This window comes from Aquimarina litoralis, from assembly GCF_039523995.1.
GTDB lineage: Bacteria > Bacteroidota > Bacteroidia > Flavobacteriales > Flavobacteriaceae > Aquimarina > Aquimarina litoralis.
Genome location: NZ_BAAAGE010000001.1, coordinates 230686 through 288356 on the forward strand (window position 1 = coordinate 230686; position 57671 = coordinate 288356).

The 57671-nt window shown below is 33.7% G+C and carries 51 protein-coding genes and 2 tRNA genes (2 of these 53 only partly in view); 33 read left to right on the top strand and 20 right to left on the bottom strand.

Features of this window, described 5'->3' with window-relative positions:
* The 4 genes in view from ABD077_RS00810 to ABD077_RS00825 are tightly spaced (at most 59 nt apart) and all read right to left on the bottom strand, a layout consistent with a single transcriptional unit that may run on beyond the window.
* A protein-coding gene (locus ABD077_RS00810; RefSeq protein WP_343909548.1) for a DUF1697 domain-containing protein crosses the window boundary here: on the bottom strand, positions 1 to 147 show its 5' portion. 411 nt of this gene lie to the left of the window's left edge; only the first 147 of its 558 coding nucleotides appear in the window; the start codon lies at positions 145 to 147; its stop codon lies beyond the left edge, outside the window.
* 11 nt (positions 148 to 158) lie between these two features.
* Positions 159 to 1373, bottom strand: coding sequence for a BaiN/RdsA family NAD(P)/FAD-dependent oxidoreductase (locus ABD077_RS00815; protein WP_343909550.1), 1215 nt, complete (start codon positions 1371 to 1373; stop codon positions 159 to 161).
* On the bottom strand, positions 1373 to 2050 hold the full coding sequence (locus ABD077_RS00820) for a glycerophosphodiester phosphodiesterase (protein ID WP_343909552.1): 678 nt from the start codon (positions 2048 to 2050) through the stop codon (positions 1373 to 1375). The genes ABD077_RS00815 and ABD077_RS00820 overlap by 1 nt, the downstream gene beginning before the upstream one ends.
* Positions 2051 to 2109: 59 nt before the next feature.
* Complete coding sequence (locus ABD077_RS00825; protein WP_343909554.1) at positions 2110 to 2532, bottom strand: Lrp/AsnC family transcriptional regulator; 423 nt, start codon at positions 2530 to 2532, stop codon at positions 2110 to 2112.
* A 154-nt stretch (positions 2533 to 2686) separates the two neighbouring features.
* Here ABD077_RS00825 and ABD077_RS00830 point away from each other — a divergent pair, with 154 nt between their 5' ends.
* Entirely contained in the window at positions 2687 to 3322 is a 636-nt protein-coding gene (locus ABD077_RS00830) for a LysE family translocator (protein ID WP_343909556.1), read from the top strand.
* Positions 3323 to 3338: 16 nt separating this feature from the next.
* Positions 3339 to 4727, top strand: a complete 1389-nt coding sequence (locus tag ABD077_RS00835; RefSeq protein ID WP_343909558.1) for a pyridoxal phosphate-dependent decarboxylase family protein — start codon at positions 3339 to 3341, stop codon at positions 4725 to 4727.
* 127 nt (positions 4728 to 4854) lie between these two features.
* Here ABD077_RS00835 and ABD077_RS00840 read toward each other — a convergent pair whose 3' ends face one another.
* The gene (locus ABD077_RS00840; RefSeq protein WP_299605543.1) at positions 4855 to 6033 is read right to left on the bottom strand and encodes an acyl-CoA dehydrogenase family protein; all 1179 of its coding nucleotides are present in this window, start codon (positions 6031 to 6033) and stop codon (positions 4855 to 4857) included.
* Between the two features lie 439 nt (positions 6034 to 6472).
* On the opposite strand from ABD077_RS00840, the gene ABD077_RS00845 reads away from it, so the two are divergent.
* Entirely contained in the window at positions 6473 to 6784 is a 312-nt protein-coding gene (locus tag ABD077_RS00845) for a hypothetical protein (RefSeq protein WP_299605540.1), read from the top strand.
* Between the two features lie 104 nt (positions 6785 to 6888).
* Here ABD077_RS00845 and ABD077_RS00850 read toward each other — a convergent pair whose 3' ends face one another.
* Genes ABD077_RS00850 through ABD077_RS00860 form a run of 3 tightly spaced genes read right to left on the bottom strand, consistent with a single transcriptional unit; the run spans position 6889 to position 8679 of the window.
* A complete protein-coding gene (locus tag ABD077_RS00850; RefSeq protein ID WP_343909562.1) occupies positions 6889 to 7602 on the bottom strand; it encodes a tRNA1(Val) (adenine(37)-N6)-methyltransferase in 714 nt (237 codons plus the stop codon).
* Positions 7603 to 7606: 4 nt separating this feature from the next.
* Positions 7607 to 8131 (bottom strand): ribosome maturation factor RimM, encoded by a 525-nt coding sequence (gene rimM, locus ABD077_RS00855; RefSeq protein WP_343909564.1) that lies wholly within the window; start codon positions 8129 to 8131, stop codon positions 7607 to 7609.
* Between the two features lie 14 nt (positions 8132 to 8145).
* Positions 8146 to 8679 carry a 30S ribosomal protein S16 gene (locus ABD077_RS00860; RefSeq protein WP_343909566.1) on the bottom strand — a complete coding sequence of 178 codons (534 nt, stop codon included), beginning with the start codon at positions 8677 to 8679 and terminating at the stop codon, positions 8146 to 8148.
* 367 nt (positions 8680 to 9046) lie between these two features.
* Here ABD077_RS00860 and ABD077_RS00865 point away from each other — a divergent pair, with 367 nt between their 5' ends.
* The 3 genes from ABD077_RS00865 (at position 9047) to ABD077_RS00875 (ending at position 16351) form a co-directional block, all read left to right on the top strand.
* On the top strand, positions 9047 to 9934 hold the full coding sequence (locus tag ABD077_RS00865) for a DUF6252 domain-containing protein (protein WP_343909568.1): 888 nt from the start codon (positions 9047 to 9049) through the stop codon (positions 9932 to 9934).
* Positions 9935 to 10164: 230 nt separating this feature from the next.
* Positions 10165 to 14550: a DNA polymerase III subunit alpha gene (gene dnaE, locus ABD077_RS00870; protein WP_343909570.1), complete on the top strand. Its 4386-nt coding sequence runs from the start codon at positions 10165 to 10167 to the stop codon at positions 14548 to 14550.
* Positions 14551 to 14968: 418 nt separating this feature from the next.
* Positions 14969 to 16351: a hypothetical protein gene (locus tag ABD077_RS00875; RefSeq protein ID WP_299605524.1), complete on the top strand. Its 1383-nt coding sequence runs from the start codon at positions 14969 to 14971 to the stop codon at positions 16349 to 16351.
* Positions 16352 to 16495: 144 nt separating this feature from the next.
* Here the strand turns inward: ABD077_RS00875 and ABD077_RS00880 are convergent, their stop codons facing one another.
* A complete protein-coding gene (locus tag ABD077_RS00880) occupies positions 16496 to 18043 on the bottom strand; it encodes a thiol-activated cytolysin family protein (protein WP_343909573.1) in 1548 nt (515 codons plus the stop codon).
* A gap of 306 nt (positions 18044 to 18349) precedes the next feature.
* On the opposite strand from ABD077_RS00880, the gene ABD077_RS00885 reads away from it, so the two are divergent.
* The 5 genes from ABD077_RS00885 to ABD077_RS00905 all read left to right on the top strand — a co-directional run bounded on the left by ABD077_RS00885 (position 18350) and on the right by ABD077_RS00905 (position 23218).
* Positions 18350 to 20245, top strand: a complete 1896-nt coding sequence (locus tag ABD077_RS00885; protein ID WP_343909575.1) for a tetratricopeptide repeat protein — start codon at positions 18350 to 18352, stop codon at positions 20243 to 20245.
* A gap of 41 nt (positions 20246 to 20286) precedes the next feature.
* Positions 20287 to 21513 (top strand): multiheme c-type cytochrome, encoded by a 1227-nt coding sequence (locus ABD077_RS00890; protein WP_343909577.1) that lies wholly within the window; start codon positions 20287 to 20289, stop codon positions 21511 to 21513.
* Positions 21514 to 21687: 174 nt separating this feature from the next.
* Entirely contained in the window at positions 21688 to 22005 is a 318-nt protein-coding gene (trxA, locus tag ABD077_RS00895) for a thioredoxin (protein WP_299605517.1), read from the top strand.
* Positions 22006 to 22128: 123 nt separating this feature from the next.
* Positions 22129 to 23058, top strand: a complete 930-nt coding sequence (locus ABD077_RS00900; protein ID WP_343909580.1) for a DUF58 domain-containing protein — start codon at positions 22129 to 22131, stop codon at positions 23056 to 23058.
* A gap of 86 nt (positions 23059 to 23144) precedes the next feature.
* Positions 23145 to 23218: transfer RNA gene (locus ABD077_RS00905), tRNA-Asp, on the top strand.
* Positions 23219 to 23744: 526 nt separating this feature from the next.
* Here the strand turns inward: ABD077_RS00905 and ABD077_RS00910 are convergent.
* Positions 23745 to 24245 (bottom strand): DUF456 domain-containing protein, encoded by a 501-nt coding sequence (locus ABD077_RS00910; RefSeq protein ID WP_343909582.1) that lies wholly within the window; start codon positions 24243 to 24245, stop codon positions 23745 to 23747.
* 150 nt (positions 24246 to 24395) lie between these two features.
* Here ABD077_RS00910 and ABD077_RS00915 point away from each other — a divergent pair, with 150 nt between their 5' ends.
* The 14 genes from ABD077_RS00915 to ABD077_RS00980 all read left to right on the top strand — a co-directional run bounded on the left by ABD077_RS00915 (position 24396) and on the right by ABD077_RS00980 (position 37468).
* On the top strand, positions 24396 to 24821 hold the full coding sequence (locus ABD077_RS00915) for a hypothetical protein (RefSeq protein WP_343909584.1): 426 nt from the start codon (positions 24396 to 24398) through the stop codon (positions 24819 to 24821).
* A 291-nt stretch (positions 24822 to 25112) separates the two neighbouring features.
* On the top strand, positions 25113 to 26978 hold the full coding sequence (locus ABD077_RS00920) for a M56 family metallopeptidase (RefSeq protein ID WP_343909586.1): 1866 nt from the start codon (positions 25113 to 25115) through the stop codon (positions 26976 to 26978).
* A 38-nt stretch (positions 26979 to 27016) separates the two neighbouring features.
* Complete coding sequence (locus ABD077_RS00925) at positions 27017 to 29137, top strand: peptidylprolyl isomerase (protein WP_343909588.1); 2121 nt, start codon at positions 27017 to 27019, stop codon at positions 29135 to 29137.
* 36 nt (positions 29138 to 29173) lie between these two features.
* The gene (locus ABD077_RS00930; RefSeq protein ID WP_343909590.1) at positions 29174 to 29545 is read left to right on the top strand and encodes a BlaI/MecI/CopY family transcriptional regulator; all 372 of its coding nucleotides are present in this window, start codon (positions 29174 to 29176) and stop codon (positions 29543 to 29545) included.
* Positions 29532 to 30716, top strand: coding sequence for a tetratricopeptide repeat protein (locus ABD077_RS00935; RefSeq protein ID WP_343909592.1), 1185 nt, complete (start codon positions 29532 to 29534; stop codon positions 30714 to 30716). Before ABD077_RS00930 ends, ABD077_RS00935 begins: the two co-directional genes overlap by 14 nt.
* A 126-nt stretch (positions 30717 to 30842) precedes the next feature.
* Entirely contained in the window at positions 30843 to 31319 is a 477-nt protein-coding gene (locus tag ABD077_RS00940) for a hypothetical protein (RefSeq protein WP_343909594.1), read from the top strand.
* Between the two features lie 36 nt (positions 31320 to 31355).
* Positions 31356 to 31913, top strand: a complete 558-nt coding sequence (gene ruvC / locus ABD077_RS00945) for a crossover junction endodeoxyribonuclease RuvC (protein ID WP_299605495.1) — start codon at positions 31356 to 31358, stop codon at positions 31911 to 31913.
* Between the two features lie 81 nt (positions 31914 to 31994).
* Positions 31995 to 33131: a radical SAM family heme chaperone HemW gene (gene hemW / locus ABD077_RS00950; protein WP_343909596.1), complete on the top strand. Its 1137-nt coding sequence runs from the start codon at positions 31995 to 31997 to the stop codon at positions 33129 to 33131.
* A 26-nt stretch (positions 33132 to 33157) separates the two neighbouring features.
* Positions 33158 to 33907: a cyclase family protein gene (locus tag ABD077_RS00955; RefSeq protein WP_343909598.1), complete on the top strand. Its 750-nt coding sequence runs from the start codon at positions 33158 to 33160 to the stop codon at positions 33905 to 33907.
* Positions 33907 to 34263 carry a DUF4260 domain-containing protein gene (locus ABD077_RS00960; protein WP_343911958.1) on the top strand — a complete coding sequence of 119 codons (357 nt, stop codon included), beginning with the start codon at positions 33907 to 33909 and terminating at the stop codon, positions 34261 to 34263. The genes ABD077_RS00955 and ABD077_RS00960 overlap by 1 nt, the downstream gene beginning before the upstream one ends.
* Before the next feature lies 1 nt (position 34264).
* Positions 34265 to 34879, top strand: a complete 615-nt coding sequence (locus tag ABD077_RS00965) for a DUF4230 domain-containing protein (RefSeq protein WP_343909599.1) — start codon at positions 34265 to 34267, stop codon at positions 34877 to 34879.
* 6 nt (positions 34880 to 34885) lie between these two features.
* Complete coding sequence (locus ABD077_RS00970) at positions 34886 to 35287, top strand: GNAT family N-acetyltransferase (RefSeq protein ID WP_343909601.1); 402 nt, start codon at positions 34886 to 34888, stop codon at positions 35285 to 35287.
* The gene (locus ABD077_RS00975) at positions 35278 to 35634 is read left to right on the top strand and encodes an MmcQ/YjbR family DNA-binding protein (protein WP_343909602.1); all 357 of its coding nucleotides are present in this window, start codon (positions 35278 to 35280) and stop codon (positions 35632 to 35634) included. Before ABD077_RS00970 ends, ABD077_RS00975 begins: the two co-directional genes overlap by 10 nt.
* A gap of 64 nt (positions 35635 to 35698) precedes the next feature.
* Positions 35699 to 37468, top strand: a complete 1770-nt coding sequence (locus ABD077_RS00980; protein ID WP_343909604.1) for a MutS-related protein — start codon at positions 35699 to 35701, stop codon at positions 37466 to 37468.
* Here the strand turns inward: ABD077_RS00980 and ABD077_RS00985 are convergent.
* Complete coding sequence (locus ABD077_RS00985) at positions 37442 to 38305, bottom strand: AraC family transcriptional regulator (protein ID WP_343909606.1); 864 nt, start codon at positions 38303 to 38305, stop codon at positions 37442 to 37444. The two genes, ABD077_RS00980 and ABD077_RS00985, sit on opposite strands and share 27 nt — an antisense overlap.
* Before the next feature lie 136 nt (positions 38306 to 38441).
* Between ABD077_RS00985 and ABD077_RS00990 the strand changes: the two genes are divergently transcribed.
* From ABD077_RS00990 to ABD077_RS01020, 7 genes are all read left to right on the top strand, one after another.
* A complete protein-coding gene (locus ABD077_RS00990) occupies positions 38442 to 39365 on the top strand; it encodes a dihydrodipicolinate synthase family protein (RefSeq protein ID WP_343909608.1) in 924 nt (307 codons plus the stop codon).
* A 56-nt stretch (positions 39366 to 39421) separates the two neighbouring features.
* A complete protein-coding gene (locus ABD077_RS00995; RefSeq protein ID WP_343909610.1) occupies positions 39422 to 41005 on the top strand; it encodes an aldehyde dehydrogenase (NADP(+)) in 1584 nt (527 codons plus the stop codon).
* 2 nt (positions 41006 to 41007) lie between these two features.
* On the top strand, positions 41008 to 42018 hold the full coding sequence (locus tag ABD077_RS01000) for a 4-hydroxyproline epimerase (protein ID WP_343909612.1): 1011 nt from the start codon (positions 41008 to 41010) through the stop codon (positions 42016 to 42018).
* Positions 42019 to 42105: 87 nt separating this feature from the next.
* Complete coding sequence (locus tag ABD077_RS01005; protein ID WP_299605472.1) at positions 42106 to 42468, top strand: four helix bundle protein; 363 nt, start codon at positions 42106 to 42108, stop codon at positions 42466 to 42468.
* Positions 42469 to 42517: 49 nt separating this feature from the next.
* On the top strand, positions 42518 to 43762 hold the full coding sequence (locus ABD077_RS01010; protein ID WP_343909614.1) for an NAD(P)/FAD-dependent oxidoreductase: 1245 nt from the start codon (positions 42518 to 42520) through the stop codon (positions 43760 to 43762).
* A gap of 36 nt (positions 43763 to 43798) precedes the next feature.
* The gene (locus ABD077_RS01015; RefSeq protein WP_343909616.1) at positions 43799 to 44974 is read left to right on the top strand and encodes an extracellular catalytic domain type 1 short-chain-length polyhydroxyalkanoate depolymerase; all 1176 of its coding nucleotides are present in this window, start codon (positions 43799 to 43801) and stop codon (positions 44972 to 44974) included.
* Between the two features lie 38 nt (positions 44975 to 45012).
* Positions 45013 to 45411, top strand: a complete 399-nt coding sequence (locus tag ABD077_RS01020; RefSeq protein WP_343909618.1) for a hypothetical protein — start codon at positions 45013 to 45015, stop codon at positions 45409 to 45411.
* A 60-nt stretch (positions 45412 to 45471) separates the two neighbouring features.
* Here the strand turns inward: ABD077_RS01020 and ABD077_RS01025 are convergent, their stop codons facing one another.
* The 5 genes from ABD077_RS01025 to ABD077_RS01045 all read right to left on the bottom strand — a co-directional run bounded on the left by ABD077_RS01025 (position 45472) and on the right by ABD077_RS01045 (position 51638).
* Positions 45472 to 46572 (bottom strand): DUF4407 domain-containing protein, encoded by a 1101-nt coding sequence (locus ABD077_RS01025; RefSeq protein ID WP_343909620.1) that lies wholly within the window; start codon positions 46570 to 46572, stop codon positions 45472 to 45474.
* 126 nt (positions 46573 to 46698) lie between these two features.
* Positions 46699 to 48993 carry a M56 family metallopeptidase gene (locus ABD077_RS01030; protein WP_343909622.1) on the bottom strand — a complete coding sequence of 765 codons (2295 nt, stop codon included), beginning with the start codon at positions 48991 to 48993 and terminating at the stop codon, positions 46699 to 46701.
* On the bottom strand, positions 48990 to 49361 hold the full coding sequence (locus ABD077_RS01035; RefSeq protein WP_343909624.1) for a BlaI/MecI/CopY family transcriptional regulator: 372 nt from the start codon (positions 49359 to 49361) through the stop codon (positions 48990 to 48992). The genes ABD077_RS01030 and ABD077_RS01035 overlap by 4 nt, the downstream gene beginning before the upstream one ends.
* Before the next feature lie 130 nt (positions 49362 to 49491).
* On the bottom strand, positions 49492 to 50187 hold the full coding sequence (locus ABD077_RS01040; protein WP_343909626.1) for a hypothetical protein: 696 nt from the start codon (positions 50185 to 50187) through the stop codon (positions 49492 to 49494).
* 62 nt (positions 50188 to 50249) lie between these two features.
* Positions 50250 to 51638: a dipeptidase gene (locus tag ABD077_RS01045; RefSeq protein ID WP_343909628.1), complete on the bottom strand. Its 1389-nt coding sequence runs from the start codon at positions 51636 to 51638 to the stop codon at positions 50250 to 50252.
* Between the two features lie 153 nt (positions 51639 to 51791).
* Here ABD077_RS01045 and ABD077_RS01050 point away from each other — a divergent pair.
* Positions 51792 to 51873: transfer RNA gene (locus tag ABD077_RS01050), tRNA-Leu, on the top strand.
* 67 nt (positions 51874 to 51940) lie between these two features.
* On the opposite strand, the gene ABD077_RS01055 is transcribed toward ABD077_RS01050, so the two are convergent.
* The 4 genes from ABD077_RS01055 to ABD077_RS01070 all read right to left on the bottom strand — a co-directional run.
* Positions 51941 to 53662: a cytochrome-c peroxidase gene (locus ABD077_RS01055; RefSeq protein WP_343909630.1), complete on the bottom strand. Its 1722-nt coding sequence runs from the start codon at positions 53660 to 53662 to the stop codon at positions 51941 to 51943.
* 187 nt (positions 53663 to 53849) lie between these two features.
* On the bottom strand, positions 53850 to 55454 hold the full coding sequence (locus tag ABD077_RS01060) for a PhoX family protein (RefSeq protein WP_343909632.1): 1605 nt from the start codon (positions 55452 to 55454) through the stop codon (positions 53850 to 53852).
* Between the two features lie 443 nt (positions 55455 to 55897).
* Complete coding sequence (locus tag ABD077_RS01065) at positions 55898 to 56764, bottom strand: hypothetical protein (RefSeq protein WP_343909634.1); 867 nt, start codon at positions 56762 to 56764, stop codon at positions 55898 to 55900.
* Positions 56765 to 56776: 12 nt separating this feature from the next.
* On the bottom strand, positions 56777 to 57671 hold the 3' portion of the coding sequence (locus tag ABD077_RS01070) for a hypothetical protein (RefSeq protein WP_343909636.1). The gene runs 758 nt beyond the window's last position; the window shows 895 of its 1653 coding nt (coding positions 759-1653); the start codon falls outside the window, past its right edge; it ends in the stop codon at positions 56777 to 56779.

The following is a 57671-nucleotide window of genomic DNA, read 5'->3' on the forward strand; positions in this document are numbered from 1 at the left end:
AGCTTTAAAAACAATATTACCACTTTGTATATAGGTAGTTACCGATTCAAAACCGGCAGAAAGAAGTGCCACTTTAAGATCAACCATTTTAATCTTGTTATGACCTCCAACATTAATCCCTCTCAATAAAGCGACATAAGTTTTCATGTGTTGTTCTTTTATTCTTTCGATGTAATTGCCTTAGCCGCTATATAAGCTCCGGTCCAGGCATTCTGAAAATTAAATCCTCCTGTTATCGCATCTATATTTAGAACTTCGCCAGCAAAATATAAGTTCTTGTATTTCTTGCTTTCAAAAGTTTTAAAATTAAGCTCTCTTAAATCAATACCTCCTGCTGTTACGAATTCATCCTTAAATGTACTTTTACCTACTACTTTGTAAACTCCTTTGATCAATTCTTCAGAAAGTCTTGTTAGTTGTCCTTTATTTACATCTGCCCACTTGGTTGCATCACCAATACCCGAGGCTAACACCAAACTTTGCCATAGTCTCTTAGGTAAATTGAATTGAGCATATTTAGAAACTTGTTGCTTGGGGTGCTCGTTTTTTAAAGCCTTTAACATATGAAGGGTTTCTTCTAATGAATAATCCTGTAACCAATTGACAATGATCTCAAAATTATAATTAAAATTGTTCAACTCCCTGGCTCCCCATGCTGAAAGTTTTAGAATTGCAGGACCACTCATCCCCCAATGTGTAATCAAAAGAGGACCTTCACTGAATAATTTAGAGTCTTTGACCTTTACAGAAGCATTTGTTGAAATACCCGGCAAGTCTTTAATCCTTTTGTCCTTTATATTAAATGTAAATAAAGAAGGTACTGCATTTACCGTTTCAATTCCAATAGATTTAAGTTTTGCCCAAATTTTGGAATTACTTCCTGTAGCTATCATCATTTTTTCACTTTCAAAATCACCTTGATTTGTACTTATTTTCCAAACCTCATCTTCACAGTAAAAATCTTTTACTACATGATTTTTAAGAATTTCTATTCCTAACTTTCTGGCCTCAGACAAAAAACAATTTATAATAGTTTCTGATGAGTCAGAAATTGGAAAAATACGACCATCATCTTCTATTTTTAATTCAACACCACGTTTATCGAACCATTCCATAGTATCACCTGTCATAAAAGTATGAAAAGGACCTAATAGCTCTTTTTCGCCTCTTGGATAGTTTTTACTTAAAGGATCTGGAACAAACTCCGCATGTGTAACATTACATCTTCCTCCTCCAGATATTCTAACTTTAGAAAGCACTTCTTTTCCTCTTTCTAAAATTGCTATCGTAAGATTTGGATCATTTTCTGCTACGTTAATTGCAGTAAAAAAACCGGCGGCTCCGCCACCAATAATTAGGAGATCATATTGCATTAAGCAAAATTAGGAAAATCAGTTATGATAGTATCCACTTTTAGCTTTTTTGACGATTTAATATCTTCAGGATCATTTACCGTCCAGACATACACTTTATAGCCCTTATCTTTTGCTAGCTTCATCTCTTCTTTCGTTAATGAGGCAATAGGCGGATGAACAGAATAGGCTTCTAAACTTTCGGCTACTGATAAAATTGAAGATATATTTTTCTCTGTTAACACTCCTAAATTAAATTCGGAACTTGATTTTTTTATCTGAAATAGTTGAGAATGATCAAAACTAGATAGCACAAAGTTGTTACACTTCCATTTAGTGTTTTTAATATAATCTTCTAACAGCTCTATAACAGGCATCGCTGTTCCTATTCCTTTTAATTCTATGTTTATATCACATGTTGTATTGACCAAATCTAATACTTGATTTAACGTAGGAATTTTGTATCCTTCGATCGTTGAGTATTTATGTAATTCCTGCAGTGTAAAGTCAGATACTTTTCCCTTACCGTTAGTTGTTCTTTGTACCGTTTCATCATGAATTACAATAAGCTCACCAGACTTGCATCTATGAACATCTATTTCAATTCCATCGACCTTATGACTTAAGGCTTCTTCAATAGACTCTAATGTGTTTTCCGCAACCAATCCAGCTGCTCCACGATGCCCAAATATTTTCATTTGTTTTATTTTAAAATTACACTACTTGAAAATGTCAAGCTACAACTACTATATACTATTTAATTTGTGATAAGATCCGAAAGAATTACTTGTGTAGATGGATTTCCATGTTTTGCCAAGCGATCGATAAATTTCTGCAAATGACCACTATCTTTTACATTTATTTTCATAATCAAACAATTCTCTCCAGTAACCCTGCTACAATGCTCGATTTCAGGATAATCTTTCATGATCTCCACAAAAGAATGAAAATTTTTACTTTCTAAACTCATCAGAATATAAGCCGACACAGAAAGTCCCATTTTTTTTGGATCTATTAATGTCTTATATCCTTTAATAACTTCCGTTTCTTCCAAACGCTGAATTCGTTCACCAACTGCTGATGCCGACAACCCAATCTCCCTACCTATTTGTGCATACGAAGCTCTAGAATTTTCTTTTAAATAACATAAGATCTTACGATCTAATTCGTCTTTCACCACAATCCAGTGTTTTTGTATATTAAAAAACCGTTTTCGAAGGAAATTGCGCGTTATACCCCACGAATCAACATATCATCTTGCTAAGATAAAACTAAATTTACACTGTAAGAATAAAGTACTATTACTTTACATCATTTTCATAAAACCATAATACATGTTCGGAATTATCAACTTTGAAGCTTTTATACTTGCAGGAATTCTTTTAAACTTAACACCAGGCGCAGATACTATGTACATCCTTGGAAGAAGCATATCACAAGGAAAAAAATCGGGTATTTTATCTGCCTTAGGAATAACAACTGGAGCTTTGATCCATTGCTTGGCGGCCGCTTTAGGCTTATCAGTACTATTAGCGAAGTCTGCCCTAGCTTTTCAGCTCATAAAATATGCTGGAGCTATCTATCTCGTTTACTTGGGTGTTCAATTATTACGATCTAGAACGGAACAAAATTTTGAAGTCAATGGAAATATTGAAAATCACATAAGCTACTCTAAAATTTATGTTTCAGGCATATTAACCAATATTTTGAATCCTAAAGTAGCTTTATTTTTTCTTGCTTTCTTGCCTCAGTTTATTAGTCCTGAAGCGGTAGAAAACCATATTCCATTTATGATTTTAGGTTTAACCTTTGTTACTACAGGAACAATATGGTGTCTTTTTCTTGCCTTTTTTGCAGCCAAACTATCTGATCGAATACGTAAAAACTATAAAATAAAAACGTGGTTAGATAAATTCACAGGAACTACCTTTATACTACTTGGAATCAAATTAGCCTTCTCTAAACAATAATTTATCACATTAAAGTATGGATATTTTACAACAAATGCGAACAGAATTATCGGAGAAAAAGCTATTCGATAAAGCTCGTTCCTTTGCTTATGACTATATAGATGGAATTGAAAAGATGGATGTATTTCCATCTCCCGAAAATATTAAACAATTAAACGTGTTCAATGAACCTCTTAGTGAAAAATCAGGTTCTACTGAGGAAATTATGCATCTATTACACGATGTTGGTTCTAAAGCTACAATTGCACAACTAGGAGGACGATATTTTGGTTTTGTAAATGGAGGCGCAGTTCCCATAGCATTGGGAGTAAAATGGTTGTCAGATGTTTGGGATCAATGTGGAGGATTATTTCTTACATCTCCTATAAACTCCAAGTTAGAACAAATTTGTGAACAATGGCTTAAAACTATTTTTAATTTACCAAATGAAACGGTTGCCGGTTTTGTTAGCGGAACATCGATGGCGAACCTTTCTGGATTAGCAGCTGCACGTTTTAGATTACTTAAAAATCTAGGATGGGATATCAACATAAAAGGAATAAATGGTGCTCCGGAAATTAAAATTTTCGCCCATGAACAAGTACATGCTAGTATAAAGAAAACCCTTGCTATGCTTGGCTTTGGTAACGAAAATATCAGCTGGATACCATCAGATGATCAAGGAAGATTATTAATCGATAAACTTCCTGAGTTAGACAATCATTCTCTTTTGATTTTACAAGCTGGCAACGTAAACACTGGTAGTTTTGATGATTTTCACACTATATGTGATCAAGCCAATAAAGCTGGTGCTTGGGCACATATCGACGGAGCATTTGGACTATGGGCGGCAGCCTCAAAATCTCTTTCTTATCTTACGAAAGGAATCGAAAAAGCATCATCTTGGGCTGTAGATGGTCATAAAACTTTAAATACTCCGTATGACCCTGGAATTATAATGTGTAAAGATTCTGAAGCGTTAATATCTGCATTACAAGCCTCTGGAGAATACATTACCTATAGCGATCAAAGAGATCCACTTTTATATACACCTGAATTATCAAAACGGTCCAGAGCTATAGAATTATGGGCTACCATGAAATATCTTGGAAAAGAAGGCATGGATACTATGATTACAACATTTCATAACAGAGCAAAACAGCTAGCAGAAGGATTATCTGCAAATGGTTTTATCATTCTGAATGAAGTTGTATTTAACCAAGTATTAATAGCCTGTGAAAATGATCAGCAAACAAAATTGGTTTTACATACAGTTCAAAATTCTTCACAATGCTGGTGCGGTGGATCCCGTTGGAAAGGAAAAGATGTAATACGTATTAGTATCTGCTCATGGATGACTACAAAAGAAGATATTGAAAAGACAATCAGCATATTTACTGATGCTAAAAACCTAATTAAAAACTGAACCAATTATAAAAGTATATTCCTGCGTAAATAAATATTTTTAAGTTTAGAGTGTCATAAAAACTATCTCATAAAAAAACGCCTTAGGAAAACTAAGGCGTAATTATTACGAAAATTTATTTTGATTTTTACTTAAAAGCTGGAATACCTGTAATATCCATCCCTGTAATTAATAAATGAATATCATGAGTACCTTCATAAGTGATTACACTTTCCAAATTCATCATATGTCTCATAATACTATACTCTCCTGTGATACCCATTCCTCCCAGAATTTGTCTTGCCTCTCTCGCAATATTTATTGCCATTTCCACATTATTACGTTTTGCCATAGATATCTGAGCAGTCGTCGCTTTACCTTCTTCTCTTAGCACCCCTAATCTCCAAGCTAACAATTGCGCTTTCGTGATTTCGGTAATCATTTCAGCTAACTTTTTTTGTTGTAACTGAGTTCCACCTATGGGCTTATCGAACTGAATTCTTTCTTTAGAATAACGAAGTGCTGTGTCATAACAATCCATTGCTGCTCCTATTGCTCCCCAAGCTATACCAAAACGAGCAGAATCCAAACAACTTAACGGTGCTCCTAAACCACTTTTTCCAGGTAATAAATTCTCTTTAGGAACCTTTACATTATCAAATATTAATTCACCTGTTGCAGATGCTCGTAAGGACCATTTGTTATGTGTCTCTGGTGTAGAAAAACCTTCCATACCTCTTTCTACCACTAAACCGTGGATTCTTCCTTCTTCATTTTTTGCCCAAACCACAGCAATATCCGCAAAAGGTGCATTGGATATCCATAATTTTGCTCCATTTAATAAATAATGATCTCCTTTATCTTTGAAATTGGTAGTCATACCACCTGGATTAGATCCATGATCTGGCTCGGTAAGACCAAAACATCCCATAAATTCTCCAGATGCTAGCTTAGGAAGATATTTATTTCGCTGTTCTTCAGTTCCGTATTTCCAAATAGGATACATCACCAATGATGATTGCACTGAAGCTGTAGAACGAACACCTGAATCGCCTCGTTCGATCTCTTGCATGATTAACCCATAGCTTATCTGGTCTAATCCCGCTCCTCCATATTGTTCAGGTATATATGGACCAAAAGCTCCAATTTCTGCTAATCCCTTAATAATTTGGTTAGGAAATTCAGCACGTTGTGCATATTCTTCTATGATTGGAGACACATCTCGTTTTACCCAACTGCGCGCAGCATCGCGTACTAACTTATGCTCATCAGTCAAAAGTTCGTCTAAATTATAGTAATCTGGTGCTTCAAAAAGATCAGGTTTCATAGCGTAAATGGATTATTTTTTTATGATATATTCAAAAATAGTGAGATTAATTAAAAAATAATCAAGAAAGATCTCAGATTATTCCTTTTTGCATTAAAAAATGTCAAATCTGTTAATAACCCTTTTAATAAAGCTGTTTTTGATTTTCCCCAATCATCCTTCTAATCCTGTTATGATCAAACTTACTTCAAACAAAACAAATTGTGAGAAGCATTTATCATACGTTTTGCATATCTATTTTGAACATAAATTTGTGGTTAATTTCCGCATTCTCAATCTGATTTCTACACATTTTAGATACTATTAACATTATTAGCATTTGTTTTAAAACACTGTATTACAGCTATTTAATCAACATTAAAGCATTATCAATCCTCTGGCATAATTCTTCCTCTTATTTAAGTATCGAAATAAAAAATAATTAAAACCTGAAATTAAAATGAAAAATTTATTTGTATTACCAGTAGTAGCTTTAGGACTTTTATTCGGAACTAGTAATATCACTGCTCAAGTGACTTCTTCAGATGAAGCTATAGAAATTACTGCTCAAGAAAAATATATTGAATTAGCTGTTGAAAATTTACCGCAACCTGTTTTAGATGCTGTTGCGAAAGATTTTAAAGGTGCGACCATCAATAAAGCTGCTGCTAAGGAAGACGCTTCAGAGTTTAAGCTAGAACTTACGAAAGAAGACGGAGAAACTGTAGAAGTATTATGTGATGCAGAAGGAAACTGGATCGGTAAAAACTAATAGCATTAAAAATCTTTAAGATTGTTTACACTTATAGAAATATAAGTTGAACTACGTAGAGTGATTGAATTTGGAGAAAGGGGAGTCTACTAGACTCTCCTTTTTTACATTTTTAAATAAAAATCTCGAGTAAGGTCTACATATTCTGGAGTATATTGGTGCCTTTCATTCTCTATAATAAGCTCATCCAATTTTACTTCCATCTCTTCAAAACCAAATAACAAAAGAGTTCTTTTAATTTCTGAAGATGGGTTTCCCTTTACTCTTGTAATTTTTTGAGGATACAAGCCTACTTTATGGGCAATTTCAATTACTACTTCCTCTTCTTTATAAGGTAAAATTACTCCAAACCTACCATTCTCGGAAAGCAAATGAGTTGCTCCTATAAATAAATGTTCAAATGGCAATGCATCTTCAAATCTGGCTAAATCCCTACTAGAATCTTCTGTTTTATAGGTATCTTTATAAAAAGGTGGGTTACTAATGAGAAGATCATACTCATCATCAATTTCCTGAAAGAATTCCTGAAAAGAAGCATGATAACAAAATAGCCGATCTCCCCAGTCAGAAGCTTCAAAATTTTCTACTGCTTGTTCATAAGCAAGCTCATCTATTTCTAGTGCATCGATAGTTCCTGCATGAGAACGCTGTGCCATTATTAGAGCAATGACTCCTGTTCCAGTACCTATATCTAGTATAGTATTTACAGTTTCTGAAATCGGAACCCAAGATCCTAAAAGCACTCCATCAGTACCAATCTTCATGGCACATCGATCCTGGTGAACCATAAATTGTTTAAAATGAAATGGTTTAGACATTATTTTATAAATAAAGATCGATCAATCCTTCTGGAGTATTTACAAAAACAGTACGCTGTTCTCTATCCACCTTATCAATGAATTCGTCATTCATAGGTATTAAAATTTCTACACCGTCTCTGTCTATTTCGAAAAGTGCTTGTGCAGTACTATCATTGATATGAGTAATAGTTCCTACTTTTCCGAAAGCGCGATCTACAATATCAAAACCTATAACTTCGTGAAAATAAAATTTATTCCCTTCTAGCTTGGGTAACAAATCAAGTGGCAAATATATTTCTGCCTTCATTAGATCATCAGCATCCTCTTCGGAGTCTATATCTTCAAACTTTACTCTAAGCAAATCACTTTTATGAAGTTTACTTTTTTCTATAAAAAATGGAACCAAATTTTTGTTATAGTTCACAAAAACTGATTCCATTTTTAGATAACTTTCAGGTTCATCGGTATCAAGTTTTATCAATACCTCCCCTTTAAAACTAAATTTACTTACGATTTTGCCTAGATAGAAGCAATCTTCTTTCTTCATCGTCAATAATGCAACTACTCTTCCTCGTTGCTAGCTTCTTCAGTTACTTCTGCTTCAGCAGCTTCTGCAGCTACTTCTTCCGCTTTAGCGGCAGCTTCAGCTTCTGCAGCTTCAGCTTCACGCTTAGCATTTACTTCTTTTTCTGCAGCAAGTGCTTTTGCCTTTGCATCAGCATCTGCTTTTGCTAAAGAATCTTTCTTAGCATTTACGGATCCTTCTTTTTCTTGAACCCAAGCGTTAAATTTCTCTTCTGCTTGCTCTTCAGTTAAAGCTCCTTTTTTAACACCTCCTGCAAGGTGATTTTTTAGCATCGCTCCTTTATAAGAAAGGATAGCTCTAGCAGTATCAGTTGGCTGTGCTCCATTTTGTAACCATTTTACAGCTCCATCTACATTTAAGTCTATAGTTGCTGGGTTAGTGTTTGGATTGTACGTACCGATTTTTTCTAAAAATCTACCATCTCTCTTTGCTCTAGCATCTGCTGCTACGATCCAGTAAAAAGGTTTCCCTTTTTTACCATGTCTCTGTAATCTAATTTTAACAGGCATAAAAATTAATTTTTGGGTACTCGACCCTGTTTATAATTAAGTGCGCAAATGTAATCATTTTTAGCAAATTAGCATCAAACTTCCCCTTCTTTCATTAAATAATTTGGAACCGTCATAAAATTAGCATGTTTTATCACTCTTTTTAGTGTGATTTACCTGCTTTTTAAAAAACGTAAATACTTACTTAATTTATATAAAAAATTAATTTTTGTGTATTTCGTCGAATTTAAAATGCAATTAATCGTCAAAAAGTGTGATTTTGTTTTAAAAAAAATTGTTTTCTTCAGAATTTCGTGATATGTTTGTATTAAATTATTTAAGGATAGTTGGTTATCTATCTCTAGATTTTTTTTAAAGCCCCAAGCATATGATTAAAAAAATTACTCTTCTATTGGCATTTACATGCCTTATTTTTAATTCCTGTACCACAGATATTGAAATCAACACACCAGGATTGCAGGCCACTATAGACGGAAAATTGTTTAGACCAGACATAAAAAGAGCTTTAATTCATGATGATGGTACTTTGGTTATATTAGGAAATACTGGATCACAATCAATAAGTTTTACCACTTCATCAACAGAAGCAGGTACTTATAGAATAGAACAGCAAGCTATTAATGCTGCAAGTTTCGAAAACCACGAAGCTAAGTTTATTTCTGAAGAAGGAACTAGTAATGGACAAATCGTTATTACCGAGATTCATGATAATACCGTTTCCGGTAATTTCTTTTTCAAAGACCTAAAAGGAAGTAATGGAAAATCCATGAGTTTTCAGAATGGGTGGTTTTATAGATTGCCTTTAGAAAACTTCGTACCAGAACCTGAAGAAGAAGAAGAAGAGGAGGAGATTGTTATCACTTCTGAGGAAGATGAAGAACAACCAGATATTAATCCCTGTTTGTTAAACGCTTCATTAACAGCCATGATTAACGGAAACGAGATGATCACTGATGATCATGATGCAATCCCTTTTGGAGTTAACAATCCTTCGATATTAATTAAAGCAAGTAATGAAGAGGAGGAAATCACAATCGTTTTCCCAATAAGTGTAGAGGTTGGACAGCACTCTTTAACAGGATCAGGAGATTATAGTGCAACTTATAGTTTATACAATGATAAAGCATCTGCTGTTTCTGGTAGACTTACCATAACATCTCATGATACCGAAACACAATGTATTAGTGGAACTTTTGAGTTTGTAACCACAACAGGTGTTGCTGTCACAGAAGGACAATTTGAATACGGATATTAATCAAAACTCAACTATAGCGAAAAAGCGTTCATTAATTTATTTTAGTGAACGCTTTTTAATTTTTAGCATATTACATTATTTCTTAAAACAATCTTTTCATTTATTCCTCATAAAGGAAATCTTAAGTGGTTAATAATTCTGGATAACTTTTCAATCACCGAACACATCATTTTAATTATTTTTGATGATCACTTTGACCATAAGACAAAACTTTCTCGAAACATATTTTTATGTATTTAATTTTTGATACCGAAACAACAGGTTTACCTAAGCGTTGGGATGCTCCCATCAGTGATACTGATAATTGGCCAAGATGTATTCAGATCGCTTGGCAATTACACGATGAAATGGGTAATTGTATCGAACATCAAGATTACTTAGTAAAACCAGAAGGGTTTAATATTCCTTATGATGCAGAGAAAGTTCATGGAATTTCAACTGCCCTTGCCGAGCAGGATGGTATTAGCCTAGCAGAAGTTCTGGAAAAATTCAATATTGCTTTATCAAAAACGAAGTTTGTTGTCGGTCAAAATGTAGGCTTTGATGTTAATATTATGGGAGCTGAGTTCTATAGACTTGGTGTTAGCAATCAATTGCAAGAGTTACCTGTACTCGACACTTGTACAGAAACTACTGCAAGTTTATGTCAAATTCCTGGAGGTCGTGGAGGAAAATTCAAATTACCTACACTTACGGAGTTACACGAGTTTTTATTCGGAACTGCATTTGGTGAAGCCCATAACGCAACAGCCGATGTAGAAGCTACCACTCGATGTTTTCTAGAATTAATCAGAAAGCAAATTTTTACCAAAGAAGAACTAGATGCGCCTTCAGATTACTTTGAAAACTTCAAGCGTGTTAATCCAGAACCAATAGAATTAATAGGTTTACAACATATTAATCTAAAAAGAGCTTCTCAAAAAATCCAAGAAGCACTGGACCAGCAAGGAAGTTCTGATATTTCTCAAGAAGAAATCAAGGACAATATTGCAGCTTTAGATGCTGTAAATTTTGTTCATTTACATAACCATACGCAATTTTCTGTCCTACAATCTACAACCAGTATTCCTGATCTGGTAAAAGAAACTGCCAAACACAAGATGACAGCTGTAGCCATGACGGATCATGCAAATATGATGGGAGCTTTTCATTTTGTACAAGCAGTTACTAATCACAATAAAGGTGTAAAAGCAGCAAATACGGAAGCTATCGAAAATGGAGAAGAACCAACAGGAGTTGAAATCAAACCAATTGTTGGATGTGAGTTTTTTGTTTGCGAAAATCATAAAGACAAATCCAGAAAGGATAATGGATATCAAATAGTCTTGTTGGCTAAAAACAAAAATGGATATCATAATCTAGCCAAAATGTCTTCTATTGGATTTGTTGACGGTTTCTATTACCTCCCTAGAATTGACAAAGAAATCATTAAACAATACAAAGAAGATATCATTGTACTTACCGGAAACCTGTATGGAGAGGTTCCTAGTAAAGTATTAAACATAGGAGAAAAGCAAGCTGAAGAAGCTTTACTATGGTGGCACGAGGAGTTTGGCGATGACCTATATATCGAGATCATGCGCCATAATCAGGAGGATGAAAATCGAGTAAATCAGGTTTTGATCAACTTTTCCAAAAAGCACAACATCAAAACAGTAGCTACAAACAATACTTATTATTGCGAAAAGAAGGATGCCAATGCTCATGACATTTTACTATGTGTAAAAGACGGAGAAAAACAAGCGACACCAATTGGAAGAGGAAGAGGATATCGATATGGATTACCAAATCAGGAATATTATTTTAAGTCTTCTGAAGAAATGAAAAATTTATTCAAGGATCTCCCTGAAGCCATCATGAATATTCAGGAGATCGTGGATAAGATAGAACCCTTTGTACTAGCAAGAGACGTATTATTACCTGCATTTGACATCCCTGAAGAATTCCAATCCGAAGAAGACAAGTTAGACGGAGGAAAAAGAGGAGAAAATGCATATTTAAGACATATCACCTACAAAGGAGCAAAGATTAGATATGGAGAAATTACTCCGGAGATTGATGAGCGTCTTGATTTCGAATTAAAAGTTATTGAAAATACGGGATACCCAGGATACTTTCTTATTGTGGAAGATTTTATAAGAGCAGCAAGAGATATGGGTGTTTCTGTAGGTCCTGGACGTGGATCTGCGGCAGGATCTGCAGTAGCCTACTGTTTATGGATTACCAATTTAGACCCGATAAAGTACGATTTACTTTTTGAGAGATTCCTAAATCCGGACCGTGTAAGTATGCCCGATATCGATATTGATTTTGATGATGAAGGACGAGGGCGTGTAATGGATTATGTGATTGAAAAATATGGAGCCAATCAAGTAGCTCAAATTATTACGTATGGTACTATGGCAGCAAAATCTTCTATTAGAGATACTGCCCGTGTACTTGATTTACCTCTCGGTGATGCAGATAGAATTGCAAAACTAATCCCAAACATGTCTAAGCTTGGAAAAATATTTGGCGTAGATGAAGCGGTACTAAAAAAGAAATTCAGAAGTGATGAATTAGAAAAAGTAAACGAACTACTAAACATAGCAGAAGGTAGTGATCTAGAAGCCGAAACCTTAAACCAAGCTAGAGTTTTAGAAGGTTCAGTTAGAAATACAGGTATTCATGCTTGTGGAGTGATCATCACCCCCGATGATATCACCAAGTTTGTTCCGGTTGCGCTTGCCAAAGATTCTGACATGTACTGTACACAATTTGATAACTCTGTAGTAGAAAGTGCAGGTCTCCTAAAAATGGATTTCTTAGGATTAAAAACATTAACCCTAATTAAGGATACCGTAAAAATTGTAAAAGCAAAACATGGTGTGGAATTAGATCCTGAGAATTTCCCGCTTGACGACGAAGAAACATATGCATTATTCCAAAGAGGAGAAACGGTTGGTGTATTCCAATATGAATCTCCTGGAATGCAAAAATATATGAAGGAACTAAAACCTACAGTTTTTGCCGATCTAATTGCGATGAATGCTTTGTATCGACCAGGACCTTTAGAATATATCCCAAGTTTTATTAACAGAAAACATGGTACTGAAGAGATCATATATGACTTAGAAGCTTGTGAAGAATACCTAAAAGAAACCTACGGAATCACAGTATACCAGGAGCAAGTGATGCTACTTTCTCAAAAACTAGCTGATTTTACAAAAGGTGAAGCAGATGTACTCCGTAAAGCAATGGGTAAAAAACAAAAAGCAGTACTAGACAAAATGAAACCCAAGTTCATTGAGCAGGCTGCTGCCAAAGGACATGCCGAAGATAAACTAGAAAAAATCTGGAAAGACTGGGAAGCATTTGCAGCTTACGCTTTTAATAAATCTCACTCTACTTGTTATGCTTGGATTGCTTATCAGACCGCTTATCTAAAGGCTCATTATCCGGCAGAATATATGGCAGCTGTACTATCCAATAACATGAACGACATCAAGCAGGTTACTTTCTTTATGGAAGAATGTAAGCGAATGAAATTGGAGGTATTAGGTCCCGATGTGAATGAGTCTTACAGAAAATTCTCTGTAAACAAAGATGGTGCGGTTCGATTTGGTATGGGAGCTATCAAGGGTGTCGGTACTGGGGCAGTGGCTACTATTGTAGAAAACAGAAAAGAAGATGGACCATACAGATCTATTTTTGATATGGCAAAACGTATTGACCTACGCGCTGCTAATAAAAAAGCTTTTGAAAGTTTGGCTCTTGCTGGCGGATTCGATTCTTTTACAGAAACGCATAGAGGTCAATATTTTCACCAAGATGGAGATGGAATCACTTTCTTGGAAAAAGCCATGAAATATGGATCTAAATATCAAGAAAACGAAAACTCATCTCAGGTAAGTCTATTTGGAGAATCTAGTGATGTTCAAATTCCAGAACCAGTTGTCCCTCCTTGTGAAGAATGGGGCACTATGGAAAAACTAGCCAGAGAAAAAGAAGTTGTTGGTATTTATTTATCTGGTCATCCACTCGATGATTTTAAATACGAAATGAAATATTTCTGCAACGGAACACTTTTGAATTTTGCCGATCTAGAAAACAATCTCAACCGCGAAATCTCATTTGGTGGAGTAATCACAGGTGTGGAGCATCGAACATCAAAAAATGGAAAAGGATGGGCAACGTTTACCATAGAAGACTATAACACCGCTCATGAGTTTAGAATTTTTGGCGAAGATTACTTAAAACATAGACCTTTCTTAGTACAAAGCACCTTCGTGTATGCAAAAGCTTTTATAAAAGAAGGTTGGGTTAATCGCGATACCGGAAAAAAGGGAGATCCTAGAATACAATTTAATAGTTTTCAACTACTACACGACGTAATGGAAACCTATGCCAGAAAGTTGACAATTCAACTAGACATTAATGAACTTTCTGATACTAGGATTGATAAGCTAAAAGAATTGCTCACTGAACATGCTGGAAATCACACGTTAAATTTTGTGATTTTCGAAATGGCAGAAAAACTAAAGTTACATATGCCAAGTAGAAAACAAAAGGTAAACATCTCTCCAGAACTGTTAACTGCATTGGAGAGCGATTCTGTGTATTATAAATTAAACTAGAAAGCTATTTTTAATTCTGAAATTTTCAACCCCACACTTTTAAGAAGAAGGGAAAATACCACCTATAAAAAAGCCAATAAAAATCTCATAATGTGTTAGATAGCTAACATTTATGAGTTGTTAAGGATTCTTAAAAACTAGGATGATCTAGTTAATTATTTCCTAAAAACAATGTTTTTTCTACGTTTTACACATGTAGCCTTTTTTTCATATAAAACCCTTTAATTCAAAGGGTTTCACTTCCCGAAATCTATAAAACCAACACCATTTTTTAAAATTCAAAATTTCCTTTGATGTAAGATTAAATATTTATACCGTCTCAAAATATGTAAGATCTTAAAACCCTAATTACTTTAAACGATTGGCCAATTGTTTTCTCAATGATTTTTTCAGAATATAACTATTAAAAACACAAAAAATGAAAAATTTTAAAACCTTACTTTTAAGTATTTTCGCCGCCTCATTATTTATGGCTTGTAACAATGATGACAATCTTTTAGAAGTTGAAACGAATCAAACGATCACTGATGAAATTGCAGAAGATGCATTAGAAGAAGAAGCTCAATCAAAAGGCTTATTACAATCATTTAGAGCTTTAAAAGAAGCTAAAATATTACTAGCAAGTATCCGTAAAGATGGTGGAATTCCTTATAACTTTTTTAATCCTGCTTTACGATTCACAGACGCTCAAAATGTTTTTGTACCAAGTGTTTTGGGAATTGATTTTAGAATTGATAGAGATGTAGTTCCCGCAGGACCCACAGTTAGACTCCCTATGTTTAAAGGTTGGGAAACTTTACCAAATGGACAAAAGAGAGAGCTGTACTACGTAATAACAGAAGTATCTGACAGACTGATGGCAAAAAAACTAGGTGTGATTTTTGCTCCAAGAATGGCAGCATCTATAGGATCCGGAGGAGAACAAAAAGGATATTTTACAAGAACAGGGCGACTTGTTTTTGAAGGATCTGTAGATTTTTCTCCAAAAAGATCTTTAGTTACTGGACCGGCAGACGGATTATTATTCGGATTCCCACCGGCAGAAGCAAACCCAGGAGCAATTGCAGATGGTAAATGGTCTTCGTATGTTGTTTTACCTAGTGGAGTAGTAATTAACGCACAGCCAGTAGCCAACAGCACAGGTCTTCATGACAGAGTACCAAACCCTCTTGGAAATGAGCAAGAGCAAGAAGATGATTTAAACAATCCTAATTTTGCACCTGATCAAGCTTCAGTGGTTATGCAATTACTTGATGGATGGCACGCTAATAGACCATACTACTTCCATATCGTTACTGATACTTCGGATCCAGGACCTGCAACTATCGAGTTAGGAGTATTTGCTCCGAGATTAGCAAATCTACCAACATTTGGACTATTCCCAGGAGGATCTATGCTACCTTTTAGCCCAACAGCTAACGGAAGAACAACAGATACTGATGGACTTGGAGTACAAGGATTAAATACAGCTTCTTTAAGTAACAGACAAGTACAAGATCCAACCAATACATTTCCTATAGATCCTAGTGATACAAGATATGCTCCGATGTGGGATGCCCATGTAACAGAATTTACCGTTCCAGAATCTGAACGTCCAATCTTACAGAGTTTTGATCAAATTAATGATCTATTGGCAGATGGAACTTTGATCCCATTTAGAGGAAATGCTAATCCAAGCCCATTAGCTAACTCTTTATCAGATTTATTAACAGCTACAGGAGCTATTATCAACTGCCCTGTTATTACACAACCAGATGATAGTGTTATTGGTACTCAAATAGGAATACCTACAAACAACTAATAATAACTCTTAAAACCTTATGGAAAAGCTCAGCAACCAATAAGCGCTGAGCTTTTTCTTATTTTGTATAGAAATATACAAAAAAGCCGACATCAGGTTGTTGAATCACAACCTACGATGCCGACTTTCGAAAAAAATACTTTTTTATTGGCAAGTCCTTACTTTCACTTCTAGGAAATTTCGGTAGGATTCGAAACAATCTTCATGTGCGTGAACATACCCTCCTATGTTATCCGTCCATTTATTCTCATAACCGGCACCTGCTTTTGCTCTATCTATATAATAGAAGATATCGTAAGCACCATCTGGTGGAGTAATGATAGTCTGCTCTCCATCTACTTTATTTTCCTTCCAGACAATTTCATCGTAAGGTACACTTGCTCCATCCTTTAGTTTATATTCAATTCCTATTCTAAAATTATCAACCACTGTGTTTTTAAACACTATTCGATTATGCACACGTTTTGCCGTAGTACAATTTAATGCTACATAATCCGTACTATATCCCATTTTTGCCAGACTATTATCTTTTAAAAATCTAATTGTATAAGCAATTGGAAGACCAGGATTGTTTCTACTATAAACAGCATTTTCTCCTTTGATAATAGATTGTAAATCACCAAAGTTTTGTGCAGAAACGGCCTCAGAAGCCACAGAAGCGTTCCCTCCTATTGTTACCGTAGTGATAGTAGATTCATTTAAAATTTCTTTATACTTAGCCTCTACATCACCAGATGCATTAGTCACACCACTTGCATAATTAAAAGCTCCTGTAAGCTCTGCCTCCGTAGCTTCTGCTGTAGTCTCCATTCTAAACATGATTATTCTACCATAATTTACAGAGTGCACGTACGCAGGTGGTGTTGCAGAATTAAATGCATTTTCGATTCGTGATAATGGCACATCGGCTCTAAATACATCTGAAGGGTTTTCAGGAGTATCCATAGTTATTGTGTAAAAAACTTGTTTAAACACCATAACAGCTACTCTATTCGTACTTGTAGTTTCATAATTAAATTGTGCAGAAACATCTCCAGTTGCCCACTCCGTGTTCATTCCAACTTCCAAACTCATCTGCTTAGAACTATAAGAAGTGCTCGCTGAGTAAGACGAGTTAGAAGGATTCACATATCCTTCTTGATAGGCATTTGTATTCCAATATTCCAAAGCTTCATCTATCTTGGATTGTACATTAGAATTTCTGGGATCTTCTACTCTTATATTTCCTGCTTCACCAATACCTGGTAAATCTAAGCGTATAGTCATTGGTGCTCTCCCCAAAGTAAACGCTTCAGGCAAACCATCCCTCATTGTTTGATTACCAACTACTAAAGCACCTGGCCATACGATACCTCTAGTTGGACGCAGGATCGCTACATCTTCAAAATTTGCTTTCAGATTATAATCTACACGTTCACAGGTAGTTTCTATTCCGGAATCAAATGATTCGTCTGTATTAGTTCCTCCAGGTGTTTTAAGTAATGCTTCTCCTCCGGTTTCCTCTACCCCTAACAACTCACTTCCATTATACTCCAAATTATTAATAAATTCATTAATTGTATTTGCTTCTGGATTTACAGGTTCGGAAGGCAAACTATCTTCATCTTTACTACAAGAGCTACATGCAATGCAAGTATAAATTAAACTAATTAATATAAATGCTTGGGGCATTTTTAAAATTGAAGTTTTCATGAGTTTTCTTTTTAATGATTCAACGATTCAAAACTACTGGCAAACCATTTTTAGTCCTAATTTTAAGCATGGACAAAGCATGGACACCTATTGAAAACCAATAAATCAACTTAGAAACAAACGATTTTTTTATGAAGACTAAACTAAAGAGTTCTATATTTTTAATGCATTAAAAGAGGATGCCTAAGGGAAAAAGCAACTTAAAATCTTGCAAACTCAATTTTACACTTTTATTCAGAATATGCAGTATTCGACAACCATAATATTTATTAATTACCTTAGTTGTCAACTAAATGACTCGCTTTTATGAAATTCCAATCTCTTCTCATCACAGTATTCATATTTTTTACCCAACTAGTGATTTCCCAAAATCTAAAATTGATTGACAGTTTAAAAAATGCTTTAGACAATCACAGCGAAGAAGATAGTGTTAGAGTTGACATTTTAACTGAGCTCCATGAGAAATTAATGTTCTCTGCACCTTTAAAAGCTAAAAAATACGCAGAAGAAGAACTAAAGATTTCAAAAAAAATTAATTACAAAATGGGGATAGGCAAAGGCCTATTGCACTTAGGTGATTTTTATAACAATCGAAACAATCTAGATTCTGCTCTTTATTATTATAAACAAGCAAAAGAAGAATTTAACAATCGTAATTCTTACAGAGGCACTTTATTTGTTAATTATTCCATGGCGGACATCTTGCGTAGCAAAGGTGATTTTGAAAACGCTATTCATATAATTCTGGAAAACCTTGAACTTATAGAAGGAAATGAAAAAGTGGATAAGGCTAAAGCAAAATTTAAGGGTGCACAATATAATAGCCTTGCTACTATTTATATGGAAAAAGGTAATTACAAACTTGCTTTAATTGAAGCTTTAAAAGCATTGGAACTTTTTACAGAAATCAATGACGTCATGAGAAAAGCTGATATTCTAAAACTTTTAGGTGATTTAGAATACGCAACTGAAAACTACAAAAAAGCACTTACCTATTTTAAAGAAGCAATGGCCATTTATTTAGCTCAAAATGATGAGATTTATTTATCCTATGCAAAAAACTCAGCTGGGAATACTTTAAAAAAATTAAATCGCATAAATGAAGCTCAAACACACTATGAAGAAGCTATAAAACTAGCAAGGAAGCATGAGGCAAAATCCCCATTAGCCAATGCACTTTATAATCTTGGTGAATTATTCAATATTGAAAAAAAATACGAAAAAGCAAAAGCATCTTTTATAGAATCCAAAGAGATTACAGAGGGCGAAGACATAAAAATTGGGATTATAAATGCATACAAAGGATTAAGCAATACCTTTAAAAATGAGAATAACATTCCTCAAGCTATTAAAAACATTAATCAAGCGATCAACATAGCAGAAAAAATTGGTACCATGTCGAATCTTCAGGAATTATATGAAAAACGCTCTAACCTTTTTCAATTACAGAATAAAAATCGAGAAGCGCTTTCAGACCTACACGCATCTCAAAAAATAAGAGACAGTTTATTTTCAGTGAAAAAATCTCAACAAATAGAAGAATTACGAACCATTTACGAAACAGAAAAAAAAGAAGCTGCCATTACTTTACAAAAGGAAGAAATCAAAAATCTAAATCAACAGGTAGAGATCAGTAATCTTCGAAAAACGCTCTATGCAGGAGGAATGATATCTTTCATTGTGGTATCGGGATTGTTGTTTTTTGGATTCAGACAACGCATTAAAAAGAATCAAATAGAACGAGAAAAACAAGAAGAAATATACCGACAAGAAATTGAATTTAAAAGAAAAGAACTTACCTCGCAAACGTTGCATTTGGTTCAAAAAAGTAGCTTTATCCAAGAACTCAAAGAAAATCTAGAACGTATTAAAAACTCTCCTGAACTTTTTAAAGTAGAGTTTAGAAGATTGGTAATGTTATTAAAAAAAGAAAGTGCTGAAGACAAAGATTGGGAAGTATTCAAGTCATACTTTGCAGATGTACACAATAATTTCGATAACAAATTAAAAGCAATTCATAATGAAATCACTGAAAAAGAAATACGATTAGCCTCTTTTCTTCGAATGAATCTCACTACTAAAGAAATTGCTAACATGCTAAATGTACTACCAGATAGTGTATTGAAATCAAAATATAGATTAAAAAAGAAACTTCAGCTCGGAAAAGAAGAAGATCTCTATGAATTCTTAAATACTTTATAATCTTAAATTACATTATATTGTAAGAAAATAGTTTTCTATTCATGCCAAAGAATATTAAATACATAATTATTAAGGGTATTATTATTTCTGTTATAGTAGGATATTTTGTAGTATTAAAAAAAGAAGCAAACACCACTGGTGAATACATAGACATCCCTACTATTGCCACTCATATAAACGGGATGGAATTTATTAATTCTGCTACTTGTATTGAATGTCATGCTCAAATTGTAGAAGATCATTACAAAACCGCACATTATAACTCCTTGCAATTAGCTAACAAAAGGACCATCAAAGGCAGTTTTAAAAATGGCAAAAATACATTGGTATTAAATGATAAGGTTACTTTCAATTTTGTAGAAAAAGATTCTGGTTTTTATCAAGAACCTAAATTTAAAGACCAAAATACTCCTTTTTATTCAGCTAAAATGGATTTAGTAGTAGGCTCGGGAACCAAAGGACAATCGTATTTAATGTGGAATAATAATGATTTGTTTCAGCTACAAGCTTCATATTTCACACCTACAGATAGTTGGATAAACAGCCCTGGAGCATTAAACCAATTAAGTCCTGCTAGACCTGTTATAGAACGTTGTTTAGAATGTCATACAACCTACGCACAAAATATCTCAGGAAGTAAAAACAGAAATCAATTTCATCGTAATAACTGGGTTTATGGAATCGATTGTCAACGTTGTCACGGATCCGTAAAAGAGCACGTTATATACCACAAGCAAAATCCAGAAGATAAAATAGCAAAACATATTATTAAACATGCTTCCCTATCACGTCAGCAAAGATTAGATGCTTGTGCATTATGCCATTCTGGTTTACGTACTAAAACTACCGAAAGAGCTTTCTCCTTTTGGATTGGAGATACTCTAAGAAAATTTTCATTCCTCGATTATGACGAAGCTAGTTTAAATGAATTAGACGTGCATGGCAACCAATATGGTCTATTACTTGCGAGTAAATGTTTTACTAAAAGCACCTCTTTAGACTGTACTACTTGTCATAATCCTCATAAAAAGGAAAGGGATAATTTTGCTTCTTTTAATCAAAAATGTCTGAATTGTCATAGTACTAATTCAAATCCCATCAATTGTTCGGGAGATCAAAATGAAATTGCTAAAATGAACAATAACTGCATCCAATGCCATATGCCTTTGGTAAAAAGTAAAACCATGAAAATACCATTCACAGAAAATGAAGAGGTTTCTGTTGATATAAGGACACATCTCATTGGAATTTATAAAGAGGTAAACTAAACTAAAAGATTAAAAAATATCTTACTCCAGAACAATTTAATAGTATATTTGGTATCAGCAAAATCAATAGCCCTATAGCCAAAACAAATATTTTGATTGTAAGCTTTAGGATAAATATTGACTAATTTTGTGAAATTAATAAATAACAAGAATTAATAAACAATAAATAAAACTATGGCATTAGAAATAACAGATGCTACTTTTGATGAAGTAGTACTTAAAAGCGATAAACCAGTATTAGTAGATTTTTGGGCTGCATGGTGTGGTCCATGTAGAATGGTAGGCCCAATAATTGAACAGATCAGTGAAGAATATGAAGGAAAAGCAGTTGTAGGTAAAGTAGATGTAGATGCAAATCAAGAATTTGCTGCAAAATATGGTGTACGTAATATCCCTACAGTATTGGTTTTCCAAAACGGAGAGGTAGTTGGACGCCAAGTTGGTGTTTCTCCAAAGAATGTATATGCTGAAGCACTAGATTCTTTAATCTAGAAAATGATTTTAGAGATAAAAAAGGGTTGACGGTTTGTCAACCCTTTTTTTATTGAAAACAGATTAGTATCCGTATATTGTTAGCACGAAAGTATTCGTTAATCTCATAACTCGCAAAGCAATATGAATATCCAAAATGAAATTAATAGCACCAGTGGTTTTACCAATTTAGAGCTTTTAGCCAAACAAGTGGTAGAAGGTTTTATTTCCGGTATGCATAAGAGCCCTTTTCATGGATTTTCTGCTGAATTTGCCGAGCATAAAGTATATAATAACGGAGAGAGTACTAAGCATATCGATTGGAAATTGTATGCTAAAACTGATAAATTATTTACCAAAAGGTATGAAGAAGAAACAAATCTAAGGTGTCATATTATTATTGACAATTCTTCTTCTATGCATTATCCCCAAATCAAACAACATCATTTAGAATCACTAAATAAGATAAGTTTTTCGGTCCTCGCAACAGCTTGTCTCATGAACATTCTTAAAAAACAACGTGATGCAGTGGGTTTAAGTATATATAGTGACACCTATGATTACTATGCCCAAGAAAAAGGTAGTGAGCGACATAATCAGATGCTTTTAAGTAAATTGAGTCAGATCATCACTACTCCAAAGGATACAAAAAACACAGACACTTATACCTTTTTACATCAAATAGCAGAAAAAATTCATCGCAGATCCCTGATTTTTTTATTTACGGATATGTTTCAGGCTACTTCTAATCCAGAAAAACTATTTGAAGCTTTAAGACATTTAAAATATAATAAACACGAAGTCGTATTATTTCATACATTCGATAGCACTAAAGAATTAAATTTTGATTTTAGCAATAGACCTACTCGATTTGTGGATGTAGAGACTGGTGAGTTTGTAAATTTATACGCTGATAATATCAAAGAAAATTATCAAAAAGCGGTTAGTTCTTATTTCTATGATCTAAAATTAAAATGCTCACAATACAGAATCAAGTACGTAGAGGCCGATATCACAAAAAACTTCGATAAAATCCTCACAACCTATCTTGTTGAAAGGCAGAAATTTGCATAGAACAATAAAAAAATACTTAAAAAAAGTTCAAAAAACATTTGTGAGTATTAAAATGAGGTGTATATTTGCATCCGCAATAAGGCAATGGTCTGGTAGTTCAGTTGGTTAGAATACCTGCCTGTCACGCAGGGGGTCGCGGGTTCGAGTCCCGTCCAGACCGCAACAATTGCAAAAGCTTCAATCACGGTTGAAGCTTTTTTTTGCAATGTACAAAGTTGTGTTGTCCCACGCCAATTGCGTGGGTGGTTTAGTAAACCAATGAGAAGCTTTTCCTGAAAAAGGAGAGGCTTTTTTTAATTTCTTTCATTACTAACTATCCCTTAAATAATACCAATCATTACTTTCATTAGCAGGTTATATCCTTTGAGCTATTTACAACAATGTACTTGATATATATAATTTGTAAGTTTTTTCTTATTAAAATATTTTATTTTTATAATAATTATGTTAAAAATGCATTTTTTTTCGATAAAATACATAAAAAATTTGAAGGCAATCGAAAATTCACTATCTTTACAGAGTGAAAATGAATTAGTGCTTTCGTTCCCCCCAAGATGAAAGTTTTTATAAAAGTGAGTTTTAATTTTAGAATAAGCCCCTAAATTAAGATGATTTGTGTGAAGAAAAAGAGTGCGTTAAACGCACTCTTTTTTTATACAATATATTTTATTCTAATACATTAGTGATCAAAATATTGCCCCCCAATGTTCCCATACTTTATTCACATATAAAATAATAAAGGCGATAGATACGATAAACTTGACAAAAGTACCTGCAAGAAACCCTAGAAACGATCCAAATGCAGCTTTTAAAGCTTTTGATGAATCTTTACTATCCTTTATTAGCTCTCCAATAAAAGCTCCTGCAAAAGGTCCTATAATTATCCCAAACGGGCCTAAAAACAGTAACCCTAGAATAAGTCCGATCGAACTTCCTATCATTCCATATTTTGTACCGCCAAAACGCTTTGTACCCCATGCAGGAACAATATAATCCAATATCCAAACTAAGACAGCAATACCAAGGGTAATCCCTAAAAAAGTCCAATTCTGAGGAATCACATCGGTAAAATGAAGTATTAATAGACCAACCCATGAAGTAAAAGGGCCTGGCAAAACTGGAAGAAAACTACCAACAATACCAACTAGGCACAATATAAAACCAATGATTACTAAAGCTATATCCATAGTAAATTATTAGACTACCAAAAATGAATATTGTTACTCTAATATTATTTTTTTTCTAAAATACTTAAAACTGCGGTAACATCAAATTGCCTGATAAATAATATTTTTGTAGGAAATGAAGTACCCTTAGAAACCTATTCTATCCCCGAAATGAAAAAATATATCTACATAACCTTCGTGGTTATATTATCCGGATTCTATTCTTATTCACAAAATAAGCCTACAACACTTAAGTGCAAAAGTAAGACTATCGAACGTGTTCGAAAACATTGCGTTTGTAAAGATATTGAGCAATATGTAAAAAAAAATTATGACATACTCTCTGTTTCTTCATTTGCTAAGTCCGGAATCAATCGTATCTACACTAGATTTAATATTTCTAGCAACGGAAAGATTGAAAACATTGAAGTAAAAGGCTTCTCTCCTGAAATGGAAAAAGAAGCGATAAAAACACTTCTATCCTTTCCTGATATTATTCCCGCAAATACCATATCCGAAGCTAGCAGCACTAATGTAAATGACTTTTATACCATAATGATTCAGTTCGAAATTAAAAACACCATCACGAATCTGTAACAATGTTAACACTTCATTACTAATACAGTCATAGTAGTTTCTAAATGGAATACTCGTTTTTACAAGTAAATAAGAGGTGAAATCTCTATTTTTTTAAATTTTTCAACTAAATATTTAGTTAAAATAAAAAAATGTATATATTTGCCATTCAACTAATAGATTAGTTGAATAGATGTAGAGATCTATAAAACAATTGGGGGACGTCGACCTGAGTCTACTATTTTTGGAATACGATATAGTAGGCTCTGGATTGACATAATAACAATGTAATGTTTATGTAAAAGAAAAAATATGCTCCATTACCTACTTCAAATCTTAATTTTTCAGTCATTATTCCTTTTGGTTTATGATATTTTTCATAAGAAGGATACCTTTTTTAATTGGAACCGTTTATATCTTATTGTTACTCCATTTCTATCGTTAATACTTCCGTTTATAGAATTAGACTTTTTGACTTCTAGTTCTACAGAAATTGTTGTTACTAATATCGAACGTACCATAATTGTTCCTACCGAACGAATAATCTTTGATACCAATGTAACCAGAACAGATGCAGGTGCAAATGGAATGCAAATAAACTGGTGGTTAGTAACATATTTGGCAGGAGTTTTACTGAGTTTTATAAATCTTTTATTAAAGTTTCACAAGCTTCATATTCTCAGAAACGTATCACACATATCCAAATCATTTAACCAGAAAATAGTAATTCTTCCAAATAGTATGCACGCATTTTCTTTTTGGAATACAATTTTCATTGGAGATTCTTTAACCGAGGAAGAAAAACAACATATTATATCACATGAACTTGTTCATGTAAATCACAAACATACTATTGATCAAATAGGGATCGAGCTCCTAAAAATCTTATTATGGTGGAACCCTTTGGTTTACATCTATCAGGCAAGAATTACCTTATTACATGAATACATAGCAGATGCGATCACCATTCATAAAGTAAATCAAAAAAACTATATAGAACAATTATTAAACTCTGCTTTTCAGACAGAGAAAATTACATTCATTAATCAATTTTTCAATCAATCATTAATCAAAAAACGAATATTTATGTTACAAAAGTCCCAATCAAAATCTATTGCTAAATTTAAGTACTTACTTTTAATTCCTGTACTAACGGGGATTCTCACCTACACTTCTTGTAAGGATGGCTCTTCCAACAATGAACCAAATGAACCGAAGACTACTCTGACAATAGAGGAACCTTCTAATACTGATAAAAAAGCTGTTAGCAATCAACCTTTATGCCTAAATAAAGGTGCTAAGTACGATTACAAACTAGATAATTACTTGAAAATCAAAAATGGCGAAAATGCCGATATTATTACTAAACTTATCTTATTAGAAACAAATGAGATCGTTAGAACTGCCGTAATCTACAAAAATCAAACGCATTATGTAAGAAACATTCCTGAGGGTATATATAGAGTTGATGTTACCTATGGAGAAAATTATAAGGAGAAAGAGATAGATGGAGTATGTAATGGAGGTCTTCAAAAAGAGATCTTATTTGAGACCGGAGAAGATATATTAGACTTCACTACCATCATTACGGACCAAGGTAAAAATGTACCATCATATACGTTGGCTTTAGATTTACTTCCGGAAGAATTAAGGAAAAATCATGATCATCCCGATGAGATTGCTAAGGAAGAAAAAGAGGCTGCTAGAAAAAGAGCAATGGAAATGGCTCAAAAATTAGCAGCAGAAAATGCCAAAAACTTAAGTACTATTAAGGAAGTTTCTTCCGAAAAAGCAGAGCCTGAATGCGCTAACAATTACGTCGCCAAATACGACATGAAACTGGATAATTATCTTAAAATTACAAATGGTAAGAATACTGAAGTACTAGTAGATATTATGAACCTCGAGACATCAGAAAGTGTAAGAACCGTCTATTTACCTAAAAACAGCAAACATTTCGTAAGAAACATCCCTCAGGGTATTTACAATTTAGAAATTGTATATGGAACAGATCTTAAAAAGAGTGATGTAGATGGAAATTGTAAATTTTCATTTAAAAACAAAATATTAGAAGAAAAGGGTCAAGACAAATTAGATTTTAACACATATAAAGATCCAAATGGTATTAGTGTTCCATCCTATTCTATTACTCTAGACTTATCAGATCAAAAAAAATAAATATCTTACAATACTAGAAAGAACTAAATTTAAAAGATATGCTACAATATATTATTCAAACTATATTATTTCAGCTAATATTTTTAATAGCGTATGATTTATTTCATAAAAAGGATACCTTTTTCACAGTTAATCGAGTCTATCTTTTAGTCACTTCGCTTCTTTCTTTAACACTCCCTTTTATTAAGGTAAAAAGCATTCAGGAAACAATACCCGATGATTATGTAGTAAATTTACCAACAGTCTTTATTGGAAACCAACCTATTAAAAATACGGTTATAGAAACGACGAATTCAGTTGCTACTGCTTCTGAGAATATCAACTGGTGGTTGAGTATTTATACCGTAGGAATAGTCGTAACCTTATTTTTGTTTGTCAGAAAAATTTTTATAATCTATTCTTTAAACAAAAAATCAACAAAGGGAACTTTTAATACATTCCCCATTAGGATATTACCCAATAGCAAAGATGCGTTTACATTCTGGAATACTATCTATATCGGTAGCCAATTATCAAAAAATGAAAAAGATCAGATCTTAATTCATGAAATTGTTCATCTAAAACAAAAACATACCTTAGACCTTCTATGGTTTGAGATAATCAAAATCATTTTCTGGTTTAATCCATTATTGTATATCTATCATTCTCGAATTATCACTTTACACGAGTATATCTCTGATGCTTCGGCGATTAAATTACTAGGAAAAAGACAATACTATGAGCAGTTGCTCAATGCAAATTTTGAAACGAAAAATGTACAATTTGCAAATAATTTCTTCAATCATACATTACTTAAAAAAAGAATCATCATGCTTCAAAAAACGAAATCGAAATCAAAAGCTAAATTCAAGTATTTAGCCATATTACCATTACTATTGGTAATGCTTACTTTTACTGCTTTTTCGCAAAAAGCAGTTGCCTTAGCAAATATTTCTTCAGAAAAAATTACTGACGAAATTCAGGAATTAACCAACTCATTTGCTGATACAGATACTACAGACGAAATCGAAATTGCTAATGAAATTCCTGTAAAAGAAATCATAGTTCCTTCTGAAACCGAAGAACCTAAAATAGAGGACGAATCTAAAACACTTCCTGTAATTAATAAGGTAGAAACAAAAACAAAGAAGACTACTAAAACCATAGCTAAAGATTCTTTATCTGAAGAGGATCAAAAAATTGTGAACCGACTTTTAGAAATCAAAGAAGATATAACAATTCATAACAAAAGTTTTGCCAGTAGAGCAGTATTATACTCAGAGGATCCAGGATCCAAAGGAAATGGCGGGTTCTATTTTGTGCAAAAAGATACTCCATTTCATGAAAGCTTTAAGCAAGTAGCATTTAGCCTTCAAGAAGGTGAAATTTCTGAGCCGTTTAGAACTCCTTTTGGTTGGCATCTACTAACTGTAGAAAAAATTAAAACTGATGGTGTAGATGTTAGACATATTTTAATGATCAGAGAACAAACCATTCCTTTTGCCACGATAGAGAAAGTACCAGCTACTCAGAATTGTAAAGACTTAGCTACTAATGAAGAAATAAAAAAATGTGTATCTGACGAAATCAAAAAATATGTAAATAAACACTTTGACATGAATATCCCACAAAATCTTGGCTTAAAGGGTGTAAATCGCATATATGTTAGGTTTAAAATAGATACTTCTGGAAATGTCGTAGAAGTAGAATCTAGAGGTCCAGCTATCGAAGTAGAAGAAGAAGCAAATAGGGTGATTAGCTCTTTACCTAAAATGATTCCTGGAGAACATAAAGGTGAAAAAGTAAATGTGTTATACTCCCTACCTATCGTATTTCAAATTGGAGAAAATACTGACAACCAAAAATCAACAACCAAAAACGACAATCAAACAAAAAAAGAAGCTGTTCTTACGGAAACCTTGTCAGACATTGAAGGAAATTCAGTTGAAAAAGGATATTATTTGATAACCAACATTTTTAAACGCAAACCTTATTTTGAAAGGGGAATGGGAAAACTTAAAAAGATGGGACTTAACCCAAAATGGTTTAAAAACCCTAAGGACACTTATATTTATGTATATCTAGATAGATATGATACGTTCGATGAAGCCAAAGCATTACTATATTCAGATTATGACGGAAAGTATGAAGGAGATTTATATATCCTAAAAATTCAATAATAAATTAACAAAACACAATACCCTTATAAAAGACAGATGAAACAATTAACAAAAGCAGAGGAAGAAGTAATGCAGCTTTTATGGCAACTTGGAGAAGGAAATGTAGCCGCCATTATCGAATGTATGCCTGAGCCTAAACCTGCATATAATACCATTTCTACCATTATTAGAATTTTAGAAAACAAAGAATTTGTATCTCATCGTAAAGAAGGGAAAGGATATATCTATTTCCCTTTGGTAAAAAAAGAAGAATATAGTAATCAGTCACTGAATAAATTGATGAATAATTACTTCAATGGTTCTTTTAGAAATATGGTCTCATTTTTTGTAAAAAAGAATGATATGAATATCAAAGATCTAGAAACCATTCTAAAAGAAATCAACAAAGAAGATCATGAAGCTTCATAAAGATGCCAAACATTACATCTTTATTATTGCGCTATTCGCCTTTACCTTAATTAAAGCCCAAAAGGCTTCATTAAAGGCAGCGGATAGTCTATATACGATTGGTAATTATACCGAAGCTATAAAAGTATACCAGAACATTGATCCAAAAGATGACTACATTTTACTAAAAATTGCTAAAGCTCATAAAGCAAAAGGCACATATGCGGATGCTTTAGTTTATTATGAAAAAGTACTTCAATTGGACACTGAATCGCTATCAGTAAAACTGGAGTATGCTAAGTTATTAACCACTACTAGAAAGTACAAAAAAGCTGACAGTGTTTATGCTGGTTTAGTTTCCCAGTATCCTGATAACCCTAATTTTTATTATCAATTAGGTTCTGTTAAGAAAAAACAGAAGGATAGCACTGCAATCGTTTATTTTAAAGAAGCCTTTAAGCTAGATAGTACACACCAAAAGAGCTGTTTTGAAGTAGCAAAACACTTTCTAAAAAAGAGAAATTATAATAAAGTCGAAGATATCGCCAATAAAGGATTATCCTCTTATTCAGAAAATCCTGAATTGATCAATATTTTAGGACAAAATTATCTTTTGAGGAAGTATTATTATGAAGCAATCCCCTATTTCGAGAAATTAGTTTCGTTAAATCATAGTAATGAGTATGTACACGCTTCGTTAGCGCTATGCTATCATAAAAATTATGATTATAAATTAGCCATAGCACAATATCAAGAAGCGTTAAAATATAATGATCAGGTGCCGCTAAGATACACTCGGTTAGGAGATGCTTATACCTCTATTAAAGAGTATGAGAATGCTCTAGATAGCTATAGAGCTGCACTGACTTTAAAAGATCTTCCTATAGAAGAGGATGTTATGAGGATTGCCATGACCTACCGCCATCAAGAAAAATGGGAAGACGCCATTAAACATGCCAAAATAGCCCTTAAGGAAAATCCAGAATTCATAAGGGCACAATATCAGCTAGCCGTATTTGCAGATGCTTATTACAAAGACCCAAAAGTAAAATTGGAATACTATAATTTATTTATGAAAAAATTTGGTAAAACTAAAGACGCCAAAAACTTCTATGGGTTTATGGTTAATAAAAGAATTACCCAACTCAAAAAAGAAATTCAAGCTTCTGAAAAAGCTGTAGTAGAAAACTAACTATTGATCTGGACTATTCGTTTTCAGGCAATAGAAACGCTTAAGCAACGATCTTTTAATAAAAAACTTTAATTTTAGGGGCTTTATATACACATCTTGTATTTTTACACCTCATAAAATTAATGAATGATTAAAAGGGTATATTACATATATGTTTTCATCTTCTTATCATTTTCCTGTGATAAATTATTGGTAAAAAAAGAAAATCAAGAGGACGTTTTTAGAGAAAAATGGAGTGAAATTGACAAAAACCAAGTAGATAAACCTCCTTTTTTTGAAACCTGTATCAATGAACCTGAAGAAATAGATGATTGTTTTCATAAAACTATTATCAATCATATAAAGTCCGAAATAGCTGGTACTAAAATTTCGGTAACAACATCCATAAACGATACTATATGGATACCATTACTAGTGGATAAAAGAGGCAAAATCAATCTAGAAGAATTTACGATACCAGAATTAATAACTGAGCAGATTCCTAATTTTGAAGATATTCTTATAAAAAGCATCAAAACGTTACCCAAAGCAGACCCTGCTATTGTACGAAGTACACCTGTTACCTCTAGATATAAATTACCTCTGGTTATTCATATGAATTAATAAGGTATTGCTTAGTTTTGTAGAAACGAGAATTTCTTGGAAAACGAAAAAATCATATTAGGCATTGATCCTGGAACTACCATTATGGGATTTGGATTGATAAAAATTATCAATAAAAAAATGTCCTTTTTACAATTGAATGAGCTACAACTTGGTAAATATGATGACCATTATTTAAAGCTAAAACTTATTTTTGAAAGAACCGTAGAGCTTATTGATACTTATCACCCAGATGAAATAGCCATTGAAGCTCCGTTTTTTGGGAAAAATGTACAATCCATGCTAAAACTAGGACGTGCACAAGGAGTCGCTATGGCAGCTGGATTAAGTAGAGAAGTTCCCATAACTGAATACTCGCCAAAAAAAATAAAAATGGCAATTACTGGTAATGGAAATGCCAGTAAGGAACAAGTAGCTAAAATGCTCCAAAACCTTCTAAAAATCAAAACACTTCCTAAAAATCTAGACTCTACCGATGGATTGGCAGCTGCAGTTTGTCATTTTTATAATATGGGAAGAGCAGATATCGTAGGAAAAAGCTATAGCGGTTGGGCAGCTTTTGTAAAACAAAACGAAAAACGAGTGAAAAAATGACACGTTTGGCTATTCTATATTTCTCACATATAACCTTAGATTTGTAATAAATAGAATTTTCAAAACTAAATAACAACTGATTTGTCTGGTATCTACATCCATATTCCTTTTTGCAAGCAAGCTTGTCATTATTGTGATTTCCATTTCTCAACTTCTACCAAAAAGAAGGATCAAATGGTGTTTGCTTTGTGTAATGAGATTAAACTAAGAAGATCAGAAATCGATGATTACCAAGTTATTGAAACAATATATTTTGGAGGAGGAACACCAAGTATTCTCACTGTTCCTGCTTTAAAATTTATTATAGATACTATCTACGAAAATTACCTAGTATCAGATAATGTAGAAATAACCGTAGAAGCAAATCCGGATGATCTTACAGAATCCTACGTAAAAGCCATTGCCAGTACAGAAGTAAATCGACTAAGTATCGGTATCCAATCTTTTTTTGATGAGGATTTGAAACTTATGAATCGAGCGCACAATGCCAATGAAGCTAGTAAGAGTATATCCCTAGTTAAGGAATATTTTGATAACTTTTCTATTGATTTAATTTATGGAATACCAGGAATGTCAACAGATAGATGGAAAGAAAACCTGAAAATGGCATTAGACACCAAAGCTCCACATATCTCTAGCTATGCACTAACGGTAGAACCCAAGACCGCCTTGGCATCATTCGTAGAAAAAGGCATTATTGCTCCCGTAGAAGATGAACTTGCTCAAGAGCACTTTGGCATCCTAGTAGATACAATGGAGCAAGCAGGGTTTGAGTATTATGAATTTTCGAATTTTGGAAAACAAGGATATTTTAGTAAAAACAACACCGCATATTGGCAAGGAAAGCATTATTTAGGTATCGGTCCTTCTGCGCATTCGTATAATGGTAATGAACGAAGTTGGAATATTAATAACAACACAAAATATATCAAAGCGCTGCAAGAAAATGAGCTTCCTAAAGAAGTAGAAAAGTTAACCACTACCGACAAGTACAATGAATACGTAATGACGGGATTACGAACAATTTGGGGTGTTTCTCTTAAAAAAGTGGAAAATACTTTTGGAATTACTTATAAAGAATACTTACTAAAACAAGCTAAAAAACATATAGAAGAGCATTTATTATTTTTGGATGATGATACACTATCAGTTACTAAAAAAGGAAAGTTTTTAAGCGATGGGATTGCAAGTGATCTTTTCTTATTAAATTTAGGCTAACTCAGAAGATAGAGGAACACATTTTCATGATTACAACCATTCAATACCAGAAAACTTCTTATCAAATTGATTTATCTAAACCAATGGATATCTCTATCTCATTGAGAGCTACGGAAGACAATGTAAATGCATGGTATATCCCTGCTCCCAAAATAGAACCTGTAAAAGATGGTGATTGGGTTGGAAAAGTTTCTGAAGGAGCTTCTACTAACTTTAATAATATATACTTTAATCCGCATGGACATGGAACACATACAGAATGTGTTGGACATATTACTCCAGAATTTCATAGCATTAATCAAACTTTAAAACAATTCTTTTTTACGGCTGAACTCATTACGATTGACCCAGAAATTAAAGATGATGATTTTGTAATAACAAAAGAACAAATCAAAAAAGAATTGTTTTCAAAACCAGAAGCACTCATTATACGAACAACCCCTAATTATCCCGACAAATGCAACAAACAGTATTCTCATACGAATTGGGCGTATTTATTAGAAGAAGCTGCACTTTTTATAAGAGAACAAGGAATCAAACATCTTTTGATTGATTTACCATCTGTAGATAAGGAAAAAGATGACGGGAAATTATTGGCGCACAAAGCTTTTTGGAATTATCCTCAAGATACCCGATTAGACGCAACTATTACAGAAATGGTTTTTGTAAAAGATCAAATAAAAGATGGACCATATATACTTAACCTTCAGATAGCATCTTTTGAAAATGATGCTTCTCCTAGTAAACCTGTTTTATATAAAATAATACAATCATGATGAAAACCACTTTGCAGTTAGAAGAGTTGGCTATGCTAGGTTTAGGCATATACCTTTTTAGTTTGCTATCATTTTCTTGGTGGTTATTTTTGGCTTTATTTTTGGTACCTGATATTGGAATGTTAGGATATATTATCAATACTAAAATAGGAACTTTTTCATACAATATATTTCATCATAAAGGCATAGCTATTGTAATCTATCTGATCGGCGTATATCTGTCCAATGAATACCTATTGTTATGCGGAATCATCCTATTTTCGCATTCAGCCTTTGACAGAATTCTAGGATATGGTCTTAAATATGAAAAAGGATTTAAATTTACCCATCTAGGTGAGATTGGGAAAAAGAATTAATATGGAATTATTATTTATTGGATTATTAATAGGTGCTATTTTGGCGTATTTTATTTTTGCCAGATTTAGTGCTGTTAAAAAAAGAGCTAGTGTACAAACACAATCCACTATTCTTATGGAAAAGATAAGAAGTGTTTGCAAACTTGTTACGGTAGAAGGCGATTTTGCAGAAATATACCACTACGAAAGTGTAAAAGAGAAATTCTTTAATATCATAAGAGGCAAGAAAAAGGCATTAATTCTAATTGATGCAAAAGCACATGTGGGATTCGATCTTTCCAAGATAAAATTAGAAAGCGATACCAAAAACAAAAAAATTATTTTAACCCAATTTCCACAAGCCAAATTGCTTACTATTGAAACGGATTTTAAATATTATGATAAGAAAGAAGGTTGGTTAAATCCTATGACTTCTAATGATCTTACCGATATTAATCAGGAAGCGAAGCAATTTATTATAGATAAAATTCCTCAAAGTGGATTAATAGAAGCTGCCGGAAAAGAATTATTAACTGTAATATCTCTTATGGAAACCGTTGCAGAGTCAATAGGTTGGAAATTAGATTATTCAGCTTTAGAACTCAATAATGAGTTAGATCAAAAGCTTCTTAACTAGAAAATAATGGGTATTACAATCTCTACGGATAATTCAAAACTAAATATTGATTTTATTCATCAATTTTTAACGAAAGCATATTGGGCAAAAGGAAGAACCAAAGAAGAAGTTAAAAACAGTATAGAACATTGTCTTAATTTTGGCGTTTATCTAAATGGTGAGCAGATTGGTTTTGCTAGATTGTTAAAAGATTATACTGTTTTTGCATACCTTATGGATGTATTTATTATTGAAAATTATAGAGGTAATGGATATTCCAAACAACTGATCAAGACGATCGTAGAACATTCTGAACTCCAAAAAGTACATCGGTGGATGCTTGCTACTAAAGATGCGCACGGATTATATAAACAATTTGGATTTGAAGAATTACCAGATCCTAATTTGATGATGACAAAATGGACATAGAAGCTTTTAGAGCATATTGCTTATCAAAAAAAGGTGTTTCAGAAGAATTTCCTTTTGATGAAACAACACTGGTTTTTAAGGTAATGGGAAAGATGTTTGCCTTAACAGGATTGGAAAGAATTCCCTTTAGCGTAAACCTAAAATGTGATCCCGATAAATCTTTAGAACTCCGAGAATATCATCCAGAAATCGAACCTGGATATCATATGAGTAAAAAACATTGGAATACTGTTAACTTTTCTGGCAGTTTAGCTACTCATATGTTATGCGAATTAATTGATCACTCTTATGACTTAGTTGTTAGTGGACTGACCAAAAAAGCAAAACAAGAATTAGAAAACCTTTAAAACAAAAAAAGAAAATCCATATTATAGTCTTTTCGGCTTACAACATTTTCTTTTTACACATACAATGAACAAACCGCACGAATTTTATGACTCGCAAATAAAAAGTCATAGCAACTCTTTAAGTAAAATAAAAAAACAATTAGCCATTTCTAGTACCATTAGGCTTCTTGTTTTTCTAGGGATTATAGCCGGGATCTACTTTGGATATCCTAATACACAGATCATTCTGGGAAGTATTATTGTAGGTATTGTCATTTTTATTGTTATGGTAAATCGTCATACTAACCTATCCTATACCAAAAATAAACTCCAAAAATTAATTGATCTGAATCAACTAGAGTTAGACGTTTTTAATAACGACTATAGCAAACTCCCTACAGGAAAAGAATTTATCGATGCTACCCATGAGTATAGTCATGACATTGATCTATTCGGAGACCGGTCTTTCTTTCAATACACCAATAGAACTGCTACTATAGCTGGTAAAAACATGCTTACTGAGCTACTAAAAAGTAATAACATAAAAGAAATAAAAGACAAGCAAGATGCTATTAAAAACCTCTCTAAATTAGCTTCCTGGCGACAAGAATTTACAGCCATTGCCTCTTTAGTAGAGGTCTCCATATCCATATCCAAAATTCAGTCTTGGCTACAAAGGTATACGCCATTTGTCCCAAAAATAATGAAAGTACTTCCTGCTATTGTTTCTGCAATCTCTGTTATATTATTGGTGTTGCTTTTTATAGAGGTTATTACGTTTCAAATGTTTCTCATTTGGTTTTTTATTGGCTTAGGAATCACAGGATCTCAATTAAAAAAAATAAACAATTTGTATAACGATGCTAATAAAGCAAAAGATACCTTCGAACAGTATTACAAACTAGTTGATCTTATTGAAAAAAGTAAATTCGAATCAAAATTATTGCAAATAAAACAGCAAAATGTCATCAATGAAAAAGAAAAAGCTTCATTAATCCTAAAACAGTTTGCCAGTATACTAAATGCCTTTGACCAACGAAATAATATGATGTTTGGAATTTTTGCAAATGGTCTTTTTCTTTGGGACATCATACAATGCTATCGAATTGAAAAATGGATAGCTGCTCATCATCATAAAGTAGACCAATGGTTTGAAGTCATCGCATTTTTTGATGCTTATAACTCCTTAGGTAATTTTGCTTTTAATAATCCTAATTATGTATATCCAGAACTGACAAAAGAAGGGAACATCATTGAAGCTAAAGCATTAGGACATCCAATGCTAAAAACCTCTAAACGAGTTGATAATAACATTACTATTAATAAAGAAGAGTTTTTCATTATCACTGGTGCTAATATGGCTGGTAAAAGTACTTTTTTAAGAACTGTAGCCCTACAGATTGTGATGTCTAACATAGGACTTCCCATATGCGCAAAATCTTGTTCCTATAGACCAATTAAATTGATCACAAGTATGCGAACTTCTGATTCGTTAAGTGATGATGCTTCTTATTTCTTTTCAGAATTAACACAACTTAAAAGAATTGTAGATGCCTTACACAAAGACGAATACTTTATCATTTTAGACGAAATCCTAAAAGGTACTAACAGCAAAGATAAAGCTGCGGGATCCAGAAAATTTGTAGAACGATTGGTAAAAGCAAATGCCACGGGTATCATAGCTACTCATGATTTAAGTTTATGTGAAATAGCTTCCGAATTGAACTCTGTAAAAAACAGGTTTTTCGATGCGCAAATTATAAATGATGAACTATTTTTCGACTATAAATTCAAAGATGGGATATGTCAAAATATGAATGCTTCATTTCTATTGAACAAAATGGGGATCGTTTAGTCTTCTTTTGTAGGCAGAAGGAGTAATACCTTTTATTTCTTTAAACTTTCTATTAAAATTGGATAAGTTTTTAAAGCCACTGCTATAAGAGGCTTGGGATATGGTAATCTCTTTTTCTTTGGATAATAATTTACAAACATTTTCAATTCTAACTTCTATCAAGAATTGAAAGAACGTTTTATTCGTTCTGGTTTTAAAATATCTACAAAATGCATTGGGAGTCATATTAGCAAGATCCGCTGCCTCTTTCAGGGAAAAGTCTTTGCTAAATTCATCCATCACAGCTTTAAAAACTTTTGCCATCCGTTTTCCTTCATTATCAGTATACACCCTTTTAGAAATAAATGAAGATATCGTTTGAGTATGAGCCGTTTTTAATAACTGTAATATCTTTAAAAACACTACAAAACGATCAAAACGATTCTCTTCTTCTAAAATTCTCAGAAACTGTTTTTTAAGCTTCTGCTTTTTAGAAAGTACTCTAATTCCATATGCCGAACTTCTAAAAAAATCCGAAAGATCTTCAAACTCTGGGAGTTCAAAAAAAGATTTACCAAAAGATTCTCTAGTAAAAAAAAGCGAAATCATATACGATTCTTCATCCGAAGAAGCGCTTTTTAGCACATGTGGTACATTACTACCAAAAACCAAAATATCATTTGGCTTATAATCTGTAATAGCATCTCCTACAATTAAGCTACCTTCCCCTGATATGATAATAGATATTTGTATCTCTTCATGCTGATGCAGCTTATCATATAGCACAATTCCCCTATCTTCCTGAATAAGCAACGTATCTGTAGAAGATTTTGGTATTTTAAAAGGTAGGGCTTTCATTTACAGACAAATATATTCCAATATTAATCATATTAATGTAAATTTCAATAATATAAGATAATATAGTATTAGTTTTAGATAATTTCACCATATCCTAAGCTGTAATTTGACAATATCTTTGAATAAAAAAACAACAATGAATATAAAATGGGAAGGTGTGATGCCTGCAGTAACTACAAAATTTACTGATCAGGACACTTTAGACTTACAAATGTTTACGACCAATATAGAAGCTCAGTTAGAAGCTGGTGTCCATGGTATTATATTGGGTGGCACTTTAGGAGAAGCCAGTACACTTACTGACGCGGAAAAAAGCACTTTGGTAAAAACTACTGTAGACATAGTTGATAATAAAGTTCCAGTGATTATCAATATCGCTGAGCAAAGTACAAAAGGTGCTATAAACGCTGCTAAGAAAGCTCAGGAAGATGGCGCGAATGGACTAATGATATTACCTCCAATGCGTTACAAAGCAGGAGATCGAGAAACGGTAGTATACTTCAAAGAAGTAGCTAAAAATACTGACTTACCCATTATGATTTATAACAATCCTGTAGATTACAAAATCGAGGTTACACTGGACATGTTTGAAGAACTTTTGGGAGTGGATAACATTCAGGCGGTGAAAGAATCAACAAGAGATATTTCTAATATTACTCGCATCAAAAATAGGTTTAATGATCGACTAAAGATTCTATGTGGTGTAGACACACTTGCCTTAGAAAGTTTACTTATGGGTGCTCAAGGTTGGGTGGCTGGATTGGTATGTGCATTCCCTAAAGAAACCGTTGCTATTTATGAACTACAAAAAGCAGGCAGAATTAAGGAAGCCTTAGCAATATATCGCTGGTTTTTACCATTGTTAGAATTAGATATAAATCCTAAATTAGTACAGAATATCAAACTGGCAGAAGTTGCTACTGGTATTGGAACCGAAAATGTTCGCGCTCCTAGACTTCCGTTAATTGGAGACGAACGAAAAATGGTTTTGCAGATTATAGAAAATGGAATCAAAACAAAACCTGTTTTACCAGATTACAAATCATTAGTAAGTAGCTAGTTTTAAAGCTACCACAAAAAGACAATAAAATTATTACACTCATTAATGTATCATTTATGATAACGGGCAAAAACTACATAGGAAATCAACTTTCATCTGAAGGATCAAAAACATATAAGACCTTTAACCCCAAGTTAAATATTGAGAACACTACTCTTTTTCATGAAGCTTCATCAGAAGAAATAGAAAAGGCAGTTTCTTTAGCTTCAAACGCCTTTGAAATCTTTAAAAAGATTTCAGGAGCAAAAAAAGCTGAATTTCTGAATGCTATTGCTGATGAAATTTTGGCATTAGACCAAGCTCTTATCGAGACATATATGTCTGAAACAGGCCTGCCGGAAGGAAGAGCAAAAGGGGAACGTGGAAGAACCATAGGACAGTTACGAATGTTTGCTAAATTGTTATTAAATGGATCTTGGGTAGAGGCTACTATCGATACAGCGGATCCAGATAGAAATCCAATACCAAAACAAGACATTCGAAAAATGCTTGTACCATTAGGACCCGTTGTAGTTTTTGGTGCTAGTAACTTTCCTTTGGCTTATTCTACAGCTGGTGGAGATACAGCCGCTGCATTTGCAGCAGGATGTCCAGTTATTGTAAAATCACATCCTATGCATGCAGGAACTGGAGAATTGGTTGCTAGTGCAATTACAAAAGCAGTTGAAAAAACGGGAATGCCAAATGGAGTTTTTTCAAACCTTAATAGTTCGGGAATTGAAGTCGGCACGCAATTGGTACAACATCCAAAAGTTAAAGCCGTTGGTTTTACAGGAAGTATTAAAGGAGGAAGAGCGCTGTTTGATTTAGCGTCACAAAGACCAGAGCCTATTCCTGTTTTTGCAGAAATGGGAAGTATTAATCCTGTCATTTTATTACCAAAAGCCACAGAATCTAGAGGTAAAGAACTTGCCAAAACCTATGCACAATCCATAACTCTAGGAACAGGGCAATTTTGTACAAATCCAGGATTAATATTAGGCATTAAAGGATCTTCATTAGATAAATTCATTGAATCCTTATCCGATGAAATCTTAACAATAGATCCTTCTTGTATGCTACATCCTAACATCATAGGTAATTATGAAAGAAATAAAAACCGCGCATTAGAACAGAATGGACTAATAACGACAGCCGATTATCATGATGATGTCGCAGTTAATCATGCAAGACAAACCATAACTACAGTAGAAGGTAAAACCTTTTTAGAAAACACTACATTACATCAAGAGGTTTTTGGACCATTTTCTATGGTAGTACAATGTGAAGATATAGAAGAATTAACTGTAGTAATCTCTAATCTAGAAGGGCAATTAACAGGAACTATTTTAGCAGAAAATGATGAATTAAACTCATATCCCTTTATCGTCGATGCCTTGCAAGACAGAGTAGGTAGAATTATTTTTAACGGAGTACCTACTGGTGTGGAGGTTTGCCCTTCTATGCTTCATGGTGGACCTTACCCTGCTTCTACCGACAGTAGATTTACAGCAGTAGGAATTCACTCGATAAAAAGATGGGTTCGACCATTTAGTTATCAAAGTTGGCCCAATCATCTTTTACCAGATGAATTAAAAAATGAAAACCCTTTAGGTTTGTCTCGTCTAGTAAATGGCTCGTCAACCAGTGATCCCATCTAATCATGTCTAGAACTGTTTTTAAATGTATCGACGCACATACCTGCGGAAATCCAGTAAGAGTAGTCACCACAGGACATCCTGATCTACAAGGGAATTCGATGAGTGAAAAAAGACAACATTTCCTCAAAGAATATGATTGGATCAGAAAAGGGTTAATGTTCGAACCTCGTGGTCACGATATGATGAGTGGTAGTTTTTTATTTGAACCACATAATCCTGAAAATGATTTTGCCATCTTATTTATCGAAACCTCCGGTTGTTTGCCGATGTGTGGCCATGGAACTATTGGTACTATTACCATTGCTATTGAAGAAGGACTCGTACAACCAAAAAATACAGGAATCATAAAAATGGAGGCGCCTGCTGGTTTGGTAGAAATCAGCTATCAACAAACTTCAAATAAGGTAGATTGGGTAAAGTTGAAAAATGTGAAATCATATCTAGCTCGCGAAGGCCTCACGATCCAATGTCCAGAGCTAGGCGAAATAACTTTTGATGTAGCCTATGGTGGTAATTATTATGCCATCATTGATCCGCAAAAGAACTTTAGTGGTATACAAGATTTTACCGCTTCTAAATTGATCCAGTTTTCGCAAATACTAAGAGAAAGTATGAATAAGAAATATCCTAATCAATTTATACATCCAGAAAATCCAACTATTAGAGATGTAAGCCATGTGTTGTGGACAGGAACTCCTTTAGATATTAAATCTTCGGGTAGAAATGCTGTTTTTTATGGTGATAAAGCAATTGATCGCTCCCCTTGCGGAACAGGAACCTCAGCAAGAATGGCTCAATTATACACAAAGGGAAAACTAAAAAAAGGAGAAGAATTTATCCATGAAAGTTATATAGGTTCTAAATTTATTGGAAGAATTGAAGAAGAAACAACATTAAATGGTAAAAAGGCCATTATTCCAAGCATACAAGGATGGGCAAAAATATACGGATACAATACCATTATTATTGACGAGGAAGATGATCCTTATGCGCATGGGTTTCAGGTAATTTGATAAGATGTATTAATAAATCAATGAAAAATGATATAATGAAGTAATTTATGATTTTAGAAAATAATCAAAAAGAGGTTAAACTAACATATGGAAAAGGTAGAATTCATTGAAAAATTTAAGGATCGAACTAAAAAATTATCTGTAGACATAATTCTGATGTATAATAATTTGAATAAATCAGAAGCCACTAAGGTTATTGGTTATCAAATTATAAAAAGTGCAACCTCGACAGCAGCGAACTATCGAGCTTCGTGTATTGCTAGATCCAAAAAAGAATTTTATTCTAAAATTTCAATTACAACTGAAGAGGCAGATGAAACCGTATTTTGGTTAGAAGTTTTAAAAGATTCGGGATTAGCATCCGAAAAATTAATTAATCCACTCTTAAACGAAGCAGAAGAAATTCTAAAAGTAGTATCAAAAGCTAGAAAAAACACCACATTTAATTAAATTATTTATACCATTAATTAGATCATTGTTTCACTAAACCATTCATACATTGAAAAATTGTATCATTATCGGAGGAGGTATTATCGGATTATCATCCGCATATTACTTACAGAAGGCTGGACATAAGGTTACCATTATTGACCAATCCTCTATGGACTATGGAGCTTCTTATGTAAATGCAGGATACCTGAGTCCAAGCCATATTATTCCGTTAGCAGCTCCTGGAGTGATGAAAAAAGGATTAAAATGGATGTTTAATCCAGGAAGCCCATTATTTATTAAACCACGTCTAAAATCAGATTTTTTACAATGGGCATGGGCATTTAACACTTCTTGTTCCATCAAAAATGTAACCAGAAGTATACAGCCTATTAAAGATATTACCCTACTAGGTCAGCAATTATATTCGGAAATAAAAAAAGAAGAAAATTTCAAGTTCCAACTAGAAAAAAAGGGACTTTTAATGATTTGTCAAACCAACAAACTGTTAGAAGAGGAATTAAAGGTCGTGGATTTAGCAAAAAAAGAAGGACTTGCAGCAAGAGAATTATCCATAAAAGAATTGCAACAAATAGAACCGAATGTACAAATTGACGCTAAAGGTGCTGTTTTATTTGAGTGTGATGCCCATACTACTCCAACTACTTTTATGGAAGAAATAAAAGCTTATCTGAGTAAAGCTGGTGTTACTATTCTTAAAAACGAAAAGATACGAAGTGTACAAAATGAGGGAGACAAAATAATTTCAGTAACGAGTGATTCTAGCACCTATACAGCAGATGAATTTGTAGTAGCCGCAGGATCTTGGTCTAAATTACTTTGTAAAAAACTAGGCATCAAACTGTTGTTAGAAGCAGGCAAAGGGTATCGAATTAACTGTACTAGAGACCTTGGTATAACTATGCCCGCTATATTAGCCGAAGCAAAAGTAGCAGTAACTCCAATGGATGGTTTTACCCGATTTGCTGGAACTATGGAAATCGCCGGAATTAATCATTATATTAATACTGTTAGAGTAGATGCTATTGCCAAAGCAGCTCATAACTATTATCCGAAAATCACGATATCAGACTCCGAAAAGAATGATGCTGCTTGTGGTTTAAGACCTGTAACGCCAGATGGAATGCCCTATATCGGAAAATCTGTAAAATGTAAAAACCTAACTATAGCTACAGGACATGCAATGCTTGGTTGGAGTATGGGAACATCCACGGGAAAACTCGTTTCAGAAATTATTTCTGATAAAAAAACATCATTAGATATAGAAGTGTATCATCCAGATCGAAGGTTTTGAGTATCTTTAGGATCACTTTACACAAACTCAAATCTCATGACTGTATCTAATTACAACCTACTTTCGTTTGTCCAAAAAACAACTTTAATTGTTTTAGTATCTAACTTCTTTTCATTTTCATCAAATGCTCAGCAAACATTAACCAATACGCTAATGCATGATGGAATACAAAGAGAATATATTTTATATATCCCTGCCAGTTATTCTGGTAATGTAGAGGTTCCATTGGTTTTTAATTTTCATGGATATCGTTCAAATCACACCCAACAAATGAATTATGGAGATTTTAGACCCATTGCTGATAGAGAAGGTTTTTTGATTGCTCATCCTCTAGGAACAGTAGATAATAATGGAAGTACTCATTTTAATGTAGGCTGGGGAACTAGTACCGTTGACGATGTAGGTTTTACTGCAGCCTTAATCGATGAAATATCATCAAACTATAATATTAATCAAAACCGTATTTACAGTACTGGTATGTCTAACGGCGGATTTATGAGCTATAGATTAGCTTGTGAACTCAGTGATAAAATTGCTGCTGTTGCTTCTGTAACAGGAACTATGACAGTAGGTCAACAGAACAATTGTACCACTTCTCACCCAATGCCCATTATGGAAATACATGGAACTAATGACACTACTGTACCGTACAATGGGAATTTTGGTTTTGAATCTGTTGAAAATGTGCTTAGTTTTTGGGTAAATGCTGTAAATACGGATTCTACTCCTACAATCACAAATATTGATGATATTAATACCAACGATAACTCTACAGTAGAATATTATGTGTATGACAATGGTGATAACGGAGTACAAATAGAACACTTCAAAATAATCAACGGAGGACATACATGGCCTGGCAGTGCTTTTGAAATTGGTCCTGTGACCAATAAAGATATCAATGCATCTGAGGAAATATGGAAGTTCTTTTCTAAATACGATATTAACGGTGCGGAGCAACTCTCTGTAGGCGATTTTAATGAAGGTGACTTAACTGTGAACATTTATCCTAATCCAACAAGTAATTATCTTACCATAAACACAATTTCTTCTGAACCTGTACCATACACTATGTATTCTGTATCAGGAAAGACGGTATCTATTGGTAAAATAGACGCTGTTGATCAAAAAATCGATATGAACAGCTTAGCATCTGGCATCTATTTTTTAACTATTAAAAATAGCTCCTATAAAATACTGAAAACTGAGTAATTAGGTATACTCTTTAGTTGTGGTTAATGATAAAATTTATGAATAATTTTTACGAAATAGATGAAATAGGAAAAATGGAGCTTTTAAGCAATTTGAATTGTTATAGTAGCTTAGAGGAATTTAAGGTTGAAGAGTATTCAATAACTATAGGAATTAATTCCACTGATGAAAATCAAGCCAAAAATCTCCACAAATATATACATCTAATTTTGAACCAAATTACAAGTTTTGATAGTAATGCAAAGGACAAACTAAAAGAGCTATATAATCCAACTAAAAGAGAGCTTGAAGAAATAAAAGTCAATCATATAGATTTTTATATCAATAAAGATTTTGATTTACTTTATAACCTCCCCGAAGGTTCTCCAATGGAATATTTAACTATCAAATTTTCTGAACATGGGAAAATTATTGATTCTGGAGGAGTAAATTATTAAAAAATTAACCACAATTAAAAAATTAGTGGTTATACAAATTGCTAAACATACAATACTCCTTTACAAAATGTCTGTTTGTCTTTTATAAAAGGCGTCTTGTTGTTTTTGCATTAATTCTCTAGCGATTTTCTTTTTGTACTGATACAGCTCATCTTCTTCAGCAATATCATTGTAAACTCTATCATTTACCGTATGATCGGTTTCTAGTAATGCTTTACGCTGATCTGCTTTCTGTGCAGTCCATGTTTTGACTTCACCTTCTAGATCTTCAATTTTAAAATCATATTCCCCTTTGGGAGATAATAATTTTGCAAAAATCGGAGAGGTTTCGATCGCTAAAAACAACAGAAAGATAAAGAAAGAAGGTAACCAAGGTAATTCGCCCAATGCATTTACCCTTGCCATTAATCCATCAAAATTATCAATAATTAGTTGAGAATCTTCTACCTGTTTTTCATATGCTTGTGCAAGTTCACCTTTCTGTAATTCCAGATTTGCAATTTTTTCAGCATTCGTTTTCTTTAACTCCACTAATTCTGCTAATTGTGCATCATGCTTTTCTCTTTTTTCTTTGTAAACAGGGCCTTTACCCACGAGCTCTGTTCCTTTTCGTCCTTCTGCTTCGGCAATATAAGTTTCGTACAATTCATTGACTTCCGTTTCTTTGGCAGTCACTTCTTTTTTTAGTGCTTCAATTTCAGTGTCAATTCCTTCTACAATAGGCGTATACTGCGTAGCGATTTGTTCCTGATTTGCCAATGTAAGATCATTCTTTTGCTCTAAAAGCACTTGATCTATTTCTTTTTCAAAAATCTTTAATTCCAGAGGTTTGGATATCACTACTGCTATGATGACTGCCAAGATAATTCGAGGAGAAGCCTGCAAAAGCTCATCCAAAAAACTATCCTTTTTCTTTATGGTAGAAACGATAAACCTATCCAGATTAAAAATTAACAGCCCCCAGACAATTCCGAAAAACACTGCTGTAAAATAATTATCAAAAACTGTGTATAACGCATAGCTAGCAGCTAAAAAAGCCATTAATGCTGTAAAAAATACGGTTGCGCCAATACCGGCATACTTATTTTGTTCTCCGTTGGAGCAATTGGCCAAAATATCGGCATCTGTGCCAGAGCACAGAATAAAAAATCGTTTTAACATAATCTAAGGGTAATTTTGATTGACAATAGACTTATAACGCTGATTACTAATCAAATGTTGCACAAAAACCCCACCAAAGTGAGGTTTTAATGCGTTTTTATGTATTGATGAATGATATCTAAATAATTAATCTTTGATAATCACTTTAGATTTACCGTTATTAGTAGAAGCATCAATGGATAGCGGATTACCCGAATCCTCTACTAATTTGAGTGCTTTTTTTGCAGAGATTTTCTTTCCGTTATAATAGAATTCCGCGTCGTTTTTTGCCATGTTTTCTATTAATTTATCAGGAGTCTGGCGTTTAGCTCGTTGTTCTGCTTTTCTAGCATTCATTTCAGCAGCGCGCATAGCACTTTCACTTGCCAACATTTGTGCTCTAGCATTCATTTCTGCCTTGCGCATTTCTTGTCTTGCTTGTTGTTCTGCTTTTCGAGCTTGCATTTCCGCTTCACGTATTGCTTTTTTCGCATCCAGTGCTGCTTTATAGGCTTCAAATTCAGCTTTTACTTGCTCTTTTTGGGCTTTTCTTTCAGCCTCTAGAGCTAACTTTCTGGCTTTCATTTCTTCTTTTCGCATTGCCTTCTCAGCCTTTCGAGCTTGTATTTTAGCTTTTCTCATATCTTTTGCCGACAATTCTCTCAATCTTTGTCGTTGTTCTAATACCTCTGCTCTTTGTTTCTCTGCTTGTTCAGCAGCTTCAGCTCTGGCTCGTTCTGCAGCTCCTATTAACTTCTGCATTTGCTCCATTGCGATAGCTCGTTTTACTTCAGCTTCTTCAATTCCAGCAATTGCATCTCTTCGATTATCCTGCTCTACTCTTTCTGCATCTGCAATTAATCGCTGAGATTCAGCTAACACTTCCATTTCTTCTGCTTTTATCTCCTCTAATGCTCTTTCTTGTTCCGCTTTTTGTTTCGCAATCTGAGCTTCCACTCTTTTGACATAAGCTTCTTTTTCTTCTTGGGTCAAGTCAGAATCTTCTGCAAACATTACCTCCACATAATTTCCATTCACTTTTGAAGGAGCTTTAGGCTCTGGTGGCGGTGGTGGTGGAATATCGTTTTTCTCTCCTTTTTTTACTTTTGGAGCTGGTGGCGGAGGTGGAGGAATATCACTTTTCTCACCTTTTTGTACTCTTGGAGCTTCTGGTGCTGGTGGTGGAGGCGGGATATCAGGAAACTGCTCAGATCTTTCACGTTGTTCAGAAGTCATATTTCTATAGATATATATCATACGATAAATATTACTCTGCGTGATATCAATGGGCTTATTCCCTTTAATCTTGGAATTTAAATCCTTTGCCCATACATTATACTCTTTTACCATTTCTTCTGTTACTCCATCTTGAATCTCTTTCTTTTCAGAGCTTTTGTGAATGGTCATAGCTATTTTCTCAGATGTGTTTTTAATAGTTGATGGCTTCAAATAATTAATATTTTCATTATTTATTTTTTTCAGTTCATCATCAATATTCACTGATTTAGATTGCTTTATAGGTATAGGAGTATCTAATAAAGGTGCATCTTCAAGAAACACTACTTCTCGCTCTTTCGCTACTATTTTATTATTGAAAAAAAGTATGCACATTGAAAAAACAAGAATCATACTAAAAAGTTTTAAGGCGGTTCTTTTTTTAGAAAATGTTTTGGTCATCATCTGTAATCGTTTTTTAGTTAATGAATAATTAATAGGGCTCGATAATTCAGCTTGATTAGAGCTGTTTTTGTAATTAAGGAGTAAGTCAAAATAATTCTGTATCGAAAATTGTTGTTTTAATACATTCTGATCTGCTAAGAACTCATGATTTAATCTGATTGATTTTTTAAGGAAAATAAATATTGGATTAAACCAAAAAATTACTTGTAATAATTCTACAAACAGTACGTCTAAGGTATGTTTTTGAAGCACATGTGTTTTTTCGTGAAGAAGGATTTCTTCTGGTATAGCATTTTGTTGAAACTCTTTTTTGGGAACAAAAATATAATCAAGAAATGTATGAGGAACAATAGAGTTCCCTACCAAAACATTTACATGAGATGTCTCCTTCAAACGTTCATTTCTTCTCACTTTTTTAACTATATGAATAAGATTTTTAATAAAACGAATACAGAAAATCAACACGCCGATTCCGTATAAACTCCATAATATAGCAGATATATAATCGACTGGTTTATTTACTTCACTTAGTTCAGATACATCCATCATCACTGGTGCTGCCGCATCTAGAACTATTTCTGGTTGCGGAACAACTTCTACTTCATAGGTAAGGGTAATAAAGGGTACGCTAAAGGCAAATACCATACTAAAAAGAAGATAGAATCTCTTTAAAAAATGGATATTCTCCTTTTCTAAAAACAACTTATAGAAACCCCATAAGAGCATCAAACACAAAGAAGATTTAAGAACGTAGGCTATCATTTCTGTTTCTTTAAAAGTTCTTGATCCACTATTTTTTTAAGCTCCTCTAACTCGGAAGTAGATAGATTTGTTTCGGAAGTAAAAAACGAAGCAAACTGTGAAGCCGAATCATTGAAGAAATTCTTTATTAAACCATTTACATGCTTAGAGAAATAATCTGTCTTTTTTACTAACGGATAATATTCTCTGGATTTACCATATAATTTGTAGTCTACAAAACCTTTGTCTTTCATTCTTTTTAACAAAGTCGCCACTGTAGTTGTAGCCGGCTTAGGTTGGGGGAAAGCATCGAGTAAATCTTTCATAAAAGCTTTCTCTAGTTTCCATAGATATTTCATTAGTTGTTCTTCGGCTTTTGATAATTGCATTCTTCTACATTATTAGAATTAACTCTACAAATGTAGAATAAAAATCTATATTTCCAAAATATCCTTATTCTAAAAATAAAAAACCGCTCGTTTAGAGCGGTTTACGATACATTACCAATGGTGCAAATAGTTATAAGCCGTTTACATAATTCGCCAATTTTATAAGATCTTGAAAATTCTTAAACTTTAGTTTTTCTTTTTTGATGTAAGATTTCACATCTTTTCTTTTCTCCTCGGGAATATATTCTAAAATTGTTTTTTTACTAATCTTAGCATAAGCAAGCTGCTCTGATTTTCCAACTACGTAATAAGTATAACTTTTTATTTTACCTGGTCGATCTTGTTCTAATGTTGTTTCCGCTTCCACAGGCATGGTCAGCTTTGTGCTATATTTTAGATAAAAATCTATATCTCCTATACGCTCTAATTTCTGTAAATATCCGAATCGCTGTTTATCTTCATCATCCTTGTAGCTCTTGTAATAAAAAGTTTTACCATCCATTACTAAGTGAATTTCAGCAGCTTGTTTCAAAAAATCTGTCTTTTTATCTGATGGAGATTTTTTCATTTCAAAAAAATCTCCATAAACATCGTATCTTAGAAATGTCTTCTTTTCAAAACTAGTTAAACCGTCATACACGGTTCCGTTTTTAAAAGTTTCCTCCATATAACGGCTACCTATAAATTTAGATAAGTCAATATTTTCGGCCTCTGTTCTTATAGAAGGAACTGCTATTTGTTGGGCATTTAATGTTAATGATCCTAAGGATAAAAAAATAATACCTGTTAAGGCAAAAAATAAAGTTTGATTTCTTTTTGAAAACATAAATTAAGTTGTATTAGGTTACTTTTTTTGGAAGCATCAAAATCTATACCATATCCCAATGATTATTTTGAAAGTTCTGTATAATATTTATAAAACAGCGGAATGGTTTCTATCCCTTTTAAATAGTTCCAAATACCAAAATGTTCATTAGGAGAGTGAATAGCATCACTATCTAGTCCAAATCCCATAAGAATAGTTTTACTTTTCAATTCTTTTTCGAACAAAGAAACAATAGGAATACTTCCACCGCTTCGCTGCGGGATTGGCGTTTTCCCAAAAGTATCTTCATACGCTTTACTCGCCGCTTGATATCCTACACTATCGATTGGGGTAACATATCCTTGTCCTCCATGATGCGGAGTGACTTTTACAGTTACAGCTTCTGGGGCAATTGCTTCAAAATGTTTTGCGAATAACTCTGTAATCTCTTCCCAATCCTGATTAGGAACTAATCTCATGGATATTTTAGCGTATGCTTTACTAGCAATCACAGTTTTTGCACCTTCTCCAGTATAGCCTCCCCAAATTCCATTAACGTCTAAAGTTGGTCTAATAGAATTACGCTCATTCGTAGTATAGCCTTCTTCTCCATATACTGCTTTGATGTCTAGTGATTTTTGGTAAGCATCCAAAGAAAATGGAGCTTTTGCCATCTCTGCACGCTCTTCTTTAGAAAGCTCTTCTACCTTATCATAAAATCCTGGAATGGTAATATGATTGTTTTCATCATGCAATGAGGCGATCATTTTAGTAAGTACATTAATTGGATTTGCTACCGCTCCTCCGTACAGGCCACTATGCAAATCTCTATTAGGACCCGTAACTTCTACTTCTACATAACTTAAACCTCGTAAACCAGTAGTAATAGATGGAACATCTTTTGCTATCATTCCTGTATCACTAATGAGAATTACATCATTTGCTAATTTTTCTTGATTATTTTCAACAAACCAACTCAAACTACTACTTCCTACTTCTTCCTCTCCTTCTATCATAAATTTTACATTACAAGGAAGTTGATCGGTCTTGGTCATTAATTCCAAGGCTTTTACATGCATATACATCTGTCCCTTGTCATCGCAAGCTCCTCTTGCAAAGATCGCTCCTTCAGGATGTAATTCTGTTGCCTTAATAATTGGTTCAAATGGAGGACTATCCCAAAGATCTATAGGGTCTGGTGGTTGTACATCATAATGACCATATACCAATACTGTTGGTAAATCTGGATCGATAATTTTTTCACCATACACAATCGGGTATCCTGGAGTTAAACAAATTTCAACCATGTCACATCCTGCTCTCTCAAGACTTTTTTTAATCTCATCAGCAGTTTTAATCACATCATTTTTATAGGCAGAATCTGCACTGATGGACGGTATTTTGAGTAGTTCTAAAAGTTCGTTAATAAAACGATCTTTATGTTCCTGAACGTAAGATTTAATATTTTGCATTCGTACGAGTTAATTTTCGTTAAATGTAGTAAAAGTTTATATTTTTTAAGAAGGTTGTTTTTATTTTAAAAGTATTGTTTATATTTGCACCCGCTTACTAACAATAGTGAGTCAATTTGTACTGAGTCCTAAGTGGTACAAAATAGTAAAAATGCGGGCGTGGTGGAATTGGTAGACACGCTAGACTTAGGATCTAGTGCTTCACGGCGTGGGAGTTCGAGTCTCCCCGCCCGCACAGAAAAAAAGCTGAATCAAATGATTCAGCTTTTTTATTTTACAAATTCTTTGAGTATTACAAAAGTTTACTCTCTTTTCTCAAACTGTTTATCGTTCAACGTTTTTATAAATGCAATTAAAGCTTTAGATTCATTATCAGCTAAATTCAGTGAATCAGCTGGTAATGTTTGATAAGGAACATCCAATCCCATTCCTTGTCCACCCCCTACGTTATAAAATTTAATAACTTCCTCCAAGCTATCGTACACTCCATTGTGCATATAAGGTGCCGTTAATTCTGCATTTCGAACAGTCGATGTCTTAAAGAAGTTTCGTTTTTCCTCTACCTCATACGGATAATATTGACCTGGATCTTCATCTAATATTGGGTGTTCAAAACTTGCATTTTTAGGAACTCCAAGATTTTCAAATTCAGTTTCCAAGTATTTAGGAGGAACCGTACCATTAAATGTCGGTGGAAAATGACAGGTTGCACAAGCAGCTTTTCCCATAAATAAGTTGAAACCTGTAATTTCTTCATTAGTAAGCGTATTTTCAAGACCTTGCATGTTTCTGTCAAACTTCGAATCAAAAGGAGATAAACTTCTGATATATGTAGCTATGGCATGGCGTGCATTACGATTTGAGATATTTCCATCATATAAAGAATCGAATTGCTTTACATAAGTCGGATTCGAACGAATACGCTGCTCTATAGTGTTTAGATCTAAATGAAATTCATTTTGATCATTAACTACCTTTACAATTTGATCTTCTAAACTAGCGGCTCTACCGTCGTAAAAGAACGTACGTTGAAAAACTGCGTAAGATAATGTCGGTGTATTACGGAGTAATTCAACATTGTCAATTCCTTTTGCTTTTTTAAGTCCATCTGTAAAGGCTTTGTCTTTATGATGACATGTAACGCAACTAATGGTGCCTGTACCCGATAAAGATTCATCATTAAAGAGCATCTTTCCTAAAGCAACTCGCTCATCAGTAATTTCTGGTGAGCGTGGCGTTGAGAATTGCGCCATATTAAAAAAGTCTTTATCAAAAAGATTGGTCGATAATGGATTGAGAGCGCGAGAAGTGTTTAAAGTTACCTTCCAATCTTTTGATGTTAAATTAATAAGCTCTAACTGTTTGTTCGTATGGTTTTTGATAAATGTATATCGATCAAACGTATCAAAGTTTCCTGATTTTAATTCTGAAATCGTATTTTCTATTTCTTTTACCCAAGATTGATATAACTCCTTCGAAGCGAAAGCTTCTTTATACATACCAAGAACTTCATTAATGGTCTCATAATTATAAATGGCTTCATTTAGAGAATTTGCCAACATGGGTGAATCAAAACCTGTAATGCCTTTTGTAGCAATATTCACGATAGCATCTCGCAACATTTTTAAATGATGCCTATCACGTTGTTTTATAATGATATGATTCTTCCTAATGTAAGGAATACGAACCTGTAGATACTGCGCAACCCTAAATATCTCTTTATTCTCAGGGTTTTCTTCAGCATATAATAATTCTTCGAGAACCTGGTAACTTTTGGGCTTTGATTTTTTAATATCTTGATAATCCTCCATTTCAATTTTAAGCAAATTCGGAGCATTCATAGATAGGTAATTCTCATAATCATAAGCCATAAGCATGGGCTCTGCACGTTTGTACCATTTTCTGCTTTCTAGAAAATTATTTTTATTTTCTTCTAGCGATTTAAGGGTATCTATCTTCTTAATATAAAAAGCAGCACTATCCAAAGTTTTAAAATAGTGATTTCTAATAACGTCGTTAAACATTGATTCGGCTTTTGATGAAGTTGACACTGTCAATACCTTTTCCTCTTTTTTACAAGAAATGGTAAGAAGTAAGACAAACGTTGTAAAAAAACAATACATATTTTTCATAGCGGAAGAAATAATTTTAAATACACAAAAAGCTCCCTAATGCTTAGGGAACTTTTTGTTTAAGTTTGTTGTCTAATATCTATCTTGGCAATCCAGTGATCTTAAACAAGAATGAACCTTCAAGTCTAGCAGAAGACTCATCGATTGCAGTAGGATCGTAGAATTTAGCACCATCAGCACGTACAGCTGATTCAGGTTGACTACTGTAATTCCATCCATGTACTTGTGCCCCACCAATGAAAGTAGACTCCGTAGCACCTATAATATCGGTAACATCGATTAAACCAGTTATTTCCCAATAGCTATCTGTATTTCCAATACCCATTCCAGATGCTGCAACTTGGTTACATTCCATTACTTCGGTTACTACTCCAGTATTCAAGTCTAACTGCCATAATTTAGCGAAACCTGTAATATCAGCGTTCAAATCTGCATAACCATTAGGATCTTCTTGAATGTAAGCATAATTTTCGGTTACTAATATGTTATCAGGAGAATGCATACCATCAGCTTTACCACCATCAAGGTCTCCATCCATAACTACTTCTAAAGTAGCTGGTCCAGTAGGATCGTCTGGATTCATTACTAATTTATATACACGTCCAAAAGTTGTACCTCTGTTTGCTAAATCAGGATTGTCACTTCTGTATCTTCCAGTAGCGTTAAAATATACCTCTCTGTTAGCATCTGCAGAACCTCTTCTCCAGTCGATATCCTCAATTCTCTGAAAACCGATAGCTAAAGAGTCTATTGCTTCTTGGTTTAATTCATTTAAAGTTCTCTCGGTAACTTCTACCCATTCTACATCATACGATGTACCTTCTGCCATACCCATTTCAAAAAGTTGACCACCAGCACCAGGAGCTGTTTCAGTAGGGTTTGTTCCTCTTAAAACATATAAGCTTCCTCCATTTAAATCTCCTCTAGCACCAACATACATAGCAAAGTGAGCTTCTGGATAATCATTGCTACTATCATCATCTCCCATAAAAACTACTGTTTGCGAAGGATATGCATCTTTACCAATAACTACTGCGTTTTCTGTTGACCATTCACCAAGTGCAGGTAATCTATCAGCCTCTACTCTATCATCTGTAGAACGGAATGGATTCACTCGGTAAACACCTTTTGCATTTCCACCCCACTCACCACCAGAAAGGTAAAGCGGTCCAAAACCGTGCTCCTCAGTAGTAATAGAAGAACCTGAACATTGTGCCGTAAAAGCTGTAGCAGTGGCGTTTACAATGTAATCACCTTGTAAAGGTTGTAAATCTGAATTCATCATAATTCTAGCGATAGAAAAGTCAGACTCTAGGTTATTGATAAATGCGTACATGTCATTACCAGCAGGATAAAGAGCCGCTCCATCCATAAAAGAACCATAAACGAAGGTAGAATCAGAAGGAAGTATATCTGCTGATGTTAATATCATTTCTAAATCGGCAGAAGAAGCAAAACTTCCTTTAAGTTCAAAAACATCGTTAGATACGACAGAACTTTCTAAAGGTTCAGACTCTTCAAGTGTTAAATCCATACCATCTACACCATCTTGACCGTCAGCTCCATCTTGACCATCGACCCCGTCGATTCCGTCAATTCCATCACGACCATCCTCACAGCTATAAAATCCGATGTTCACCACCGAAATCATTAAAATCCCTAATATTAACTTTCTAAGTTTCATAATTTGTGTTAGTTTAAGTTTACGTTTATTCTTAATTCTGACTATACTTATATTGAGGTCAAAACTAATTCTTGATTTTTGTAAACCCGTTAACTGAACGTGTTCTATACTTGAAGAAAAATTAAAAAAAATGTTACCTTTTTAAAGAGAATGTTATTAATAAGATCCGATCTAAATAAGCGAGATTTTTGTTGAACTACATAAGTTTATACTACAACAATTTATTATGAGAACTGCACGGAAATATGACACTTCCTATCCTCCATTAAAAAATTTCGATAAATCTCTACCCGACCATACAACAGAAAAAAAGCCAAATCAGTTGATTCGGCTTTCTTATTTGGGGTAATAGCCCAAATCTTAAAAAACAAAAAAAGTAAGGAAAGAAAATTTCCAGGGGGTAGTATTAATTTTATGTGATATGGACTTTGGGATTCATTTATTTAAAACTGTACTCCTTTACCAATATTTGTATTTAAAATACCATTGATATCCGAGTTCTGTACCTGACCATTCATATCCATATCTGCTTTATTGTAACCAGAAATACCAAGTAACTGTATCACTGCATTTGTATCCGTGTTTTGAATTTGTCCATTTTCATCAAAGTCTCCGGCAATCATCGCAAAAATTCCATTTCCCATATCCACTACCGAGTTTGAGCCTCCGAATACAGATGCTGTAGCATCACTAAGATCAATAATAGTTGCTGTCGATGTGTTTAAGCCAATGGTATTTGCACTCATTACCGCTATATGATTTCTATGATTAACTGCTATATAATAACTATCTGAAGGCGAATCAAATTCTAAAACTGATGTTCCATCAATACCCACTATATCTCCGTCTGCTTGTACGAATGCCGATTGACTGGCGAGTACTATAGTTGGATCATTTTTATCACGTAAGCTTACCCAAACCCAATCTACAATAGCATTATTTCCTGTGATATCAAAAACCCTTGCCTCACAGGTTAGACTATCCGCATATGGACTCGTAGTGGGAAGTAAACCATTACTTCGTAAACTATCATCCATGATAACAGTTCCAGAAGTTATCAAAGGCCCTTGCAGAAAAACAACTGGAGAAAGTTTCAATTGCAAGATGATCAATTCTTGATGAAATCCTTGGTTTAGTGTTGTGGTTCCATTCGACAAAGTTGTCACCATTAATTCTCCAACTGTAAAATCTAGGCTTACACTGGCATTGCTCAAGGTTGTTCCACTGGATCCAATTACAGTTCGTTCTATACTTTGAGAAGACAAAGCACTAAAAAAAAGCAAGGCTACAATGAATATACATGGTTTCATAATCTTCATTTTTTATCTTTTACCAATGATTGTTAATACCGTTGCAGCATCAGTTTTAGCATCACCATTTGAGCTTCTTATTAAGTATTCTACTTTACCTTGTGCTAAAGAAGTTATTTGAGCTCCTCTTGTTTGAGAAGTAGAAGCTATACAAGTAATAGTCACACCTGGAAGAGCAGAAAAATGGTTTGAATAGTTCACTGTATAAATATTTCCACTTCTCGAAGCTGTTATGCCTGAAGAGTTCGTAACGTTTGAGTTTAAAGAGCCGTCTGCATTTACTATTACAGAAATCATTTCTACGTTATTAGCTGCACCCGCAGCTCTAAGATCATCACCATCTTGGTCGATGATTACATTTCCATCAGTTGCAATGTTTTCATCAACTTTTAATTCTCCCTTGACTTGCAATAAGTCATTATCAAATTCTCCATATATTAAATCTCTAATATGTAACTGATTAGAAAACGAACCTCCTGCTCCTGCTGCCGTTCCAATCAATACATTAGAGTCTCCATTTAAATTATATCCTGCAAAGTATCCGATAACAACATTACTATCACCTGATTGAGCACCTTCAGCGGCTTGATATCCAATAACCACATTTCTTCTTTCAAGATTTGAAAGATTACTGGTATCATCATATGTTCCAAAAATTTGGTTTTCAGATGGTGATGTTAATATTCCATTAAGCTCAAAATTTCCTCCTAATGTTACATCTCCAGAAGTAGTTATATTCCCATTATTATCAATTTGTAAGCCTTCATCACCACCATCATTAGAAATCCAGTTATTATTTAGCTTAATATTTCCGTCTACAGCTAATTCTCCAGAAAGGGTTACATTTCCTGTATTGTCAATTGCGATACCTTCATCACCTCCATCATTAGAAAACCATTTATTATTT

Excerpts from the sequence above, each read along its gene's own strand:
- ABD077_RS00815 (WP_343909550.1), bottom strand. The coding sequence starts at position 1,373 with ATGCAATATGATCTCCTAATTATTGGTGGCGGAGCCGCCGGTTTTTTT.
- ABD077_RS00975 (WP_343909602.1), top strand. The coding sequence starts at position 35,278 with ATGGACATAGAAGCTTTTAGAGCATATTGCTTATCAAAAAAAGGTGTT.
- ABD077_RS00850 (WP_343909562.1), bottom strand. The coding sequence starts at position 7,602 with ATGTCTAAACCATTTCATTTTAAACAATTTATGGTTCACCAGGATCGA.
- dnaE (WP_343909570.1), top strand. The coding sequence starts at position 10,165 with ATGTATTTAATTTTTGATACCGAAACAACAGGTTTACCTAAGCGTTGG.
- ABD077_RS01045 (WP_343909628.1), bottom strand. The coding sequence starts at position 51,638 with ATGCAAAATATTAAATCTTACGTTCAGGAACATAAAGATCGTTTTATT.
- ABD077_RS00930 (WP_343909590.1), top strand. The coding sequence starts at position 29,174 with ATGAAACAATTAACAAAAGCAGAGGAAGAAGTAATGCAGCTTTTATGG.
- ABD077_RS00820 (WP_343909552.1), bottom strand. The coding sequence starts at position 2,050 with ATGAAAATATTTGGGCATCGTGGAGCAGCTGGATTGGTTGCGGAAAAC.
- ABD077_RS01015 (WP_343909616.1), top strand. The coding sequence starts at position 43,799 with ATGACTGTATCTAATTACAACCTACTTTCGTTTGTCCAAAAAACAACT.
- trxA (WP_299605517.1), top strand. The coding sequence starts at position 21,688 with ATGGCATTAGAAATAACAGATGCTACTTTTGATGAAGTAGTACTTAAA.
- ABD077_RS00875 (WP_299605524.1), top strand. The coding sequence starts at position 14,969 with ATGAAAAATTTTAAAACCTTACTTTTAAGTATTTTCGCCGCCTCATTA.
- ABD077_RS00995 (WP_343909610.1), top strand. The coding sequence starts at position 39,422 with ATGATAACGGGCAAAAACTACATAGGAAATCAACTTTCATCTGAAGGA.
- ABD077_RS00835 (WP_343909558.1), top strand. The coding sequence starts at position 3,339 with ATGGATATTTTACAACAAATGCGAACAGAATTATCGGAGAAAAAGCTA.
- ABD077_RS01005 (WP_299605472.1), top strand. The coding sequence starts at position 42,106 with ATGGAAAAGGTAGAATTCATTGAAAAATTTAAGGATCGAACTAAAAAA.
- ABD077_RS00935 (WP_343909592.1), top strand. The coding sequence starts at position 29,532 with ATGAAGCTTCATAAAGATGCCAAACATTACATCTTTATTATTGCGCTA.
- ABD077_RS00840 (WP_299605543.1), bottom strand. The coding sequence starts at position 6,033 with ATGAAACCTGATCTTTTTGAAGCACCAGATTACTATAATTTAGACGAA.
- ABD077_RS01020 (WP_343909618.1), top strand. The coding sequence starts at position 45,013 with ATGAATAATTTTTACGAAATAGATGAAATAGGAAAAATGGAGCTTTTA.
- ABD077_RS00860 (WP_343909566.1), bottom strand. The coding sequence starts at position 8,679 with ATGCCTGTTAAAATTAGATTACAGAGACATGGTAAAAAAGGGAAACCT.
- ABD077_RS01025 (WP_343909620.1), bottom strand. The coding sequence starts at position 46,572 with ATGTTAAAACGATTTTTTATTCTGTGCTCTGGCACAGATGCCGATATT.
- rimM (WP_343909564.1), bottom strand. The coding sequence starts at position 8,131 with ATGAAGAAAGAAGATTGCTTCTATCTAGGCAAAATCGTAAGTAAATTT.
- ABD077_RS00960 (WP_343911958.1), top strand. The coding sequence starts at position 33,907 with ATGAAAACCACTTTGCAGTTAGAAGAGTTGGCTATGCTAGGTTTAGGC.
- ABD077_RS01030 (WP_343909622.1), bottom strand. The coding sequence starts at position 48,993 with ATGATAGCCTACGTTCTTAAATCTTCTTTGTGTTTGATGCTCTTATGG.
- ABD077_RS00925 (WP_343909588.1), top strand. The coding sequence starts at position 27,017 with ATGCTACAATATATTATTCAAACTATATTATTTCAGCTAATATTTTTA.
- ABD077_RS00880 (WP_343909573.1), bottom strand. The coding sequence starts at position 18,043 with ATGAAAACTTCAATTTTAAAAATGCCCCAAGCATTTATATTAATTAGT.
- ABD077_RS01000 (WP_343909612.1), top strand. The coding sequence starts at position 41,008 with ATGTCTAGAACTGTTTTTAAATGTATCGACGCACATACCTGCGGAAAT.
- ABD077_RS00915 (WP_343909584.1), top strand. The coding sequence starts at position 24,396 with ATGAAAAAATATATCTACATAACCTTCGTGGTTATATTATCCGGATTC.
- ABD077_RS00990 (WP_343909608.1), top strand. The coding sequence starts at position 38,442 with ATGAATATAAAATGGGAAGGTGTGATGCCTGCAGTAACTACAAAATTT.
- ABD077_RS00890 (WP_343909577.1), top strand. The coding sequence starts at position 20,287 with ATGCCAAAGAATATTAAATACATAATTATTAAGGGTATTATTATTTCT.
- ABD077_RS01060 (WP_343909632.1), bottom strand. The coding sequence starts at position 55,454 with ATGAAACTTAGAAAGTTAATATTAGGGATTTTAATGATTTCGGTGGTG.
- ABD077_RS00900 (WP_343909580.1), top strand. The coding sequence starts at position 22,129 with ATGAATATCCAAAATGAAATTAATAGCACCAGTGGTTTTACCAATTTA.
- ABD077_RS00940 (WP_343909594.1), top strand. The coding sequence starts at position 30,843 with ATGATTAAAAGGGTATATTACATATATGTTTTCATCTTCTTATCATTT.
- ABD077_RS01065 (WP_343909634.1), bottom strand. The coding sequence starts at position 56,764 with ATGAAACCATGTATATTCATTGTAGCCTTGCTTTTTTTTAGTGCTTTG.
- ABD077_RS01035 (WP_343909624.1), bottom strand. The coding sequence starts at position 49,361 with ATGCAATTATCAAAAGCCGAAGAACAACTAATGAAATATCTATGGAAA.
- ABD077_RS00885 (WP_343909575.1), top strand. The coding sequence starts at position 18,350 with ATGAAATTCCAATCTCTTCTCATCACAGTATTCATATTTTTTACCCAA.
- ABD077_RS00845 (WP_299605540.1), top strand. The coding sequence starts at position 6,473 with ATGAAAAATTTATTTGTATTACCAGTAGTAGCTTTAGGACTTTTATTC.
- ABD077_RS01040 (WP_343909626.1), bottom strand. The coding sequence starts at position 50,187 with ATGTTTTCAAAAAGAAATCAAACTTTATTTTTTGCCTTAACAGGTATT.
- ABD077_RS00910 (WP_343909582.1), bottom strand. The coding sequence starts at position 24,245 with ATGGATATAGCTTTAGTAATCATTGGTTTTATATTGTGCCTAGTTGGT.
- ABD077_RS00965 (WP_343909599.1), top strand. The coding sequence starts at position 34,265 with ATGGAATTATTATTTATTGGATTATTAATAGGTGCTATTTTGGCGTAT.
- ABD077_RS00985 (WP_343909606.1), bottom strand. The coding sequence starts at position 38,305 with ATGAAAGCCCTACCTTTTAAAATACCAAAATCTTCTACAGATACGTTG.
- ABD077_RS00980 (WP_343909604.1), top strand. The coding sequence starts at position 35,699 with ATGAACAAACCGCACGAATTTTATGACTCGCAAATAAAAAGTCATAGC.
- ABD077_RS00920 (WP_343909586.1), top strand. The coding sequence starts at position 25,113 with ATGCTCCATTACCTACTTCAAATCTTAATTTTTCAGTCATTATTCCTT.
- ABD077_RS01055 (WP_343909630.1), bottom strand. The coding sequence starts at position 53,662 with ATGTTTAACGACGTTATTAGAAATCACTATTTTAAAACTTTGGATAGT.
- ABD077_RS00970 (WP_343909601.1), top strand. The coding sequence starts at position 34,886 with ATGGGTATTACAATCTCTACGGATAATTCAAAACTAAATATTGATTTT.
- ABD077_RS00830 (WP_343909556.1), top strand. The coding sequence starts at position 2,687 with ATGTTCGGAATTATCAACTTTGAAGCTTTTATACTTGCAGGAATTCTT.
- ABD077_RS00955 (WP_343909598.1), top strand. The coding sequence starts at position 33,158 with ATGATTACAACCATTCAATACCAGAAAACTTCTTATCAAATTGATTTA.
- ABD077_RS00865 (WP_343909568.1), top strand. The coding sequence starts at position 9,047 with ATGATTAAAAAAATTACTCTTCTATTGGCATTTACATGCCTTATTTTT.